This is a genomic window from Streptomyces sp. NPDC002476 (assembly GCF_042889785.1).
In the GTDB taxonomy this organism is placed as follows: Bacteria; Actinomycetota; Actinomycetes; order Streptomycetales; family Streptomycetaceae; genus Streptomyces.
In genome coordinates, this window is record NZ_JBIARH010000006.1 from 1 (window position 1) to 57,671 (window position 57,671).

A 57,671-nucleotide genomic window follows, 5' to 3' on the forward strand; every position below is an offset into this window, starting at 1 on the left:
CCGGCCGGGGGGCCACAGCAAAAGTGGGCCGGCGGGGGCTGCGGGGGGGGGGGGGTCGGCTAAACTTATGGGTGGGGGGTGCCCCCGATGCAAATCGGGGCACCCCGCTCCAGGGTTCGCGTGCGCCGGTCAGACCTCGACGACGACGGGAAGGATCATCGGGCGCCGGCGGTAGGTGTCCGAGACCCACTTCCCCACCGAGCGGCGGACGAGCTGCTGGAGTTGGTGCGGCTCCATCACCCCGTCCTGCGCCGACTTGTTGAGCGCGTCCTCGATCTTCGGCACGACGGCGTCGAACGCGGAGTCGTCGATGCCGGATCCGCGGGCCTGGATGTAGGGACCGCCCGTGATCTTGCCGGTGGTGCTGTCGACGACGACGAAGACCGAGATGATGCCCTCGTCGCCGAGGATGCGGCGGTCCTTGAGGGAGGTCTCGGTGACGTCGCCGACCGAGAGCCCGTCGACGTACACGTAACCGGCCTGGACCTTGCCGGCGATCCTGGCCCTGCCGTCGACGAGGTCGACGACGACGCCGTCCTCGGCGATGACGATGTGGTCCTTGGGCACGCCGGTGAGGGCGCCGAGTTCGGCGTTGGCCCTCAGGTGACGCCACTCGCCGTGCACCGGCATCAGGTTCTTCGGCTTGCAGATGTTGTAGAAGTACAGCAGCTCGCCGGCCGAGGCGTGCCCGGAGACGTGGACCTTGGCGTTGCCCTTGTGGACCACATTGGCGCCCCAACGGCTCAGGCCATTGATCACGCGGTAGACCGCGTTCTCGTTGCCCGGGATCAGCGAGGACGCCAGGATCACGGTGTCGCCCTGGACGATCCGGATCTGGTGGTCACGGTTGGCCATCCGGGACAGCGCGGCCATCGGCTCTCCCTGGGACCCTGTGCAGACCAGCACGACCTCGTCGTCGGGCAGGTCGTCGAGGGTCTTGACGTCCACCACCAGGCCCGCGGGGACCTTCAGATAGCCCAGGTCGCGGGCGATGCCCATGTTGCGCACCATCGAGCGCCCGACGAAGGCGACCCGGCGGCCGTACTCGTGGGCGGCGTCGAGGATCTGCTGGATGCGGTGCACATGGCTGGCGAAGCTCGCCACGATGATGCGCTTGTGGGCGTTGGCGAAGACCGTGCGCAGGACGTTGGAGATGTCCCGCTCGGGCGGCACGAAGCCGGGGACCTCCGCGTTGGTCGAGTCGGAGAGCAGCAGGTCGATGCCCTCCTCGCTCAGCCGGGCGAACGCGTGCAGGTCGGTGAGCCGGCCGTCCAGCGGGAGCTGGTCCATCTTGAAGTCACCGGTCGCGACGGCCATCCCCGCAGGGGTGCGGATGGCGACCGCGAGGGCGTCCGGGATGGAGTGGTTGACCGCGACGAACTCGCAGTCGAAGACGCCGATGCGCTCGCGCCTGCCCTCCTCGACCTCGAGGGTGTACGGGCGGATGCGGTGCTCCTGCAGCTTCGCCTCGATCAGCGCGAGGGTCAGCTTGGAACCGATGAGGGGGATGTCCGGCTTCAGGCGCAGCAGATACGGGACACCACCGATGTGGTCCTCGTGGCCGTGCGTCAGGACGATCCCCTCGACCTCGTCGAGACGGTCCCGGATCGTGGTGAAGTCCGGCAGGATCAGGTCGACTCCGGGCTGCTCCTCCTCCGGGAAGAGGACACCGCAGTCGACGATGAGCAGACGGCCGTCGAACTCGAAGACCGTCATGTTGCGGCCGATCTCACCGAGGCCACCGAGCGGGGTGACGCGGAGGCCGCCCTTGGGGAGCTTCGGCGGGGCGCCGAGTTCGGGGTGCGGATGACTCAAAAGACTCTCCTTACCACGCGCGCCACGTACCGCTTGGGCACGTGGCGCGCATGTCATTTCGTGCACTTGCTGTTGTCCGTTGTGTCGCTCTGATGAGTTTTCTTCTTTTATTCAGTTGTGAAGTCCGTGATCAGAGCTCTACCCCGCCGGCGGCGAGATCGATCTTGAGCTGTGCCGTCTCCTGCGTGGTGAGCTCCACCATGGGCAGGCGCAGCGGGCCGCCGGGAAGGCCCTGGAGCGCCAGCGCGGCCTTGGTGGTGATCACACCCTGGGTACGGAACATGCCGGTGAAGACCGGCAGGAGCTTCTGGTGGATCTCCGCGGCCTTCTGGACGTCGCCACCGAGGTACGCCTCGATGAGGGCACGCAGCTCGGGGGTGACGACGTGGCCGACGACGGAGACGAAGCCGACGGCGCCGACGGAGAGGAGCGGCAGGTTCAGCATGTCGTCGCCGGAGTACCAGGCGAGACCGGACCGGGAGATGGCCCAGCTCGCGCGGCCGAGGTCGCCCTTGGCGTCCTTGTTGGCGACGATGCGGGGGTGCTCGGAGAGCCGAACCAACGTCTCCGTCTCGATGGGCACACCGCTGCGTCCGGGGATGTCGTAGAGCATCACCGGCAGTCCGGTGGCGTCCGCGATGGCCGTGAAGTGGCGGAAGAGGCCCTCCTGCGGCGGCTTGTTGTAGTACGGCGTCACCGCGAGCAGGCCGTGCGCGCCGGAGCGTTCGGCCGTGCGGGCGAGTTCGACGCTGTGCCGGGTGTCGTTGGTGCCGATGCCGGCGACGACATGGGCCCGGTCCCCTACCGCTTCCAGGACCGCCCTGACGAGCTGATCTTTCTCCGCGTCGGTGGTGGTCGGGGACTCGCCGGTGGTGCCGTTGATGATCAGGCCGTCGTTGCCTGCGTCCACCAGGTGGGCGGCGAGCCGCTGGGCACCGTCGAGGTCGAGTGCGCCGTCCGCCGTGAAGGGCGTGACCATGGCGGTGAGGACCCTCCCGAAGGGGGTCTGCGGAGTGGAGATCGGAGCCATGGGTAACACGCTACTCGCTGCTCAGGGCCCGTGGACCCCTCGGGGGGACACGCCATAGGAGCCCGACACTGCCTGCTCGGGGGTTCAAGCAGTGCCGGGTCCGTTTGATCAGCCTAGATGAACTTCACGAAACGTCGCAATATGGACACCTCTTACGGGGCAATACGTCCGTTTTTGTTGAAGGCTGCATGGGTGAGCGGCATGAGCCGGGCCCAGTGCTCCTCCATCCGCTGCCCCACCATCTCGATCTCCCGCTGCGGGAAGGAGGGCACCGTCGCCAGCTCGTGCTGGGTGCGCAGACCGAGGAAGTGCATCAGCGAGCGGGCGTTGCACGTGGCGTACATGGAGGAGTACAGGCCGACGGGGAGGACCGAACGGGCGACCTCGCGGGCCACCCCGGCGGCGAGCATCTCCTGGTACGCCTCGTACGCCTGGCGGTAGGAGTCCTCCATGACGCGGCCGGTGAGCTCGTGCTGTGCCCGCGTGCCCTCGACGAACTCGTACTTGCCGGGACGGCCCTGCTGGACGAGCCTGCGCGACTCGTCCGGGACGTAGAAGACCGGCTCCAGCTGCCGGTAACGGCCCGATTCCTCGTTGTACGACCAGCCCACGCGGTGGCGCATGAACTCGCGGAACACGAAGATCGGGGCGCTGATGAAGAAGGTCATCGAGTTGTGCTCGAACGGGCTGCCGTGCCGGTCGCGCATCAGGAAGTTGATGAGCCCCTTGGAGCGCTCGGGGTCCTTGGTGACCTCCTCCAGGGACTGCTCGCCGGCCGTGGAGACACGGGCCGCGAACAGGACGTCGGCGTCACCCGCGGAGTGTTTCACCAGGTCGACGGTGACATCGCTGCGGAAGCTGGGCTTTGCGGGCTCGGGGGTCTCGGTCACCGGCGGGGTCCTTCCAAATCGCGTCGCACGGGCGGCGCCCACTCTACGGGCCGCCACCGACAACGCGGCCCGGAAGGTCCACCCCGGGACTTCTTCGACGAATTCGGCGATTCGGGGCACCAAACCGGCCTGTCGCACGTCTGTCTCATTAACAGCACCGACCACAGAGTTCAAGGAGAGCTTCCTCATGTTCCGCCGGCGTGAGTCCGTCCCGTTCTCGTTCGTGTCCGAGGCCGACCGGTTCCGCAGCAACGTCACTCCGCCCCCGCGGGAGCGCGCCAGCGTCTCCCAGATGGCCGCCCGCTCGCTCGTCGGGCTCACGGTCGTCGCGGGTCTCGTCGGCTCCCTGGTGCTGGGCATGCCCGCCCTGAGCCCGCAGAGCGAGTCGCACCCCCAGCAGACCGAGGCCGCGACCGGCCCCTGAGCGGCCCCGCCCCGTACAGGCCCCCTGGAGTGGTCGGGCCGATGATCTCCTCGATAGCCTCACCGGGCACAGCAATCGAGCGTGCTTGTGAGTGAGGATCAGTCGTGCCCCTGCCCTTCCTGACGGCCGACCGCGCGTTTGACGCGGGCGCTGAGGACGTAGCGCTGCCGTTCGACGACCACGACGGCTGGCGGCGCCCGTACCGCCCCGGGCCCTGGCGGGTCGCGGCCGCGGCCTCCCTGCTGCTGCTCGCGTCGTTCGTCCTCCTCGCGGGGATGATCACCGCGTTCACCGGGGCGATGTCCGGTGCGGCCGTGTGTCTGGGGCTCGCCGCCGCGGTCATCGCCTCCGCCCTGCGACTGCTGCGGATGGGCGCCTGGGTGAGCCGGCACGGGGTGCGCCGAGTGGGCTTGCTCTCGACGAAAACGGTGCCGTGGGACCGGGTCTCGGCGATCCGCACGGTTCAGCAGCCGGTGCGGTGGCTGGGGTTCCCGCGCACGGTGCAGGGTCAGGCGCTGATCGTCGTCCGCCCGGGCGGCGAGGCCGTGGAGCCGCTGTTCACCGACAGCAACGCGGACTTCCTGGGGCGGCCCGAGGCGTTCGACCGCGCCGCCGACACGGTCGAGGTGTGGGGGGACGAGTACCGGCGGGACCGCGAGCCTGTCGGGTGACCTCCGGCCCGGCGGCCACGCCCTGGCACGCCCGCTTCCGGCGTCGCCGGGATGTCCTGGGACGGGGGTCTCCCTGCTCGAACGAAGCCGAGAGCTCGGGGAAGCCGCTGCAAGGACATCCGGGCGTCGTGGAATCGCACGCACCATCGCGTCCGCTTCCCGGTCGGAAGACACCCGACAGGCGCTGAGACGCCTGTTCATCGCTCGGGCCCGGCGGCCGTCCACGGCTGCCGGGCCCGAGCCCGTTCGTCACACCCTTCTCAGGCGCCGGACGGGCGTGATCCGGCGGCCTTCGTGCCCTTGCCCGACTGGGCGGGCGTCGCCCGCGCGTGCAGGGCGATGGCGCGCTGCATGGCCTTCCGGGCCCTGGGGGTGTCCCTGGCGTCCTGATAGGCGACGGCCAGCCGGAACCAGCAGCGCCAGTCGTCCGGGGAGTCCTCCGTCTCCGCGCGGCGCCGGGCGAACACGGCGTCGGCCGAGTCGCGGTCGATGCGGCCGGAGGGGGTGCGGACCAGTTCGTCGACCGGCAGGCCGCCCTCCGCGTCGAGTTCCGCCGCCAGCGCGTTGGCCCGCGCCACGAACCGGGTGTTCTGCCAGAGGAACCAGACCCCGATCACCGGCAGGATGAGCACGGAGACCCCGAAGGCCACCGTCAACGGTGTGCCGTGCTCGATGAGCAGGACGCCACGGCTGCCGACCAGGACGAAGTAGAAGACCAGGACGGCGGCGGTGACGAAGTACGTGATCTTTGCGCGCATGGCGGGGCCCAGTCAGTCCAGGTCGAGGAAGTGTTCCAGGCCGAACGTGAGCCCGGGGACGGTCACCACGCGGCGGACGCCGAGCAGGATGCCCGGCATGAAGCTGCTGTGGTGCAGGGAGTCGTGCCGGATCGTGAGGGTCTCGCCCTCGCCGCCCAGCAGTACCTCCTGGTGGGCGAGGAGGCCACGCAGCCGGACCGCGTGGACCGGGACCCCGTCGACGTCCGCGCCGCGCGCGCCGTCCAGGGCCGTGGTGGTGGCGTCCGGCTGCGGGGCGCAGCCGGCCTTCCGCCGGGCCTCGGCGATCAGCTGGGCGGTGCGGGTCGCGGTGCCCGAGGGAGCGTCGGCCTTGTTCGGGTGGTGCAGCTCGACGACCTCGACGGACTCGAAGTAGCGGGCGGCCTGCTGCGCGAACCTCATCGTGAGGACGGCGCCGATGGAGAAGTTCGGCGCGATGAGCACCCCGGTCTCCGGGGAGCCCTCCAGCCAGGTGCGCAGCTGCGCGAGCCGTTCGTCGGTCCAGCCCGTCGTGCCGACGACGGCGTGGATGCCGTGTCGTACGCAGAAGTCGAGGTTGCCCATCACCGACGCGGGGGTGGTGAGCTCGACGACAGCCTCGGCGCCGGACTCCACGAGGGTCTCCAGCTTGTCGCCGCGGCCCAGGGCGGCCACCAGCTCCATGTCGTCGGCGGCCTCGACGGCTCGTACCGCCTCGGCCCCGATGCGGCCCCTGGCGCCGAGAACGGCCACGCGCAGCTTGCTCATGTGCTCTGCTTCCTTACCGGTTCATGGGGTCTCGTGCTACGAGACCGCTTCTTCGAGGCGGTCGGCCTGCTTGTCCTTGAGCGGGCCGATGACCGAGAGCGAGGGGCGGTGCCCGAGGACCTCGCCCGCGACCGCGCGGATGTCGTCGGGGGTGACCTGTGCCATCCGGTCCAGCATGTCGTCGACCGACATCTGATCGCCCCAGCACAGCTCGCTCTTGCCTATGCGGTTCATCAGCGCGCCGGTGTCCTCCAGGCCGAGGACCGTGGATCCGGAGAGCTGACCTATCGCCCGGCCGATCTCCTCGTCGCTCAGCCCCTCGGACGCTACCCGGTCCAGCTCGTCGCGGCAGATCTTGAGGACGTCGTGCACCTGGCTGGGCCGGCAGCCCGCGTACACGCCGAACAGGCCGCAGTCGGCGAACCCGGAGGTGTAGGAGTAGACGCTGTAGGCGAGGCCGCGCTTCTCCCGTACCTCCTGGAAGAGGCGTGAGCTCATGCCGCCGCCGAGCGCGGTGCTGAGGACTCCGAGGGCCCAGCGGCGCTCGTCGGTGCGGGACAGTCCCGGCATGCCGAGGACGACGTGGGCCTGCTCGGTCCTGCGGTTGAGCAGTTCGACGCGGCCCGCGGTGCGCAGGGTGCGGGAGCCGGTGCGCGGGCCGACCGGGACGGCGTCGGTGCGGGACAGGGCACCGGCGCGTTCGAACGCCTTGCGGACCTGGCGTACGACCGTGGTGTGGTCGATGTTGCCCGCGGCGGCGACGACCAGACGGGTCGGGTCGTAGTGCTTCTTGTAGAAGCGGGCGATACGGCCGCGGTCGAGCGCGTTGATGGTGTCGACGGTGCCGAGGACCGGGCGGCCGAGGGGGGTGTCGCCGAGCAGGGTGTGCGCGAACAGGTCGTGCACGCAGTCGCCCGGGTCGTCCTCCGTCATGGCGATCTCCTCGAGGATGACGCCGCGCTCGGCGTCGACGTCCTCGGGGGTGATCAGCGAGCCGGTCAGCATGTCGCAGACGATGTCGATGGCCAGCGGCAGGTCGGTGTCGAGGACCCGCGCGTAGTAGCAGGTGTACTCCTTCGCCGTGAAGGCGTTCATCTCGCCGCCGACCGCGTCGATGGCGGCGGAGATGTCGAGGGCGCTGCGCCGGGCGGTGCCCTTGAAGAGGAGGTGTTCGAGGTAGTGCGTCGCGCCGTTGAGGGTGGGGGTCTCGTCGCGCGATCCGACGTTGGCCCAGATCCCGAAGGTGGCGGAGCGGACGGTGGGCAGGGTCTCGGTGACGATCCGCAGACCGCCGGGGAGGACGGTGCGGCGGACCGTTCCGACGCCACCGGTGCCCTTGAGAAGCGTTTGGGTACGGGCGACGGCCCGCGCCTTCGAGGAGGCACGGGCCGTCGTCACGGAACTACGGGACGTCACTTGGCGGCGTCGTCCTTCTTCTCGGCGCCCGCGGCAGAGCCGCTGTCGGACTCAGCGCCCTCGATGACCGGGACGAGGGAGAGCTTGCCGCGCGAGTCGATCTCGGCGATCTCCACCTGGACCTTGGTGCCGACACCGAGCACGTCCTCGACGTTCTCCACGCGCTTGCCGCCGGCGAGCTTGCGGATCTGCGAGATGTGCAGCAGGCCGTCCTTGCCGGGCATGAGGGAGACGAACGCACCGAAGGTGGTGGTCTTGACGACCGTGCCCAGGTAGCGCTCGCCGACCTCCGGCATGGTCGGGTTGGCGATCGAGTTGATCGTGGCACGGGCGGCCTCGGCGGCCGGTCCGTCGGCGGCACCGATGTAGATGGTGCCGTCGTCCTCGATCGTGATGTCGGCGCCGGTGTCCTCCTGGATCTGGTTGATCATCTTGCCCTTGGGGCCGATGACCTCACCGATCTTGTCCACCGGGATCTTGACGGTGATGATCCGCGGGGCGTTCGGGGACATCTCGTCCGGGACGTCGATGGCCTCGTTCATCACGTCGAGGATGTGGAGGCGGGCGTCGCGGGCCTGCTTCAGCGCGGCGGCCAGGACCGAGGCAGGGATGCCGTCGAGCTTGGTGTCGAGCTGGAGCGCGGTGACGAACTGGCGCGTACCGGCGACCTTGAAGTCCATGTCGCCGAAGGCGTCCTCCGCACCGAGGATGTCGGTGAGGGCGACGTAGTGGGTCTTGCCGTCGATCTCCTGGGAGATCAGGCCCATGGCGATACCGGCGACGGCGGCCTTGAGCGGCACACCGGCGTTCAGCAGCGACATGGTGGAGGCGCAGACCGAGCCCATGGACGTCGAGCCGTTGGAGCCCAGCGCCTCGGAGACCTGGCGGATCGCGTACGGGAACTCCTCGCGCGACGGCAGCACCGGCACGATGGCGCGCTCGGCGAGCGCACCGTGGCCGATCTCGCGGCGCTTGGGCGAGCCCACGCGGCCGGTCTCGCCGACGGAGTAGGGCGGGAAGTTGTAGTTGTGCATGTAGCGCTTGCGGGTCACCGGGGAGAGGGTGTCCAGCTGCTGCTCCATGCGCAGCATGTTGAGGGTGGTGACGCCCAGGATCTGGGTCTCGCCGCGCTCGAACAGCGCCGAGCCGTGCACCCGCGGGATGGCCTCGACCTCGGCGGCGAGCGTACGGATGTCCGTGACGCCGCGGCCGTCGATGCGGACCTTGTCCTTGATGACGCGCTCGCGGACCAGCTTCTTGGTCAGCGCGCGGTACGCGGCGGAGATCTCCTTCTCGCGGCCCTCGAAGGCCGGGAGGAGCTTCTCGGCGGCGATCTCCTTGACGCGGTCCAGCTCGCTCTCGCGGTCCTGCTTGCCCGCGATGGTGAGCGCCTGGGCCAGCTCGGAGGTCACGGCGTCGGCGAGTGCCGCGTAGACGTCGTCCTGGTAGTCCAGGAAGACCGGGAATTCGCCGGTGGGCTTGGCGGCCTTGGCGGCGAGGTCCGACTGGGCCTTGCAGAGGACCTTGATGAACGGCTTCGCGGCCTCGAGACCGGCGGCGACGACCTCCTCGGTCGGGGCCTCGGCGCCGTCCTTGACGAGCTGGATGGTCTTCTCGGTGGCCTCGGCCTCGACCATCATGATCGCGACGTCGCCGTCCTCCAGGACACGGCCCGCGACGACCATGTCAAAGACGGCGTCCTCCAGCTCGGTGTGCGTCGGGAAGGCGACCCACTGGCCCTTGATCAGGGCGACGCGGGTGCCGCCGACCGGACCGGAGAAGGGCAGGCCGGCGAGCTGCGTGGAGCAGGAGGCGGCGTTGATCGCGACCACGTCGTAGAGGTGGTCGGGGTTGAGCGCCATGACCGTCTCGACGATCTGGACCTCGTTGCGCAGGCCCTTCTTGAAGGAGGGGCGCAGCGGGCGGTCGATCAGGCGGCAGGTGAGGATGGCGTCCTCGGAGGGACGGCCCTCGCGGCGGAAGAAGGAGCCGGGGATCTTGCCGGCGGCGTACTGCCGCTCCTCGACGTCCACCGTCAGGGGGAAGAAGTCGAGCTGGTCCTTGGGCTTCTTGGAAGCGGTGGTGGCCGACAGCACCATGGTGTCGTCGTCCAGGTACGCGACGGCGGAGCCGGCGGCCTGCTTGGCCAGGCGGCCCGTCTCGAAGCGGATGGTGCGGGTGCCGAAGGCGCCGTTGTCGATGACGGCCTCGGCGTAGTGGGTCTCGTTCTCCACTAGCGTTTTCTCCGTTACATGTCGTCTTTTCGTCCCCGCGCCCGTGTGGCGGGGGGACAGTTGCGGAGAAGCGCTCCTTGACGGGCCGGTCTTCGATCGAAGCACCCGGTCGATGGGTCCGGGAGCCACTACCGAGGACCGGCGGCGGGGAGTTTCGCTTCTCGCTCGTCCGCGGGACGTTTCTGCGACCAGGTTACTGAGATCCGGGTCGGCTTGGCATTCCGGCCGTGCGGGTCGGCCCGCCACGACCCGTACATGTGTATGTTCGTACGACTGTACGTACGGCAAAGGGAGCGGTCCCCTCAGTTGCGGGAACCGCTCCCTTCACGGCGTCTTACTTGGCGCCGGCCGCACCGCGACGGATGCCGAGGCGGTCGACCAGCGCACGGAAGCGCTGGATGTCCTTCTTGGCCAGGTACTGCAGCAGGCGGCGGCGCTGGCCGACCAGGATCAGCAGACCACGGCGGGAGTGGTGGTCGTGCTTGTGCGTCTTGAGGTGCTCCGTCAGGTCCGAGATGCGACGGGAGAGCATCGCGACCTGGACCTCGGGGGAACCGGTGTCACCCTCCTTGGTGGCGAACTCGGCCATGATCTGCTTCTTCGTAGCGGCGTCGAGCGACACGCGGTACTCCTCTTCGGTGTTCGAGCGCCCGCGAGTGCCCCTGTCTTGGCACCAGGGGGTCTTCCGTTACTCGGGGGCGAGGGTCCGATGGGCGCTGCTCCCAGGATGTTCCGGGAGCGCGTACACAAACGGCCGTCACACAGCGTACCAGTCCCCTGCGTGAGGGGCGTACGCCGGTGACGGCCGCGGGGCCGCGGGGTCAGCCGGTGAGGGCCCTGGCCCGTACGAAGACGTCCAGGACCGCCAGGCAGAGCGGGACCAGGGAGAGCAGGACGGCCCCCTCCGCCAGGTCGAGCAGGCGCCCCCAGAACGGGGAGAGGCCCTTGCGCGGGATGATCAGGCCGATCGCGGTGAGCAGCGCGGCCCCGGCGGCGACCGCCGCGGAGAGCCAGATCGTACGGATGTCGAGGGAGCTGCGGTCGCCGTAGCGGATCAGGTCGAACAGCAGGTCGACCGGCGGGTTCAGGGAGAGGCCGAGGACCAGCAGGGCGATCGCGCCGATGCCCGCGACCAGGACGCAGGCGACCTGCGAGGTATAGCGGAAGAGGCGGGCGCGCAGCAGCATCGCGAGCCCGGAGGCCAGGGCCAGCAGCTGGCCCCACACGCTGTCGGAGAAGCCGAGGACGGCCGCGCAGCCGACGACGACCGCGGCACAGCCTCCGACGAGGCCGAGCAGCATCTCGTGGCCCCGGCGGGCCTGGGCCGCGATGCGGTCGGCGTCGACGGGGTCGGCGGGGGCGCCGGGTCCGTCCGGGCCGGCGTTCGGGTCGGCGTTCGGGGCGGTGAGACTGTCGTCGTAGCCGCCGGGGGCGGTGTGCGGCGAGGCGTAGCCGATGGGCAGCCGGGCGAAGCGGGCGGAGAGGCCGGGCAGGAAGGCGACGAGTCCGAGGGCGACGGGGGCGCAGACGGCGGCGGTTTCGGTGGCGGTCGCCTCGGTGAGGATCGCGACGAAGGTGGCGAGGGTGCCGACGGTGGCGAGGAACGTCGCCGCGACGAACGGCGCGTCGCCGCTCGGGGTGAGGGCGACCAGGGCGACGGAGGCGACCAGGACGGCGACGCAGCCGAGGAGGAACTGGAGCCTGCCGGGGCCCTGGTCCGCGTCCGGGCCGATGATGCCGGAACCGGCGATGAGCACGAGGGGCAGGGCGCCGAGGCCGAGGGCGACGGCGGTGGCCCGGTCCGCGTAGACCCGGGCACGGACCCCGGCGAACGCGGTGAGCAGGAGCCCGGCCGAGCCGGCGACGACACCGGGCAGTCCGTGCATGTCGTGCCGGACCGGGTCGGCGAACCAGAGCACGAAGCCCATCAGGACGAGCAGGAGCACGCCGCCGACCAGCCCCGCGCCGCGCAGCAGGTCGTCGCTCCACAGGTGGCGGTCGCGGGTGACGGCCGAGGCGACGGCGTCCGAGACGTCGTCGAAGACGGCGGGCGGCAGGGACTGGGCGAAGGGGCGCAGACTGAGAAGTTCGCCGTCGAGGACCTGCTGGGCGGCGAGGGTGCGCGCGCCGTCGAGGACCGTGCCGTCGCGGCGTACGAGGTGGTATCCGGCGGGCGCGCCGGTCGGCTGGCTCTGGCCGGTGAGGCGCAGGATCTCCGGGTAGACGTCGGCGACGGCGATGTCCTCCGGCAGGGCCACATCGATCCGGCTGTCGGGCGCCACGACTGTCACGCGGCAGAATCCCGTCGCTGCGGTCGAACTCACGTGTCTGGTCCCCCTGATTCGCGGTTGCGCACAGTGCGCGCGCCACCCTACCGGCAGGGGTCCAGGTGGTCTGCACGTAGGATCACCGTCACGCGGAGGGACGTCCGCGAGCAGGGGGAGCCACGGGGGGCTTCGGTGCGCATCCGGCCTTCCGCCCGTCCGTACCGAGGGATTGGTGTTTCGGTGAGCCAGATCGTCGTGAAGCGACCTCCGCGTGCCCTGCCACCGGAAGTCCCCATGGACGAGTTGACGTTGGAGGCCCCTCCCGAACTGCCCCGCGGGCAGCAGGAGGGGATGCTGATGCAGATCCTGCCGGTGCTCGGCATGGGGTCGTCGGTGGTGTTCTTCTTCTCGCCCCAGGCCCCTCCGTTCATGCGGATCATGGGCGTGCTGATGCTCGTCTCGACGGTCGGCATGGTGGTCGCCCAGTTGGTCCGGTATCGCCGGGGTACGCAGGGGCAAATGGCAGATGTCCGGCGCGACTACCTCAAGTACCTGGCGCAGACCCGGCGTACGGTGCGCCGGACGGCGCGCGCGCAGCGGGACGCGCAGCTGTATCTGCAGCCCGCTCCGGAGCAGTTGTGGTCGGTGGTCGCCGAGGGCAGCCGGGTGTGGGAACGGCGCGCCGGGGACAAGGACTTCGGGCAGGTGCGGCTCGGTCTGGGCGCGCAGCAGCTGGCCACCCCGCTGGTAGCGCCGGACACGGCTCCGGTGGACGAGCTGGAGCCGATGTGCGCGGGGGCGATGCAGCGGTTCCTGGCCGTGCACGGGTCGCTGGACGGTCTTCCGATGGCCGTGTCGATGCGGGCGTTCTACCACGTGACGGTCTCCGGGCAGCCGGAGGCGGCGCGGGCGGCGGCGCGGGCGCTGGTCGCGCAGCTGGTGACGCTGCACTCCCCCGAGGACCTGGTGGTCGCGGTGGTGGCGGCGCGGGGCGCGGTGGAGCACTGGGACTGGACGAAGTGGCTGCCGCACGCGCAGGTGCCGGCGCAGGTCGACGGGGCTGGTACGAAGCGGCTGTTCGGGGACGATCTGGGCGAGCTGGAGCAGTTGCTGGCGGGCCGGCTGGAGGGCCGGCCGCGGTTCGGCCGGGACAACCAGCCGCTGCTGGACCAGCCGCACGTCGTGGTGGTGCTGGACGGCGGGATCGTGCCGCCGGACTCGCTGTTCGCGGCGGCCGAGGGCCTGCAGGGGGTGACGATCGTCGAGGTGGTGCCCGGCGAGCTCGACGAGCCGCGCGGTGGTCTCTCGGTGGTGGTGCGGCCGGGGCTGCTGCGGCTGGAGTCGGGCACGGGGATGGTCTACGAGGGGATGCCGGACGGCCTCTCGCTGCCCGCGGCCGAGGCGCTGGCCCGGCAGCTGGCGCCGCTGCGGATGGGCGGGGGCGACGACGACGAACCGTTGCTGGCCAACCTGGACTTCACGGATCTGCTGAACCTGGGCGACGCGGCCTCGGTCGACGTGGCGCGGACCTGGCGGCCGAGGTCGGTCGCCGAGCGGCTGCGGGTGCCGATCGGGGTCGGCGAGGACGGCCAGCCGGTGATGCTGGACCTGAAGGAGGCCGCGCAGGAAGGCATGGGCCCGCACGGGCTGTGTGTCGGCGCCACGGGTTCCGGGAAGTCGGAGCTGCTGCGGACGCTGGTGCTGGGGCTCGCGGTCACGCACTCCTCGGAGACGCTGAACTTCGTGCTCGCGGACTTCAAGGGCGGTGCGACGTTCGCCGGGATGTCGCAGATGCCGCACGTGGCGGCCGTCATCACCAACCTGGCGGACGACCTGACACTGGTCGACCGCATGGGGGACGCGATCCGCGGTGAGCTGCAGCGCCGTCAGGAGCTGCTGCGGTCGGCGGGCAACTACGCGAACATCCACGACTACGAGAAGGCGCGGGCGGCGGGCGCGGCGCTGGAGCCGCTGGCCTCGCTGGTGCTGGTGATCGACGAGTTCTCCGAACTCCTCACCGCCAAGCCCGATTTCATCGACATGTTCATCCAGATCGGGCGCATCGGGCGTTCGCTGGGTGTGCATCTGCTGCTCGCCTCGCAGCGTCTGGAGGAGGGCAGGCTGCGGGGTCTGGACACGTATCTCTCGTACCGGATCGGTCTGCGGACGTTCTCGGCGGCGGAGTCGCGGACGGCGCTGGGCGTGCCGGACGCGTACCACCTGCCGTCGGTGCCCGGCTCGGGGTATCTGAAGTTCGGCACGGACGAGATGACCCGGTTCAAGGCGGCGTACGTGTCGGGGACGTACCGTACGGGCGGTCCCGACCTGTCGGTGGGCGCGCTGCCGATCGAGCGGCGGGCCGCGGTGTTCAGTGCGCTGCCGGTGCCGGTGGTGTACGCGGCGCCCGACCCGGCGCATCTGGTGGCGGCTCGGGCCGAGGCGGAGGACGACGCGCTGGCGGACACGGTGCTGGACGTGATCGTGCGCCGGCTGGAGGGTCAGGGGGTGCCCGCCCACCAGGTGTGGCTGCCGCCGCTGGACCGGGCGCCGGCGCTGGACCAGTTGCTGCCGGGTCTCGCGCCGACCGCCGAGCGCGGGTTCACGGCGACGGAGTACACGCGTCCCGGCGGGCTGACCGTTCCGCTCGGGCTCATCGACAAGCCCTTCGAGCAGCGGCGCGAGGTGCTGTACACGGACTTCTCGGGGGCGGCGGGCCACATGATGGTGGTCGGCGGACCGCAGTCCGGGAAGTCGACGCTGCTGCGGACGCTCGTCTCGTCGTTCGCGCTCACCCACACCCCGCACGAAGTGCAGTTCTACGGGCTGGACTTCGGTGGTGGCGGTCTCGCCTCGCTGGCGGAGCTGCCGCATGTCGGCGGGGTGGCGTCCCGGCTGGATCCGGAGCGGGTGCGGCGTACGGTCGCCGAGGTCGTCGGGGTGCTGAACCGGCGCGAGGAGTTCTTCCGCGCCCATTCCATCGACTCGATCGCCACCTACCGGCGCAAGCGCGCCCTCGGTGAACTGCCCGGCGAGGCGTGGGGCGACGTGTTCCTGCTCGTCGACGGCTGGGGCGGTTTCCGGTCCGAGTACGAGCTGCTGGAGCAGACGGTCACCGACATCGCCTCGCGCGGTCTCGGCTACGGCATCCACGTCGTCATCACGGCCGCCCGCTACATGGAGGTGCGGGCCGCGCTGAAGGACCAGATCCTCGGCCGGCTGGAGCTGCGGCTGGGTGACGTGATGGACTCCGAGTTCGACCGGAAGGTGGCGGCCAACGTGCCCGCCGGGGTGCCGGGCCGGGGTCAGGTGCCGCAGAAGCTGCACTTCATGGGCGGGCTGCCGCGCATCGACTCCTCCAGCGACGCCTCGGACCTCTCGGAGGGCACGGCGGCGTTCGTGTCGGCCGTGAAGTCGAACTGGTCGGGTCCGTCGGCACCGGCCGTACGGCTGCTGCCGCGCAAGCTGCCCGCGGACCATCTGCCGAAGGGCTTCGAGTTCCCGCAGCAGGGTGTCGCCTTCGGTATCGACGAGACCGCTCTGGAGCCGGTGTTCGTCGACTTCGAGACCGATCCGTTCTTCCTCGTCTTCGGGGAGAGCGAGTCGGGGAAGACCAATCTGCTGCGGCTGCTGGCGAAGCAGATCTCGGAGCGCTACTCCCCCGACGAGGCGAAGCTCGTCGTCGGCGACTACCGGCGCGGGCTGCTGGGCGCGCTGCCGGAGAGCCATCTGCTGGAGTACGCGCCGATGGCGAGCTCGATGCAGATGCACATGGAGGCGCTGGCCGGGGTGTTCGCGCGCCGGCAGCCGCCGACGGACGTCACGCCGCAGCAGTTGCGGGACCGCAGCTGGTGGAGCGGTCCGCAGATCTTCATCATCGTCGACGACTACGACCTGGTGGCGACCAGCTCGGGCAACCCGCTGGCCCCCCTGACGGAGTACTTGCCGTTCGCCCGGGACACCGGCGTCCGTTTCATCATCGCGCGCAACTCGGCGGGGGCCTCCCGGGCCATGTACGAGACGTTCATGCAGCGCGTCAAGGAGCTGGGCGCGCAGGGCGTGGTGCTGTCGGGCGACCCGTCCGAGGGCGACCTGATCGGCTCGGTGCGCGGTCACGCGATGCCTCCGGGGCGCGGCTACTTCGTCTCGCGGCGCCGGGGCAACCCGCTGGTGCAGATCGGGCGGCTGCCGGAACAGCGCTGACGGTGCGGGGGCCGAACACCCGGGCTCCGCACACGAGTGGCGATGTAATAGCGTCGGGTGATGTCATCTCTTTTCGGCCACTGACCGAGGATCAATACAGGGGCATCCGAGCCACTTCGGGGGAATTCATGGGATTTAGCCAGGAATGGGAACAGTTGCGTGGGCAGGCCGCAACGCGGCATGGCACCCAGACTCGGTTGAACGGCACGGGTGACGGCCCGTCGCCCGGTGGCCTCACCGGCGACAAGGACTTCGCGTCGACGCCGGCGCAGAAGAAGGCTGCGGCGAACACCATCGAGACCGAGCTGGAGCCGAACACCAAGAAGGCCACCGACTGGGCGGACGAGTCGTCCAAGGCGGCGGTCAAGGAGTTCGAGAACTGGGACACCGGGGCCGGCGTCAAGAAAGTCATGGACGCGTGGGACAAGCAGGTCAAGGTCCTGATGAGTCGACTGTCCGTGGAGAAGGGCGCGCTGCGCGGCGCCTCCGGACTCTTCGCCGGTAACGACGACCTGATCAAGTCGCAGTTCGGGCCGTTGCTGAAACCTCATCCCGGTCCGTATGTCTCCGGGCTCGACGGGCTGTAGGGCTACGGGCGTCCGCATCGTGGTCACGGTCCGGAGCCGTGCCGATGCGGTGAAGAGAGGATTCGACAAGCATGCGACGGCTCCGGGGCGGAGTCGGCGCGACCGCGGTCGCGCTGCCGATGCCGGCGTTCTCGGCCGGCTGCGGGCAGCAGGCCCTGGCCAGCTGCACCTTCCACGTCGGTGACGAGGCCGTCGAGTTCCACACGGTCGAGGCGAAGCAGCCTCGGGCAGAGGCCGTGCCGGCGCCGTTGATCAGGAGCGCCGGGCGGTTGTCGGCGGAAGGTGTGGCCTCGTACCTGGAACTCCCCGCGGGCGGGCGGGCCCGCGATCACCGACTCGGGGGGCCTGTGTCACCGTACGGCTGAAACCCGCGGGGCCTGCGACGCCGCCCTGCTGGTGCCGGCCGGGGGCGCGGGAAGCACTGCATTCACCGCGCAGCAGATCAACCCGCAGGCCCGAGCGCTCCACGCACAGATCGCCTGACGATACGAGAATCGAACAAGCCACGGGGGACACGCATGCTCACCTATCACGACGTGATGACCACCGATCTCAGCCAGCTGACCACGGCCGCCGGCAAGTGGGACGAGATGGCCGCCGAGATCAAGAAGGTGGCGGACCGGTACAAGGACAGCGTCCAGAAGATCACCATCGGTCCCTCCTGGTTGGGCGTGACTGCCCAGGCCGCCCACACCAATTTCGCCGCCACCCAGTACGAGTACACGGCCGCACAGGCGGAGGCGAAGGCCATAGCCTCGCTGCTGCGCGACGCGCACGAGGACTTCGTGCGGCTGAAGAAGAATCTGGAGTCCAAGCGCGCGGAGGCCGTCAAGGCCGGTATGCGGATCTCCGAGGGCGGCGTGGTGAGTTACGACTACGACCGGCTCACGGACGCCGAACGCTCCGCCATACGCCACGACCCGGACTCCGCGGAGAGCATCCGCACAGCCGTTTCGTCGTGGTCGGAGGCGCTGGATGCCTGCGTCAAGGCAGTGAACGACGCGGACCAGGGCGTGAAGATCGCGCTCGACGCCGTCACCAAGGACGGCTACGGCGACAAGAACGACGAGACACTGGGGATCGGCTTCAACAAACACGCGTACGGCGACATCGAGAAGTACGAGGCGGAGAACACGGTGGACATCGCCACCCGCCTCAACAACGGCGATAAGGTCTCCGCCGCCGACATGGCCGAGTTCCAGCGTGCGGTGCGGGACAACCACCAGGACAAGGCGTTCTCGCAGACGCTGCTGGCCGGCCTGGGGCCGGACGGCTTGTCCAAGGTCACCATCCAGATGAACCACCTCGCCTACGACTCCGACAAGAAGCACAAGGGCCAGTACCTGGACATCGAGAAGAACCTCGCGAACACACTCGCCACTGCGACCCGGGTGCCCGGCAGCGTGAAGGACGCCCCGCCCGGATCGGACGCGTTCAAGAAGTGGGTGAAGAGCGACGAGGGCACGTTCTACCGCGAGTGGATGGAAGGGCTCGACAAGACCGGCGGCAAGGACTACGACGTCGAGATCGGCAACCCGCTCTACGGCTATCAGACCGTCGTCAGTCTGATGCAGGGGGCCGATACGCAGTTCGACGACCAGTTCCTGTACGACATGGGCGACAAGCTCATCCGGGCCGAAAAGCAGCATCCCGCCATCTTCGAGATGTGGAGCGACGGTCACGCCGGTATCGAGACGGACGCCATCGACGGCCTGATGGGCGTGATGAGCAAGAACCCCGACGCGGCCACCGCGTTCTTCGACCCCGCCGGGAACGGGACCGGCCCGAACCATGTCGGCAACGACCACCTGAAATACCTCGTGGGCAGTGGCGAGGGCTCTCGCGAATGGCCCCGGCAGACCATCACGGGCATGGCCGTCCTCAGGTACGACGACCCGACGAACCGCATGGGGCTGGGGGCCGCGCTCGAAGCCGCCGCGACCGGGCACGTGCCGCTGGGCGCGGGGCAGGACCCATGGCCGGAGGCCAGGCACAACGAAGCGCAGGCCCGGGTCATGAACGGCATCCTGGAGCAGTTCGCGCCGGGCAAGGGGGACGGCACCGAGGCGTCCGTACCGAAGAACCTGCAACTGCCCGTTGCCAACGCCCTGGCCGAGTACGCCTCGGACACGCACGAGATCATCAGCGCAACGTCGAGCGACTACATCGACCATTGGTCAAAGGGGTATTTCACTGACGCGGACGGACGGGCGCATCTGTCGTCGACGCCGAAGGACCTCATACAGGTAATGCGGGCGCTCTCCGAAGACCCGGAAGCCTATGCCGCTCTCCATAAAGCCGAAGCGCGTAATCTCAACGTCCTTCTCAACGAAGTCCCGCATGGGCAGGTCGGCTTCGAGAGCAGTGGCCGCTGGCGGGACGCGGGCGCGGTTCTCGGCGCGTACACGGCGATCAGGGAAGACCTGGTCAACGACGAGCGAATGACCGAGTACAGCGAGGCCGACTGGAAGTCCAAGGTCGCCTACCACGTGGTCGGTGGAGCCATCACGCCGCTCACACTGCCGGTGGGCGGAAAGGCACTCCCGATCGGGGACATGCTGCAGCGCGGGGTGGACACCTGGGCCTGGCAGTGGGGCAACGAAATGAAGGGGGAAGCCGACGCGGAAGCCAATGCCAAGATCGCCGACGATTACCTCACGTCGACCAAGCAGATCAACCTCATCGTCGATGGCTGGGAAGCGGGTCGCGACGACATCGACACAACGACCAAGGAAGGCCAAGAGTTGGTCAGGACGCTGAAGGGACACATTCAGGACAGCCACACCACGGGCAGCGCCCAGGCCCAGAAATACCTGACAGACACGACCAACTGATCATGCCAGGTCAAGCATCCTCCAGTTACTCGATCGCCCGCTCGCATGTTGAAGAGGAAGACCGCGTGTCCGCACCGTTCACCGACAAGCCGCGCAGCCGTCGGCTGCTGTACGGAGGCTCCGCCGCGCTGACTGCCGCGGCCCTGGCCGGAGGGGCCTGGTTCTTCCTCGACCGGGGCCAGGCCGCAGTCGGTTGCGACACCCTCGTCAACGACCAGCGCCTCGCATCCGCCCTCGGCTCGCACCACTCCTCCGAAATGGACTGCAAGGAACTGGGCGCGGCGGTGAAGACCGCCACCGGCGGCGGCACCGGGCCGCGCACCAAGGCCCAGGCCGACAACATGAAGCAGATCGTGCTCGCCGTGAGCGACAACCTCGACAACAACGACCGGGTTGTTGCCGCAGATCTCCGGCTCCCGCTCGCCGAGGCCCTGACCAGGTACACCGACGACATCGAGAAAGCGCTGTACGGTCTCGATTCGCAGTACGACAGCATGGCCGACCGGGACGATCCGGCCTGGCAGGACGAGACCGGTTTTCACTTCTCGGTGTTCGTCAACGAACTCGTCGACGTCCTGCGGGCCATCTCGGAGGACCCGGCGGCGTACGCGGTTCTGCGCAACGCCCAGACGAACTGGGGCGCAGCACAATTCGCCTCGCTGCCCACGAGCATCAAGGGGAACACCTTGCTGCTGGCGCCCACGGGCAACGCCTCGGCTCTTGGGACCTACGACGCGATCGCGGTCGATGTGCTGCGGCACAAGGACGCGTCCTCCCGGGACCGGTGGACGGACCTCGTCTACGCGGCCCTGCGTGAGCCGACGCCCGCCGCATCGGCTCCCGGTTCGGCGCTGTCCGAACGGATCACAAGAAGCTGGAGGAACTCGCTGGCAAAGGCGCCGGCCGGCCAACGCATAGACCATCTCCGCACTCAGGCGTCCCTCATGTTCACCACCTGGATCGAAGCCGTGGGCATGGATCAGGCGCAGGCGGAGTCGGCCCAGGAGAAGAATCGCCGTACCGGAGAGAGTGCGTACGGCGAGACCATCCGGCGCCTGGGAACGTCATGACGAGATGATCGAGGACGGCTGGCGGCGTGAACTCGCGGGAACGCCCGCGGCGGAGCGCGGGAGCGCCGTCGAGCAACAGTGCGCCCGGATGATCAGGCTGTGGGCCGATGGCATGGGCGTCGCCCGGAGCACGGCCGACGACGCGGAGAGCCGGTGTCTCGGCAACAGTGAGAGCAACCGCACCCGTGCGGAGCGCATGCTGCGCTGAGGACCGCGCACGGCACGGACGAACACCATCACCGACCGACACGACCGGCCGGGCGACCGCGCGAGGATGCCGTGCCCGCCCGTCGCCCGTCGAGAGAGGGAAGTTCACCATGCCCAAACCGTCCGCCGACGCCCCGCGCAGCCGCCGCCCGCTGTACGCGGTCACCGCCGCCCTGCTCGCCGTGGCCCTGGCCGGGGGCGCGTGGTTCCTGCTCGGCCGGGGGCGGCCGACGGACGACTGCGGCACGCTCGTCAAGGACGATCGTGTCCGGTCCGCGCTCGGCTCGCGCTACTCGGCCGGCATGAGCTGCGCGGATCTGGGTGCGGCAGTGAAGGCCGCCACCACCGGCGGCAAGGCCGCGCCGCACACCCAGGCCCAGGCCGACAGCATGAAGAAGATCCTGCTCGCTGTGAACGACAGTCTCATCCACGGCGACCGGGCCCTCGCCGCAGACCTCCGATTGCCGCTCGCCGAATCCCTGGCCGACTACGCGAACGACACCCAGGAGATCCTGGACGGCACCAACTCCGATTACACCCGGTGGGCCCCCCCGAACAGCATCGCGTGGCAGGACGCGACCGGCTACCACTTCTCGGTGTCCCATGGCCTTCTCGTCCGCGTGCTGCGGGCCGTCTCGGAGGAACCGGCGGCATACTCGGCCCTGCGCGATGCCCAGACGCGGTGGGGAACGGCGCAGCTCGGTTCGCTGACCGCAGAGGCGAGGAAGAACGATCTGGAGGAGGCGCCGGTCACCAATGCCTCGGCCCTCGGCGGCTACGACGCGATCGCGGCCGACGTGGTGCGGAGCAAGGAGGCGTCGGACGCGTCCCAGTGGGTGGACGCGGTGTACGCGGCCCTGCGCAGCCCCGAGGCGTCCGCGTCGGCGGCACCTCGGTCCGCACTGTCCGACCGGATCGCCAAGAGCTGGCGGGCGTCGCTGGCATCAGTACCGGCCAAGGAGCGGACCGACCACCTGCGCGAGCAGGGCACGTTCATGTTCACCGCCTGGGCCGAGGCGGCTGGAGTGGGCCGTGACCGGGCGGAGCCGGTGGAGGTGCAGTGCCGCCGGACCAGCCAGGAGCAGTACGACGCAATCGCCCAGAGCCTGAGAATGTCGTGACGACCGGGGACCTGGAGAACAACGTCCACAGCGGCAGGGGCCGAGGCGGCAACCCCGCATACGAGTGGGCGGCTCCCAGGACGAACTGACGGCGTCCCAGGGCGGAAGCAAAATGGTGACGTGCTGATGGACGACACGCGGTGCGTACCGGTCCGAGCCGACTTGCCCGGAGCTCGGCACCACGGTGGTGAGAGCCAGGGCGGGCGACCGCACGAACGAGCAGGTGTCCCATCGGCCCCGTCCCGTCGGGCGTGCGGACCGCGCAGCTATCACCACCGTGACGCACCTGTCCATCGCGGACCGCGGTCCGTCCCGGCGGGAGATAGTCTGCACGAGGGCGACGAACACGTTCCGCCGCAGGAGAGGAAAGGCACCTGATGGGTACTCAGCAGGAGAAGGACGAGCTGTACGCGCTCGACATCTCGGGCGTGGAATGGCTCAGCGCGCCGGGCACGGAGGAGGCCGAGGAGCGCGTCGAGATCGCCCATCTGCCGGGCGGCGCGGTGGCGATGCGGTCCTCGCTGGACCCCGACACCGTGCTGCGGTACACGGAGGCCGAGTGGCGGGCCTTCGTCCTGGGGGCGCGGGACGGCGAGTTCGACCTCAAGTAGGGCCTGCGGCACGCTCGTCGAACGAGGCGGGCGTCTCGCATGGGAAAGGGCACGACCGGACGGTCGTGCCCTTTCCCGCGTCGGAACGCCGGGCGGTCAGTACGCCTCGGTGAACCCGCGCGAGGCCCGCAGGTCGGTGGCGCGGTAGCTGTCCTTGCCGGACTCGATGATCTTCGCGACCTCCGCCAGGCGGTCCCTCATGTGCTCGGCGCGGCCCTTGTACTTCTTCTGCAGGACCACGTACTCCTTGTGCGCCTCACCGTCCCAGGTGTCGGTGACGACCTTGAGCGCGGCGTCCATCTCCTCCAGGTCCTTGACGATGTTCTGCGACACCGCGCGGACGCGGTTCGCGATCTCCTGGACGCTCTCGTACCTGACCTTGGTGTTCGGGTCGTGGCCCATGGTTGTTCTCCTCGGTGCTCGCGTGTGCGGAAGGGGTGGTGCGGCGCGGTTCAGACGTTGTTCAGGCCGGAGGTGTTGGCGGAGGCTCCGCCCGGACCCTCCTTGACCCGGTTGAAGGCCGCGCGGACCTCCTCGTCGTTGGCGTTGCTGAGGTTCTTGGTGCTCTCCACCGCGTTGTGCAGGACGTCGAGGAGACGACGGATCTGGTCGTGGTCCTCGTTGATCATCAGCTGCGCGGAGGTGAATCCCGAGGCACCGACACCGGTCCACCCGGCGCCCACCGTGGCGAGGATGTTGGCCAGTTCGCGGGACTGCCGCGAGACGGCCCCGGCGGTCTCCACGATCTTGTTCTTCGCCTGGACGATCGGATCGTCGGCAAGTCCGAAACCGCCTGCGGGGTTGGTCATCCGGAGGTCCTATCTCTCAGTTCTCCGGCCCGTCCGCACGATGCGGCCGGGCCCTTCCTGTCCCCCGTGTGCTCCGGCAAAGGAGTGGGGAGAGCGCGGGGCCGGGAAGTGCGCTGTCGGCATTTCCGCGCTCCGAAATCGGACTCGGCCACTTCTCGTTCCCCCGTCACACACGTGAAGTCCGCTGCCACCCTAGTCAATTCGTCCGCCGTCCCCAACTGCGCTTCCTCCAGAAGGAAGTCACCTCGCCGGGCGGACGGGGCGGCGCGCGGAGCGCCGTCGGCGGACATCCCGGACGACCGTCGCGGATCCGGCGATCACACCGACGAGTACGGCGGTCAGGGCCAGCGCGTAGGTGGCGTACCGCTCACTGCGCTCCTGCGGGGTCTCCGACAGGGAGAAGTGCGCGGGCTCTGGCGCGGGGGCCCTGGGCGGCGCCGGGTCGGGGCGCGGGGCGTCCTGCGGGATGTCGTCGCCGGACAGGGCGCGTACCGGGTCGACGACGCCCCAGCCCACGAAGGGGTCGTGCCCGGTGACGGAGCGCTCCGCGGTCTGCTCGATGCGGGCGACGATCTGGGCCGCGGTCCACTTGGGGTACTTGGCGCGCATCAGGGCGGCGACCCCGGCGACGTACGGGGCGGAGAAGCTGGTGCCGTTGTCGGTGCACTGGCCGTTGCCCGGGACGGTGGAGACGATGTCGACGCCCGGGGCCGCGACCCCGACGAAGTCGCCCGCCTGGGAGAAGGGGGCGCGTTCGTTGTTGCGGTCGGAGGAGGCGACGGCGAGGACGCCGTCGAACGCCGCGGGGTAGGTGCGCCTCAGCTTGCCGTCCATGCCGTCGTTGCCCGCCGAGGCGACCACGACGATGTCGGCGGCGAGCGCCCGGGCCACCGCCTTGCCCAGTGCCGAGGTCTCCGACAGGGGCTTGGCCGTGTCCTGCGAGATGTTGATGACATCGGCCTTCTTGGCGATCGCGTGGTCGATCGCGGTGGCCATGGTGGTGTCCTTGCCGCTGTTCTTCTCGTCGTTCTGGCGGATCGGGACGATCGTGGCCTCGGGGGCCAGTCCGACGAATCCGGTGCCCTTGCGGGGGCGGGCGGCGATGATCCCGGCGACCTTGGTGCCGTGGCCCACCTCGTCGACCGTTCCGTCGGTCTTGCCGCCCTTGAGGAGGTCGGCGCCCGACGACGCGTCCACGGCCGTTTTCAGCTGCCGGTTGTCGTTGTCGACGCCGGTGTCGATGACGGCGACGCGTACGCCCTTGCCCTTGGTGTCCTGCCACAGTTCGTCCAGGAGGACGCGTTGCAGGGACCAGGGCCGCCCCTCGTACTGGTGCTTCATCGGGAAGGTGCATTCGCCGCCGCCGTCTATCCCGACGCCGCCGCCTCCCCGGACGCCCTCCGCGTACGCCGTCGGCACGGTGGCCGCGGTCAGTGACACGGTCAGCGCGGCGACGACCGCCGCCGTCCGGGCCGTCCTTCGGTACGCCATCTCTTTCTCTCCCCCGGGTCTCTCGATGCGTGTGTGGCCGCGGGCCGTCATGAACCCTGGGGCTGCCGGGCGCTGTTGGTGTCGAGCCGGGGCCCCTTGGAGAGGAAGTCCGACCAGGCGATCGGCACCAGCGCGGGCGTCACCTTCTCGTAGCCGAGCCTGCTCTGTGCCTGGCTGGGCTCGGGGCGGCCGTCCGACTGCTTCTGTCCGTTCCCGGCGCCGATGTCGGAGGGCCGGGCGTCGCTGTCGCCGTTCGCCTGGACCGCGTAGCGCAGTCCGGTGTCGGTGACCAGGAACAGCGATCCGTCGGGGCGGGACTGGCGGCCCTGGACCTGGGTGTAGAGCAGGCCGCTGCCGGGGGTGACGTAGGTGCTGGTGCCCCCGGCGCTGATGGCGGCCGGGTACGAGGTGCCCGCCCACGTGCTCAGCGTCGTGCGGCCGGAGCCGTCGACCTTGCGCAGCACGTTGCAGATGGTGTCGCGCCCGCCGCTGCCGCCGTCCGCGGAGTTCACCTGGGTGGCCCTGCGGGCCGGCCAGTGCGCGGGCTGGCCCGCGAAGGTCTCGGGGTCCGGGACGAAGGTCTGCAGGCCGACGGAGCGCGCCTCGCTGTCCAGGTCCAGGCCGGCCGTCTGCGGGGAGTTGATCAGCAGCCAGGCGGTGAACTCGGAGACGGGCTGCACCTTTTTGTCGAGCACCACGTAGTACTGGGTGCCCTCACCGGTCCTGGTCCTGAGCACCGTGCCGATCGTGTTCTCCTCGTCGGAGAGCTGCCCCTGGACGTTCGCCGGGGCGCCGACCTCGCCGGGGATCCGCGGGAAGACGACGGGGCTGCCGTCGTGCAGGGTGGCCAGCCAGTCGTCGGTGACGGGCTGCGGACGACGGCTGCCGACCAGGGCGTTGGTCAGGTGGCCGTCGTCGGCCGCGGTCTCGTCGATGCGGTACTTGGTGCCCTTCGCGTCGACCAGGTAGCGGACCTGGTCCTGGCCCTGGACGTAGAGCACCTGACCGCCGGTGAGCCTGTCGCGTCCCTCGGTCCGGCTGTCGTCGCGCGCGCCGAAGACGAAGGTGGCCTTCTGTACCGAGTTGCCCTTGCCGCCGGGCTGTACGCAGACGGCCCAGCGCTTGGCCGTCCCGGCGTCCTTGGCGTCGGGCAGCCGGTCGGGGGCGTACGGGATGCCGAGGATCGGTCCGCGCGGGGGCTTGCCCGCGTCGAGCACGTCGTCGGCGACCTGGATGACGTCGTAGTCCTGCGGGTTGAGGAGCAGCCGGGCCGAGGCGAGGTTGAGCACCGGGTGCAGCAGCGTCTTCTTCTGCTTGCCCTTGCCGGTGGTGAGCACGACGTAGCGGGTGGTGGACTTCTTGCCGACGATCACCTTGGCGCCCGGCTTGTCCCAGTCCTTGGGCGCGGTGGGTTTGAACATGCCGAAGGCGCCGAAGCCGGCGAGGATCAGCGCACCGACGACCACGCCCGGCAGGACCGCGCGCAGCGGCCGGGGAGCACCCTCGTCCGAGCCGGTGGACGAGGGTTGGAGGAAGGCCGCCACCGTGCGCTTCTTCGCAAAGGTGTATGCGTTGAGCTCATCCCGCTGTGATGCCATGAGTCGCTTTTCTCCCGTGTCTCCCCGCGCGGCACCGCTACGGTCGCTGTCCCCCGGCCCGTGCCGGGCCCGCGACGCCGGACCTCGGTGCCGGACCGGCCCCCTACTATGCCTGCTGGCCGTCGGCGACGGTGGGGCGGGTAGGGTGATCCAGCCGCCGAGGTCCTGCCCGGGACAGGCGGAATACGGGTGGAGTTGGGGACTGATGAACGGGGGGAATGCCGGAATGACGGCTTCCGCTGCACCGACGCGTCCGACCGGGCGCGCGCGTACCGCCGGGGCTCCCCCGGCCGGCGACCCGCCGCCGTCCCGCGGCTCCGCACGGCGCTCCCGGCGACCGGCGGCCGCCCGGTTCAACGGGCCCGCGGGACAGTTCGGTTCATTCCGATTGCAACAGTTCGTACTGCTGGAGATCGCCGCCGCGGTGCTGCTCACTGCGTGGGTGATCGAGCCGCTGCTGCTGGTGCCGGCCACCGTCGTCGCCGCCCTGCTGATCCCGCTGGCCGTCGTGCGCAGGCACCGCCGTTCGCTCCCGGAGTGGCTGGGCACCGTCCTGGCCCTGCGGGCGCGTTCGCGGCGGGCGGGCTCCATGGAGCTGCCCGCGGGCACGGAGCCGGGGATCGCGCCTGTCGTGGAGTGTGATCCGGCGTTGCGCACGTACTCCTTCAGCGACCGCGACCGGCGGCCGGTGGGCATGATCGGTGACGGTACGTTCGTCACGGCGATCGTCCAGGTGGAGTCGGACGCCTCGGCGCTCCGGCCGGACCGTTCCGCCCGCCCGCTGCCGCTGGCACTGGTCCGGGACGTGCTCGAAGTCGACGGCATCCGGCTGGAGTCGGCGCAGATCGTGCAGCACACGCAGCCGGCCCCCGCCCCGCATCTGCCTGCGCAGTCCGTCGCCGCGCGCAACTACGCGCCGCTCCAGGCCCAGACGGGTTCGCCCGCCGTGCGGATCACCTGGATCGCGCTGAAGCTGGACCCCGAGCTCTGCCCGGAGGCCGTACGGGCCCGCGGCGGCGGGGTCGTCGGGGCACAGAAGTGCGTGGTGCGCGCGGCCGACCAGTTGTCGAGCAGGCTGACCGGGGCCGGCTTCCGCGCGACGGTGCTGACCGAGCAGGAGCTGACGTCGGCGATCGCGACCTCGGTGTGCGCCAGCCCGTCCGCCATGACGCAGGCGGGCCGCACCGGATCGCCCACGCGGCGCACCGAGGAGACGTCCAGGACCTGGCGTTGCGACGACCGGTGGCACACCACCTACTGGGTGGCCCGCTGGCCCCAGTTCGGCACCGGCGGCGCGGCGATGCCGCAGCTCGTGGCGCTGCTCACCTCCATGCCTGCGCTCGCCACGACGTTCAGCCTCACGCTGGGGCGCGGTGAGCGGCAGGGCGTCTCGGTCGCGGGACACATCAGGATCACCGGGCGCAGCGACGAGGAGCTGTTGAACGCCCGCCATGAGTTGGAGCGTGCCGCGCGCGGCGTCCGGACCTCGCTGGTCCGGCTCGACCGCGAACAGGTGCCCGGCGTGCTCGCCACCCTGCCGCTCGGAGGTACCCGCTGATGTCCGCACCCACGGGGGGTCGTGCCCGGCTCGGTTTCGGTCTGATCGGTCCGCGCCGCGAGCGGCAGTCGGTCACGCTCGACCAGCTGGCGTCGCTGGCCCTGCCGGTCGGGGACGACGGCATGGTGATCGGTGTGGACGCCCAGGGCCGTCCCGCCGTCCTCGGCATCAACCACCCGACCCCGTACGACGTGACATTGATCGGCGGTCTGTGGACGGCGCAGGTGCTGGCTCTGCGGGCGGCGGCCACCGGCGCGCGGATCGTCGTGGAGACGGGGCGCGCGCAGGCGTGGACGGGGCTCGCGCACGCCGCGGGCGGCGGTCAGCCGTGCGTCACGCTGCACGATGTGGGGCGGGTGCCCCCGCAGGGGCCCTCGGCGGGTTCGCCCGTGGTCGTGGTCCGGGACTGCGGCATGCGCCCGCCGCGCGGGCGGGTGGTGTCCGCTCCGTGGCAGTCGGTGCTGACCCTGCTGCCGTATCTGAGCCCGGTGGCACCGCGGTTGATGGAGAAGTCGGCGCTGGTCGGCGTGCAGCGGGTGTCCCCGGACGAGGCCGCCCGGATCGGCCGAATCCTGCACCTTCCGGCCGCCGAGACCCAGGCGCTGTCGACGCTGGCGGACGGGGTGACCCTCTGGTGCTCGGGCGGCGACCGGCAGTTCGTGATGACGCAGGCGACCGACGCCGAGACCGGACTGCTGGGCGGCGCGCGCCGGATGGACTGAGGTCCCGCCGGTCCCCGTACGGGCCGTGCACAGGCCGCGCGTGCGTGTTCGCCCGGCAAAAGCAGTGCTGAACGGGTTCAAGGACTTCGCGCAGGCCGCGCGTGCGTGTTCGCCTGAGTGTGCGCGTGTGCCTGCGCGGGGTGCGTCGGGGGGGTGTGCCGGATGCCCGTACCGGACGCGTCCCGGGTGCGTGTGCGGGACGCGTGTGTGATGCCGGGCGGCGCGTGTACGGAATGTTCGGTATTCCGTCAGCAGTTGTATGGCTTTGACCGCTTCGCCCTTCGCCTTGTACCGCTGCCGGTTCGCTTGAGAGTCCCTTCGTTGCGTAAGGGACAGCTCTTGCGGTGCCGTACGGCCTGACGGAGCGGGCCCCTTGACGATTAGGGTGGGTCCGGGCGCGGCAGAAGAGCCTGCGGGCAGGCGTTGCGTGTCCCAGGGGGAGAGCCGGGCGCTCGGCAGAACGGAAACGGTCGCCCCCACCCATCGGTGCACAAGGGTGCTCGACCACACCAGGAGGCAAAGTGAACGGCGATCGGGACGAGAAGCGCGGGAGTTGGAACATGCCCGTCGACGAGTCGTCCGACGCGGAGCCCGCCGAGATGACGGGTGAGTTCACCATCGACTACACCCCGCCCGCCTGGTACACGCAGAACTCCTCGGGGGACTCGTCGGGCGGTGCCGGAACGCATCTGGCGCCGCCTCCGCCGCCCAGCGGGGCGCCGCTCGCCGTACCCCCGCCTCCGCCGGGGAGCGGCTTCGGCCACGGCTGGACCGCGGCGCCGCCGGCCCCGCCCGTGCCGGACCCGGCCCGGGCTCCCGAACCGGGCCGTGGCGCGGCGGGCGACGCCTCGGCCGCCTCGGAGGGGGCGACGGCGGGATCGCCGGCAGCGGGTGATGCCGACGCGACGACGGACCCGTTCGGCGGCGGGGACGTGGAGAGCGGCGCGACGATGCGGTTCTCCCCCGCTTCGCTGAAGCGGGAGATCGCCGAGCGCGAGGAGGCGTCGAAGCGCGCGGAGGAGGACGGTTCCGCCACGGGTACGGGCCCGGCCGCCGAGTCCGCCACGGCCACCGGTGCGGGTGCGACTGCGGGTGCCGGCAGCACGCACAGTGCCGACGGTACGGACGGGAGCGGGGGCGCCGGTTCGCCGCCCGGCCCCGCGCCGACGACGGACACGACCGCCGGCGCACCGGCCGACGCGGACGCCGGTGCCGTCACCGACGCCGGTTCCGGTGCCGGCGCGCCCGAGCCCGCCGCGGATGCCACAGCGTTCGCCGACGACGCGAGCGGCCCCGGGGACACCGTCGACGGCGATGTCACCGGGGCGCCGCAGGACCCCGCGCCCTCGGACGCCGTCCCGGACGCGGTGCCCCAGGACGCGCAGCCCGCCGCCGCTCCCCAGGACGCTCCGCCCGCCCCGTGGGCCCCGGCGCCGCCACAGGGTGGTCTGCCGCCGCTGCCGCCCGCCTTCCAGCCCGCCGCGCCGCACCCCGCCGCGCCTCCGGCGGCGTCGCAGTGGCCCGCGCAGGCCCCGGCCGCCGCCCAGGGCCCCGGAGGGTACGGATTCCCGCAGGCCGGCGCCCCTCAGGCGCCGCAGCAGCCGCAGCACGGCGGTTACGGCTTCCCGCAGCAGGGCGGCTATGGCTTCCCGCAGCAGCAGCCCGTTCCCCCGGCGCAGCAGGCCCCTGCACAGCAGACCCCGGCGCAGCCGCTTCCCCCGCAGGCCGGTTACGGCTTCCCGCAGCAGCAGCCGCAGGCACCTCATGCGCCGCAGACACCGCCGCCGCCCCAGGCTTCTCACACGCCCCAGGCACCCCAGTGGCCCGCACAGCAGGGCGCGCCCCTGCCCGCACAGGCCCCCCCGCAGCAGTCCGTTCAGCCGCAACAGGCACAGCAGTCCGACCAGTCGCAGCAACAGGCCCAGCAGCCGCAAGCCCCGGAGTCGCAAGGCCTGCCCGAACAGGGCCAGGGGCAGCACCCCCAGGCCCAGCCCGTCGACCCGCGCACCGGAACCGCCTGGCCGTCCCCGATCACCCACGACCAGCGCGAGCGTTCCGTGCCCGGCGCCCCGCTCGGATACACGGCGGCGGTGGAGCTCTCCTCCGACCGGCTGGTCCGGGGCAAGCAGAAGGCGCGGAGCAGCCGCGCGCCGTCCGCCGCGTCCCGCTTCAGGCTGGGCGGGAAGAAGGAGGAGGCCGAGCGGCAGCGCAAGCTCGAACTGATCCGCACCCCCGTGCTGTCCTGCTACCGGATCGCGGTCATCAGCCTCAAGGGCGGTGTCGGCAAGACCACGACGACCACCGCTCTCGGCGCGACCCTGGCGACCGAGCGGCAGGACAAGATCCTCGCCATCGACGCCAACCCGGACGCGGGCACGCTCGGCCGCCGGGTGCGCCGGGAGACCGGGGCCACCATCCGCGACCTGGTCCAGGCGATCCCGTACCTCAACTCGTACATGGACATCCGTCGCTTCACCTCGCAGGCGCCCTCCGGCCTGGAGATCATCGCCAACGACGTGGACCCGGCGGTCTCCACGACGTTCAACGACGAGGACTACCGGCGCGCGATCGACGTACTGGGCAGGCAGTACCCGATCATCCTCACCGACTCGGGCACCGGTCTGCTCTACAGCGCGATGCGTGGGGTGCTGGACCTCGCCGACCAGTTGATCATCATCTCGACGCCGTCGGTCGACGGTGCGTCCAGCGCGTCCACCACCCTGGACTGGCTGTCGGCGCACGGGTACGCGGACCTCGTCCAGCGCTCCATCACCGTCATCTCCGGGGTTCGCGAGACCGGCAAGATGATCAAGGTCGAGGACATCGTGCAGCACTTCGAGACCCGCTGCCGCGGTGTCGTCGTCGTGCCGTTCGACGAGCACCTCGCGGCCGGCGCGGAGGTCGACCTCGACATGATGCGTCCGAAGACCCGCGACGCGTACTTCACGCTCTCCGCGATGGTCGCCGAGGACTTCACGCGCGCCCAGCAGCAACAGGGGCTCTGGACGGCGAACGGCTCCACGCCCCCGCCGCAGTACGCCCCGCCGATGCCCGGCCAGCAGCAGTACGCGCCCCAGCAGCCTCACCCGCCCCAGCAACCGCAACAGCCGTACGCCCAGCCCCAAGCCCAGCAACAACCCCAGCAACCGCAGCAGCCCCAGGCGCCGTACGGCGGTGCTCAGCCGCCCCAACAGCCGTACGGCGGCGGCCCGTATCCGCCGCACCCCGGCCCCGGCGTGCAGCAGCACGGCTGGCAGTCCCCACCGTCCCAGGCGCAGTCCCCGGCGAGCCCGGCCGGACCGCCCGCGTCGGCCCAGCAGCCGCCCGGCGCGCCGGACCAGACCGTTCAGCCTGGTCAGCCCGGCCCTGCGCAGGGCCCGCTCCCCCAGGCCCCGGTACCGCCTCCCGGCTGGCCGCAGCAACCGCCGTCAGCGCCTCAGCAGTAGGGCGACAGAGGAATAGACCAATGAGGGCCCGCACCGACTCCACGGTGCGGGCCCTGCGCGCATTACCGCAGACCACACGCCGTTTCGAGGACCGTTGACGTGGCTCGACCACCGCTGATAAACCTTCGCTTCACCAGCTGGCGAACCACAGATCAACCCGCCTTCTCCGTGCGAGACATGACGCGAGGTCCCTGACCATGGTTGAAAGAGTTCCACCACGCTCCGCCCAGCCGCGCAGATGTCGGCGTGTGCTTCTGGCCTCCGGTGCCGCCGCACTGGCGCTGGCCGCCGGTTCCGTCGTACCGGGCGCGCCGCTCGGGACCGCACCGCAACAGGCGCAGGCCGCCGACAACGACACGTCCACACTGACCGTCGCCGTCGCCCAGAGCGTCGACTCCCTGAGCCCGTTCCTGGCACAGAAGCTGATCAGCACCAGCGTCTCCCGGCTCATGTACGACTTCCTGACGAACTACGACGTCAAGGACAGCCGCCCGATCCCCGCGCTCGCCACCAAGTGGGAGCCCTCCGCGGACAAGCTGACCTGGACGTACACCATCCGCTCCGACTCCAAGTGGACGGACGGGCAACCGGTCACCGCCGAGGACGCGGCGTGGACGTTCAACAAGATCATGACCGACGAGGGCGCCACGCAGGCCAACGGCAGCTTCGTCACCAACTTCAGGAAGGTGACGGCGGCCAGCCCGACGAAGCTGGTCATCGAGCTGAAGGAGCCGCAGGCCACCATGGCCGCGCTCGACGTGCCGATCGTCCCGAAGCACGTCTGGGAGAAGGTCGGTGACTTCTCCAAGTTCAACAACGACACGAAGTTCCCGATCGTCGGCAACGGGCCCTTCGTCCTGGCCGACTACAAGGTCGACCAGTACGTGAAGCTCAAGGCCAACAAGGACTACTGGCGCGGGAAGCCGAAGTTCGACGAGCTGGTCTTCAAGACGTACAAGGACCAGGACGCCGCGGTCGCCGCCCTGCGCAAGGGCGAGGTCTCCTTCGTCGCCGGATCCCCCGCCCTGACGCCCGCTCAGGCGGCGTCCCTCAAGGGCGAGAAGAACGTCGAGGTCAACGAGGGCCCCGGCCGCCGCTTCTTCGCGCTGGCCGTCAATCCCGGCGCGCAGACCAAGGACGGCAAGAAGTTCGGCGACGGCAACGAGGCTCTGCTCGACCAGAAGGTCCGCCAGGCCCTCTTCCTCTCCATCGACCGCGAGACCATCGTCGACAAGGTCTTCCAGGGGCACGCCGTCGAGGGCCAGGGCTACATCCCGCCGCGCTTCTCCGCATACCACTGGCAGCCCTCCGCCGGACAGAGCCTCGCCCACGACCCGGCCAGGGCCGCGAAACTGCTCGACGAGGCGGGCTACCCGCTCAAGAACGGCAAGCGCGTGGGCAAGGACGGCAAGCCGCTCGACCTGCGCATCCTGTGCCACGCCACGGACCCCAACGACAAGGCGATCGGCAAGTACCTCAAGGAGTGGTGGGGCAAGCTCGGCATCGGCCTCAAGGTCGACTGCCGCGACGACGTCTCCGTGCCCTGGTTCGCCGGTGAGTACGACCTCGCCTTCGACGGCTGGTCCGTCAGCCCGGACCCGGACTCCGTCCTCGGCATCCACACCTGCGCGGCACTGCCCGTCAAGGCCAAGGAGAGCGCCGCCACCGACAACTTCATCTGCGACAAGACGTACGACGGGCTCTACCGCAAGCAGCTCGCCGAGTACGACCCGGCCAAGCGCGCGGATCTCGTCAAGCAGATGCAGTCGTGGCTGTACGACTCCGGGTACATGAGCATCATCGCGTACCCGAACGCGGTCGAGGCGTACCGCACCGACCAGATCAAGTCCATCACCACCATGCCCGAGGCGGCCGGCAACATCTACGGCCAGGACGGGTACTGGAGTTGGTGGTCGGCCGTTCCGGCGGGCGGCGAGGGCGCGCACGGGGCGGGCGGTTCCGGCTCCGGTTCGGGTTCCACCGGTGTCGTGATCGGTGGCGTCGTGGTGGTCGTCGTCCTCGCGGGCGGCGGGCTGCTCCTCGCGAAGCGCCGCCGCGCCACGGCGGACGACCGCGAGTAGGAGGGCCCGGCAGTGGGCCGGCGGAGCGGTCGCGGGGTCTCCCGCGGCCCCCGCCACCACCGGCCGGTCCCTGTGCGGCACGAGTATCAGCACGAGTAACGAGAGTTCCTTATGACAGCTGACAGCACTCCGGCGCTCGTGCGGAACGCGGACGCGGATCCCGAAGGCCCGGCCCCGGCCGGCGCCTCGGCCGCACGCGGTCCACGGGCGCGCGACACCCGAGCCTATCTCCAGTACGTCGCGGCCAGGATCGTCGGCGCGATCGTCTCCCTCTTCGCCGTCCTGGTCACCAGCTTCTTCCTCTTCCGGCTCCTGCCCAGCGACCCGGTCAAGCAGATGACCGGCGGCCGCCGCGTCTCCGCCGAACAACTCCAGTCCCTACGACACCAGTTCGGGCTCGACCTGCCGCTCTGGAAGCAGTTCACCAGTTATGTGGGCGACGCGCTGACCGGGGACTTCGGCACCTCGTACCAGTTCCACGCCCCCGTCATCGACAAGATCGTCGAGGCGCTTCCGGCGACGCTGCTGCTCACCGGCACGGCGTACGTCCTCTACACCGCGCTCGGCATCTGGCTGGGCACCCGTACCGCCTGGCGCAACGGCTCGACGAGCGACCGCTTCCACTCCGCGTTCGCACTCACCCTCTACTCGGTCCCGTCGTTCTGGCTGGGCCTGCTCCTGATCATCGTCTTCTCGGTGGGCGTCGGGCCGATCCCCGGCATGTTCCCGACCGGCGGCATGGAGTCGGGCGGCGAGAGCGGCTTCGGGTACGTGCTCGACGCGGCGCACCACCTGATCCTGCCGGTGATCACACTGGTCGCGGTCGGGTACGCGCAGACGCTCCTGGTGATGCGCTCCTCGCTGCTCGACGAGATGGGCAGCGACTACCTGACCACGGCCCGCGCGAAGGGGCTGCGGGACGACGTCGTGCGCCGCAAGCACGCCGTGCCCAACGCCATGCTGCCGACGTTCACGCTGATGTTCGTGAACCTGGGGCATGTGGTCGCCGGGCAGATCCTGGTCGAGACCGTGTTCTCCTGGCCGGGCCTCGGCGGCCTCTTCTACCAGGCGCTCAGCGTGCCCGATCTCCCGCTCGTACAAGGGCTGTTCTTCGTCTTCGCCACCGCGGTGATCCTGGCGAACACCCTTGCCGACGTGCTGTATCCGCTGCTCGATCCCCGGGTGGGCCGATGACGACCGATTCCATGCCCACGCCCGCCGAGGGAGAGGCCGCCCCCGTCGAAACCGGGGCCGCCCCCGTCGGGACCGGGGCCGCCGGGAACCCGCGCGCCCTGGCCAGGGCCCGCAGACGGCAGTCCGCAGCCCGCTTCTGGCGCGACTACCGCCGCCACCGGGGCGGCCTGTGGGGCCTGGGCGCGCTCGTCGTGATCGCACTGTTCGCCGTGTTCGCCCCACAGCTCGTCGGCGCGGACTCGCAGAGCGTCACCGACGCGCCCGGCGGCGCACTGGAGTCGCCGAGCGGTGAACTCCCGCTCGGCACCGACCAGTTCGGGCGCAGCGTGCTGGCGCTGCTGGTGTGGGGGGCCAGGGTCTCACTGACGGTCGGCCTGCTCGCGGCATTCCTCTGCGTCGCCATCGGCACCCTCGTCGGCATCGTCGCGGGACACTTCCACGGCTGGTACACCACGGTCCTGATGCGCATCACCGACTGGTTCCTGGTGATGCCGACCCTGGTCCTGGCCATCGCGCTCGCCACGGTGATGGACCGCTCGATGTGGACCGTCATCATCGCGATCGGCGTCACGACCTGGCCGACCACGGCCCGCCTCGTGCGCGCCCAGACCCTGGCCGTGGAGTCCCGCCCGTACATCGAACGGGCCCGGGCCCTCGGCGGCGGCCACGGGCACATCATGATCCGGCACGTCCTGCCGAACGTGATGCCGCTGGTGCTCGCCCAGACCACGCTGGTGATCTCCAGCGCGATCCTCACCGAGGCCACGCTGGCCTTCCTCGGCCTGAGCGACCCGACCGTCACATCCTGGGGCGGCATGCTCCAGGACGCCCGCGAGGCGGGCGCGGTGAGCGCGGGCCACTGGTGGTACCTGGCACCGCCCGGCATCGCCGTCGCGGCGGTCGCCCTGGCCTTCACCCTGTGCGGACGCGCCATCGAGTCCGTACTCAATCCCAAGCTGGGGGTGACCCGTTGAGTACGCGGAGTACGACGAGCACGCCGAGTGCCTCGGGCGACCACGGGGCGCGGCTCCTGGAGATCCGGGACCTCACCGTGACCTACCCCGGCGGGGCGCGCGCCGTCCGCGGGGTGAACCTCGCCGTCGATGCCGGGCAGAAGCTCGGCATCGCCGGTGAGTCGGGCTGCGGCAAGTCGACGCTGGCACTCGCGCTGCTGCGTCTGCTGCCCGCCGGGACGAAGGTCACCGGCGAGATCCTGCTGAACGGCGAGGACATCCTCACCATGAAGTGGGGCCGGGTCCGGGCGGTGCGCTGGGCGGGCGCGTCGATCGTCTTCCAGGGCGCCATGCACTCCCTCAACGCGGTGCACCGCATCGGGGACCAGATCGCCGAGCCGATCCTGCTGCACGGCAGGGCGAGCCCGGCCGCCGCGGCCCGGAAGGCCGGTGAACTCCTGGAACAGGTGGGGCTGCCGGCCGCCCGCGCGAGCGCGTATCCGCACGAGCTGTCCGGCGGGCAGCGCCAGCGCGTGATGATCGCGATGGCCCTCGCCTGCGATCCGGACCTGGTCGTCGCGGACGAGCCGACCACCGCGCTCGACGTGATGGTCCAGGCCCAGATCCTGCGGCTGATCGAGCGGCTGGTGTCCGAGCAGGACCTCGGCCTGATCATGATCAGTCACGACCTCGCGGTGCTCTCGGACACCTGCGACCGGCTCGCGGTGATGTACGCGGGCCGGGTCGTGGAGGAGGGCCCGGCCGCCGAGGTCCACCGCGACGCGCACCACCCGTACGGCAGGGCTCTGTCCGGCGCCTTTCCGCGCATCGGCGACCCGGCCTCCCGGTTCGCGCCCCGCGGGCTGCCCGGCGACCCGCCGGACCCGTCGGCGCTGCCGGACGGCTGCGCGTTCCACCCCCGCTGCCCGGTGGCACTGGACTCCTGCGCCGCGCGGGACCCGGAGCCGCGGGAGTCGGGACCGGGGCGACGGGCCGCCTGTGTGCTGGTGGGACCGGAGGCGGCGACCGCGGCCCGGCCGGCCGCCGAGGAAGCGAGGAACACACCATGACCCCCACCACTCCCCTGCTCAGCGCCGAGGGGCTGAAGGTCACCTTCCCCGGGCGGCGCGGGGACGCCCCGGCGCGCGCCGTGGACGGCGTCGACCTGGACATCCGGCCCGGCGAGATCGTCGCGCTGGTCGGGGAGTCCGGCTGCGGCAAGACGACGCTGGCGCGGTCGCTGCTCGGCCTGGTGCCGCCGACGTCCGGGCGGGTGACCTTCGACGGGCAGCCGCTCGACCACACGAGCCGGGCGCTGAAGGCGTACCGCAAGCGGGTCCAGCTGGTGCTCCAGGACCCCAGCGGTTCCCTCAACCCCCGGCACACGGTGTACGACGCCGTCGCCGAGGGGCTGCGCATCCACGGGTACGCGGGCGACGAGCGGGCCGCGGTCGCCGGGGCGCTGTCGCGGGCCGGGCTGCGGCCTCCCGAACGGTTCTTCCTGCGCTACCCGCACGAGCTGTCCGGCGGTCAGCGCCAGCGGGTCGTGATCGCGGGCGCGCTGGTGCTGGAGCCGGAACTCGTCGTGGCCGACGAACCGGTGGCCTCGCTGGACGCCTCGGTGCGCGGGGAGATCCTGGCCCTGCTGCTGCGGCTGCGGGACGAGCTGGGCCTGTCGGCCCTGGTGGTCACGCACGACCTCGGGCTGGCGTGGAACATCGCGGACCGGGTCGCGGTGATGTACCTCGGGCGGATCGTGGAGACCGGCGAGGTGGAACAGATCCTCACGGCCCCCCGGCACCCGTACACCCGGGCCCTGCTGTCGGTGCTGCCGGAGGCCGGGACCGAGCCCGTGGTGCTGACCGGGGAGCCGCCGGACCCGTCCCGGGTGCCGTCCGGCTGCCGGTTCCACGCCCGCTGCCAGGTGCTGGCGTCGGGCGAGGCGGAGCGGGCGGGTGTCGCGGAGGCGTGCCGCACGGAGGAGCTGCCGGTGCTCGCCGGCGGCGGCCGGACGCAGGTGGCGTGCCACTGGGCGACCGCCACCGCGGCGGCGCGTTCCTGACCGGGCGGGGCCGGCCCGCCGCGACGCGGCGGTGGCCCGGCCCAGTACCCGGCGGAAGACCGAGTCAGCGGCGCTCGTACGCGGAGACCAGCTCGCCGCACCGCTTCACGTCGGCGGCCATCGCCACGAGCAGGTCGTCGACCGAGTCGAACTTCCGCATCCCGCGCACGTAGGCGAGGAAGTCCACCGAGACGTGGAGCCCGTACAGATCGAGGCCGACGCGGTCGATCGCGTACGCCTCCACCGTCCGCTCCGTGCCGTCGAACTGGGGGTTGGTGCCGACCGAGATCGCGGCGGGCATCGACTCGCCGTTCGCGTTGAGCCAGCCCGCGTAGACGCCGTCGGCGGGGATCGCGGTGTGCGGCAGCGTCTCCAGGTTGGCCGTGGGGAAGCCGAGCTCGCGGCCGCGCTGGGCGCCGCGGACCACGATCCCCTCGACCCGGTGCGGCCGTCCCAGGATCTCGGCGGCGCCCGCGACGTCGCCCGCGGCGACCAGGCGCCGGGTGAGGGTGGAGGAGAACGGTTCGCCGCCGCCCGCCTCGCCGCTCACGTACAGGTCGACGACCTCGACGTCGTAGTCGTACGTCGCGCCGAACTCGGTGAGCAGCGTGACGTTGCCGGCCGCCTTGTGGCCGAAGCGGAAGTTCGGGCCCTCGATGACCAGGCACGCGTGCAGCCGGTCGACGAGCACCTTCACGATGAAGTCGGCCGGCGCCAGCTTCGAGAACTCGGTGGTGAAGGGCAGGACCAGCACCGCGTCCACGCCGAGGTCGGCCATCAGCTCGGCGCGCCGGTGGTGCGGGGCGAGCAGCGGGGGATGGCTGCCGGGGCGCACGACCTCGCTGGGGTGCGGGTCGAAGGTCACCACGACCGACGGCACGCCCCGTTCGCGCGCCCGCTCCACGGCACGCCCGATGATCAGCTGGTGTCCGCGGTGCACTCCGTCGTAGGAGCCGATGGTGACGACGCTGCGTCCCCAGCCCTCGGGGATGTCCTCCAAGCCACGCCAGCGCTGCACTGTGACCGCTCCTCGCCCGAACCCGTGTACATGAGATTGCTTTTTACGCAGGTCTAAGACTGCCATGCTCACGCCCCGCGGCCCGCATCGGCATCGTTTTCGGGCCTCCCGACGCCATCACCGCCCGCCGTGCGTCCGGGCCGAGGAGGGCCTGCCATTCCTGCGGGGCGTCGTCCGCCCACCCGGCGACCAGGGCGGCGAAACCGGGTACGTCACGCATCGTTCCGGCCAGCAGGCGGTCGAACCGGGAGGCCCCCTCGGGGGTGCGGACCAGCAGCGTCCCGGCGCGGTGGACCAGGGCTCGGGTGCGGGCCGGGGCACGCTCGCCGCAGCCCGTCGCGGCCGCCCGCAGCAGGGCCTCCAGCACGCGGGGGTCGCGGTGCGCGCCCTCCTCGAAGTCGAGCAGGACCTCCAGCAGCTCGCCCCTGAGCCGCCCGGAGTCCGGGCCTCCCGGCGCGGCGAGCACCCCGGCGAGGGAGGCGCGCACCGCCGGGGACACGGGACGGTCCCGCAGCAGTCCGGTCACCAGGGGCGGCAGCAGGGCGCGGGCGGCCGGACCGTGCTCCAGCCTCCGGTCGAGGTAGGCGGCGGGATGGACGGTGTCGGCGGGGTGGCTGTCGATGTACGCCCGTACCAGTCCGGCGGCGTGCAGGGACAGCGCCGGGGCGTCGGTCCCGGCGAGCGCGCGCAGCGTCTCCGCCGCCCCCTCGCCGGGTCGGGCGAGCCGTTCCCGCAGCGCCGCGAGCACCTGTTCCGGGTGGGTGGGCAGCGCGGCGACGAGGGCCTCGACGGGCAGCTGCGGCGTGCCCCCGACGAAGGCCCGCAGCGCCTGCGCGAGGACCCGGTCCCGGGTTCCCGGATCCTGGACGAGGAGGGTGAGCGCGGCCCCTCGCGCGGCGGCGTCGCCGGGGCGGGCCAGCAGGGCGTCGGCCGCCCCGCGCAGCAGCTCGCGGTCGTCTTCGAGGACGACGTGCGGGGCGGTGAGCAGGGCGTACGAGGCTGCGGCGGCCCGGCGTCCGGGGTGTTCCTCGTCGCGGGCCCAGCGGTCCACGGCCCGGCACAGCGCCGACGGCTCGTCCTCGGCCAGCACGGCCAGCAGTTCCCCGGCCCTGGGGTGGCCGCTCGCGACCAGGGCGTCGGCCAGGTCGTCGACGGCCAGGTCCCGGTGGGCGTGGAGCAGGGCCTGGGCGGCGGCGGCCACGGTCGGGCGCGGGGCGCCGCCCTCCCCGGCGGCCAGCGGGCGCTCGTCGGTGAACCAGGCGCACAGCAGCGGCTGCACGGTCCGCGGCCGGGCGGTGAGGAGGCGTGCGACGGCGTCGAGGTACCGCTCACCGGCCGCGCCGCCCTCGCTTCCCGGCACGGGGCCGTGGCCGTCGCCGCCCGCGTCGGCCCGGCGCGGCCCGTCGGCGGGGACGAGGCGCCGGAGCAGATCGATCCGGTCCGGCTCGGGCAGCCTCAGCCGCCGCCAGAACCACGGGCCGAACCCGGCGTACGTCCCGGCGGCTCCCGGCCCGCCCGTGACGGCGTGCCGGACGACGAGACCGGCGAGCAGCCGCAGCACGTCCAGGTGGGGCCGGGCGTCCGGCACCCGGAGAAGGGTGCGCGAGAGCAGGTGGGCGGCCCACCAGCGGGCGTCGTCGCGGGCCCGGTGCCCGGCCGTCGGCGAGGGCGCGCACGTCAGCCGGTCCAGGGCCTCGACGAGCCCGGTCAGGCGGTGCGCGAGCGCGGCGGGGCCCTCCCGGCGTCCCAGGAGCAGCAACGCCTGGATCACCGGGCCGGTCCGGTGGCGCGGCACGGGCAGGGCCCGGGGCCGGTGCGCCGGTCCGGTCGCCGCTGCCGCCTCCGGCGCGGGCGGGCCGGCCGACGCATCGCCCCGTCCGGCGGGCGCCCCGGCCGCCGTGGGAGCCGCCCCGGGCTCGGGGGCGGTGCCGCGCCGGTCCCGCGCCCGGCGCGGCCTCGGGACACGGGGCACGCGCGCCACGACGTCCGCCGTACGCGGCCCTGCCCCGGCCCCCGGTCCCGGGTCCGGCTGCCCGCGGTGTACCAGTGCGTGCAGGGCCGTGTCCAGGTCCAGATGGGCGCCCTGCACCCAGTCCCCCAGCTCCTCGTGTGCGAAGCGGTAGCCCGCGCCCGCCGGGACGATCAGGCCCTCGGTGAGGACCGCCGACGCCCAACCCGTGCGCCAGGGGAAGATCTCCTCGAACGCCACCCGGTCCAGCTCCCCCTGCCCGGGGCCCAGACAGCGCCGCGCCGCCTCGTGGACCTGTCCGGCCACCCGGGCGGCCAGGCGGCGGACCGCACCGCCCCCGGGCGCCGGGTCCGACAGGGCCGCGACACGGAGCGCGACGCGCAGGCACATCAGGTCCAGGTGGGCCCCGAAGACCTCGTCCGTGTCCGGCCGTCCCGCGGCGTCCGGCGGCAGTGCCTCGCGCACCTCCGCGAACAGGCGCAGCGTGAGCGGGTGCCGGTCGTGGCCGGGGGCCAGCGCCCCGGGCGGGACGGCGTACCGTTCCGCGGCCCGTGCGGCCTGGCTCGCGGTGAGGTCGCCGAGACGGACGGCGTACGGGGGCCGCCCGGCCCGCCGCGCGGGCCGGTGCAGGGTGTCGGGCGGGAGGTGCGCGCCGGCCGTCTCCCAGTGCTCGGGCGTGCAGGCGATCACGAGCCGTACGTCGTTGGCGCGCAGCCAGTCCACCGTCCCGGCGGTCCACCGGGCCAGGTCGTGGGCGAGCACGGGGGGCATTTCCTCGGGCCCGTCCAGCAGGACGAGCAGCGGGTTCCCGTTCCCCGAGGCCAGCCGGGCCACGCGTTCGGGGACGGCCGTGGTCATGTCGCCGCGCGCACCGGCGGCGGACACGATCCGTCCGGCCCGGCGCAACGCGCGGCCGATCGCGTCGGCCACCGAGATGTCGTCGGCCAGCAGATCGGCGCCCCGCAGCCGGACCGTGGGGGCGGGCACCGGCCCGCGGGCCCGGCGGGCGGCGAGCACGGCCAGTTCGGTGGTACGGCCGGAGCCCGGTGCTCCGACGAGGCCCAGGACCACGGCGGGTCCGGGCTCCGGTGCCGGTGGCCCCGCGGGGAACGTGAAGACGGCGAACTCCGCGGTGACGTGCGGGCGTTCCACCGGGTCGGGGCAGCCGGACGGGCCGCTCGCCGCCCCCAGCGAGGTCGCCGTCAGGTGGAGGACTCCCGCGAGGTTCAGGTCGCGCCCGTAGCCGGGCACGCCCGTCGTGCTGCGCCGCAGCAGCTCGCCCAGCGGGCCGTCGGCGCCCGGGCCGCCGAGCGGCACCGCGAGGCCCGCGGCGGGGTGCCCGGCCCGCAGGGCGGTGCCCAGGACGGCGAAGACCGCCCCGCTGTCCGGGTCGACGACGGGTCCGCCCCGGGCCGTGCCGCCCAGCCGCAGCGCGTCCGTTCCGTCCGTGCCGAGCGCGAGTTCCAGCGCGCCCTCGATCCGGTGGTCGCGCCCGTCGACGGTGCAGGTCACCGGGCAGGTGCCGAGCACCCGTGCCTCGCGCCAGCCGTGGGCGGCGATCGTCACGTACGTCCCCGCCTCGATCCGGCTCCGAAAAGCAATCGGGACCGGATCGACGCCGAGCACGCCTGGCCCTCCGGTGCGCAGCAGCGCAAGGCCCCGTTCGGGCAGTGCGGTGATGTCCGCGGCCCCCGCGGAGCAGCTGCGGCCGTCCGCTCCGTGCAGGACCAGCCGGGCGGCGCCGGTGATCGTTTCGTGGCTGGTCACGACCGTGCCCCGGTCGTCGGCGACGAAGCCGGTCCCCCGCGGCCGGCCGGCCGGATCGCAGATTCGTACCAGCGTCGTCCGGTCCCCGCTTCCCATGGTCCGACGTTAGGTCGGCCACGACCGGCGCGCGGACCACTCGGGTCGAAAGGGCCCCTGAGACACCATTGATTCACCCCTCGCGCCTGCTCGTTGGGGTGAATTCGGGGCGTTCGACGGACCGGAGCCGCCAGGGCACTCGTGGAACGGGTGCGGCGGCCCCGTCCTCCAGGACGGGGCCCGGCACGGCCCGCGGGCCGTTGCCGTCGGTCAGGCGAAGACGGCGAGGCTCCTGGCCTTGCCCTTCTGCTCCTCGACGAGGACCAGGAAGCGCCCGTCGGGCCCGAAGACGCCGACCGGCCCCGGCGGGAAGGCGGGCATGTCCAGCCGTACCCCGTTGAGCAGCAGCCTGGCGCGCTTCTCGTCGACGTCCCAGCGGGGGAACGCGGATGCGGCGGCCTCGGCCACCGGCATCACCGTCAGCCGTTCCTGGTGCTGGTCGAGCGTCCGCGCCGCGTCGAGTCCGTACGGGCCGACACGGGTGCGCCGCAGCGCGGTCAGGTGCCCGCCGACGCCGAGCGCGGCGCCGAGGTCGCGGGCGATGGCGCGGACGTACGTGCCGGAGGAGCAGACGACGGAGACGACCAGGTCGATCACCGGCGTACCGTCCTCGGCGGTCTCCTCGCGCACGTCGTAGACACGGAAGGACGAGATCGTCACCGGCCGGGCCGGGATCTCGAACTCCTCGCCGCCGCGGACCCGGGCGTAGGACCGCTTGCCGTCGATCTTGATGGCGCTGACCTTGGACGGCACCTGCATGATCGGGCCGGTCAGGGCCGCGACTCCGGCGTCGATGGCGTCACGGGTCACCCCGGAGGCGTCGGCGGACGAGGTGATCTCGCCCTCCGCGTCGTCCGTGACGGTGTTCTGGCCGAGCCGGATCGTGCCGAGGTACTCCTTCTCGGTCAGCGCGAGGTGGCCGAGGAGCTTGGTGGCCCGTTCCACGCCGAGCACGAGGACGCCCGTCGCCATCGGGTCCAGCGTGCCGGCGTGGCCGACGCGCCGGGTCCGGGCGATGCCGCGCATCTTGGCGACGACGTCGTGCGAGGTGAAGCCGGCCGGCTTGTCGACGATGACCAGGCCGTCCTCGGGGCCCGTGCCGCCCCGGCCCGGGGCCGCCTTCCCGCCCCGGCCGGCCGTCTTGTTCTGCGATGTCATTCGGAGGCGGTGTCCTCGTCGCTCGCGCCGTCCGCCTTGCGGTACGGGTCGGCGCCGCCGGCGTACGTGGCGCCCGAGGACGCCTCGCGCACCCGCGCGTCCGAGGCCCGGGCCCGGTCGAGGAGGTCCTCGATCGTCCTGGCGTTCTCGGGGAGCGCGTCGGCCACGAACGTCAGCGTGGGGGTGAACTTGGTCCCCGCCGCGGCTCCGACCGCCGAGCGCAGCACGCCCTTCGCGCTCTCCAGCCCGGCCGCCGCGCTCGCCCGCTCCTCGTCGTCCCCGTAGACCGTGTAGAAGACCGTGGCCTCCCGCAGGTCACCGGTGACCCGGGTGTCCGTGATGGTCACGTGCGTACCCAGACGGGGGTCCTTGATACCGCGCTGCAGTTTCTGGGCGACCACCTCCTGGATGAGGTCCGCCAGCTTTTTCGCCCGCGCGTTGTCGGCCACTGGTCCGTCTCCTTCTCAGCTTCGGGACAGGCCACCGAGGGGTGGCACGTACCACCCCTCGCCGTCCCTTCCTTCTTACGTGCTCAATCGTCTTGGTCGCTGTGCAGCCGCCGTCGTACGGACAGCAGCTCCACTTCCGGCCGAGCGGCCACCAGCCGCTCGCACCGGTCCAGAACATCTGTGAGGTGTCCGGTGTCCCCGGAGACCGCGGCAAGGCCGATCTCGGCCCTTCGATGGAGATCCTGACCGCCCACCTCCGCCGCGCTCACCGCGTATTTGCGCTGGAGCTCGGCGACGATGGGACGGACGACGGAGCGTTTCTCCTTCAACGACCGTACGTCGCCGAGAAGCAGATCGAAGGACAGTGTCCCCACATACATGAATGTCCGGATGTCCCGCCGGTTCGGGTTCGCGCCCCGCCAGCGCTTGGCAGGGACACCAGAACCGTACACGGAACGGCCGGGGCCGATCGACGGAAATACGACCCGTCGACCGGCCCCGACCGTTGCGGAGAACTCCGGGAGGCGTCCCCCGGAGACCCGCCGCGGATCAGCCTCGCGGCTTCTCGCGCATCTCGTACGTCGCGATGATGTCGTCGACCTTGATGTCGTTGAAGTTGCCGAGGTTGATACCGCCCTCGAAGCCTTCGCGAATCTCGGTGACGTCGTCCTTGAAGCGGCGCAGACCGGAGATGGTGAGGTTCTCCGCGATGACCTTGCCATCGCGCAGCAGGCGCGCCTTGGTGTTGCGCTTGACCTCGCCGGACCGGACGAGCACACCGGCGATGTTGCCCAGCTTGGACGAGCGGAAGATCTCGCGGATCTCCGCCGTACCGAGCTCGACCTCTTCGTACTCCGGCTTGAGCATGCCCTTGAGGGCCGCCTCGATCTCCTCGATCGCCTGGTAGATGACCGAGTAGTAGCGGACGTCCACGCCCTCGCGCTCGGCCATCTGCTGCGCACGCCCGGCGGCGCGCACGTTGAAGCCGATCACGATGGCGTCGGAGCCGGTCGCCAGGTCGATGTCCGACTCGGTGACCGCACCCACGCCGCGGTGCAGGACCCGGATGTCGACCTCGTCGCCGACGTCGAGCTGGAGCAGCGAGGACTCCAGGGCCTCCACCGAACCGGACGCGTCGCCCTTGATGATGAGGTTGAGTTCCTGGACCAGACCGGCCTTGAGCGCCTCGTCGAGGTTCTCCAGGGAGAACCGGACGCCCTTGCGGGCGAAGTTGGCGTTGCGCTCGCGGGCGGCACGCTTCTCGGCGATCTGCCGGGCCGTGCGGTCCTCCTCGACCACGAGGAAGTTGTCGCCGGCGCCCGGGACGTTGGTGAGACCGAGCACGAGGACCGGGGTCGAGGGACCCGCTTCCTCGACGTTCTCGCCCTTGTCGTCGAGCATGGCGCGCACGCGGCCGTAGGCGTCGCCGACGACCATCGTGTCGCCGACGCGGAGGGTACCGCGCTGGACGAGGACGGTCGCCACGGCGCCGCGTCCGCGGTCGAGGTGAGCCTCGATCGCGATGCCCTGCGCGTCCTGCTCCGGGTTGGCCCGCAGGTCGAGCGAGGCGTCCGCGGTCAGGACCACGGCCTCCAGGAGCTCGTCGATGTGCAGCCCCTGCTTGGCGGAGATGTCGACGAACATCGTGTCGCCGCCGTACTCCTCGGCCACCAGACCGAACTCGGTGAGCTGGCCGCGCACCTTGGTCGGGTCGGCACCCTCGACGTCGATCTTGTTGACCGCGACCACGATCGGCACGTCGGCCGCCTTGGCGTGGTTCAGCGCCTCGATCGTCTGGGGCATCACACCGTCGTTCGCCGCGACCACGAGGATCGCGATGTCGGTGGACTTCGCACCACGGGCACGCATGGCGGTGAACGCCTCGTGACCCGGGGTGTCGATGAAGGTGATACGGCGGTCCTCGCCGTTGACCTCGGCGGAGACCTGGTAAGCACCGATGTGCTGCGTGATGCCGCCGGCCTCGCCCGCGACGACGTTCGTCTTGCGGATCGCGTCCAGCAGTCGGGTCTTTCCGTGGTCGACGTGACCCATGACGGTCACGACCGGCGGGCGCGGGCTGAGCGCCTCGTCGCCGCCCTCGTCCTCGCCGAACTCGATGTCGAAGGACTCGAGCAGCTCGCGGTCCTCCTCCTCCGGGCTGACGATCTCGAGGACGTAGTTCATCTCGTCGGCCAGCAGCTTCAGCGTGTCGTCGGAGACCGACTGCGTGGCCGTGACCATCTCGCCGAGGTTCATCATCACGGCGACGAGCGACGCCGGGTTGGCGTTGATCTTCTCCGCGAAGTCGGTGAGGGAGGCACCACGCGACAGACGGACGGACTGCCCGTTGCCGCGGGGCAGCATGACGCCGCCCACCGACGGGGCCTGCATGGCCTCGTACTCCTGGCGCCTCTGCCGCTTCGACTTGCGGCCACGACGCGCCGGACCGCCGGGACGGCCGAACGCACCCTGCGTGCCACCGCGGCCACCGGGGCCACCGGGACGGCCGCCGAAGCCGGGACGACCGCCGAAGCCGCCGCCACCGCCGCCGGGACGACCGGCACCGCCGCCACCGCCACCGGGACGGCCGGCGAAGCCGCCGCCACCGCCACCGGGACCGGCCGGACGGCCCGCGAAGCCGGGACGACCGCCGCCACCGGGACGACCGCCACCGCCACCGGGACCACGGCCACCGGGGCCGCCGCCGGGACGCGGGCCCGCGGCGGGACGCTGCGGCATCATGCCCGGGTTCGGACGGTTACCACCGGGGCCGCCGCCCGGACGGGGCGCCTGCGGACGCGGCATGCTGCCCGGGGTGGGACGCGGAGCGCCCTGGCCCTGGGGACGCGGGGCGCCACCGGGGCCGCCCTGCGGACGCGGGGACGGACGGTCCTGGCCGCCGGGGCGCGGAGCGCCGCCCGGACGGGGCGCCTGCGGACGGGCCATGCCCGTCGAGCCGCCGGACGTGAAGGGGTTGTTGCCCGGACGGGGACCGGCCGGACGTGCACCGGGGCGCGGGCCTCCCTGGCCGCCGGGGCGGGCCGGACGCTCGCCGCCGCGGCCGCCGTCGCGCTGGCCGCCGTCGCGCTGGCCGCCGCCCGGACCCGGGCGTGCGCCGGGGCGCGGGCCGGGAGTGGCGCCGGAGGGGCGCGGTGCCTGCTGCTGCGGCGCGGCCGGCTGGGCCGGGGCCGAGAACTCGGCGGCCGGGACCGGGGTCACCGGAGCGGGCTTCGGCGCCGGACGCGGGCCGGGGCGCGGCCCAGCAGAGGGCGCCGAGGGGGTGCTGCTCGCCGGGGCGGCGGGGGCCGGCTTGGGGGCCGGGGCGCCGGGCTTCGGGGCAGCAGGACGTGCCGCGGCGGCCGGAGAGGGCGCCGAGGGCTTGGCAGGCGTCGCCCTGCGGGGCGCGCCAGGCTTGGCAGCGGGCTTGCCGGCGCTGCCGCCGGGCCCCTGCAGTGCGTCAGTCAACTTGCGTACAACCGGCGCCTCGATCGTCGAGGACGCCGAACGGACGAATTCACCGAGTTCCTGGAGCTTGGCCATGACGACCTTGCTCTCCACACCGAACTCCTTGGCGAGTTCGTATACCCGGACCTTAGCCACTTCGCTCCTTTTAGGTCCGGTTACCGCCGGACCGTCGCTACTTCATGGGCGTACTCATCGCGTACTCATCGAGTGCTCATCGCAATCTCGACCTACTTCCAACTCGCGAGGTACCTGACCGCACGGGGTTTTCCGTGCCGTTCATTTCTTACGGTGTCGCCCGCTCGACGAACCCCCGCAGCGCGGTGGTGTCGAACGGCCCCTTGGCCTTGAAGGCCCGGGGGAACGCCCGGCGGCGAACCGCCAGGTCCAGACAGACAGAGACGGGGTGTACGTACGCACCCCGGCCGGGCAGCGTACCGCGAGGATCGGGGACACAGGCGTCCCCGTCCGCGACGATGCGCAGCAGCTCGTGCTTGGCCGCCCGCTCCCGGCATCCCACGCAGGTTCGCTCAGGGCACGCGAGGGCATGCGTCCGGCCAGACACGTCCAAGTCTACCTCCCCGCATCGACCTCACCCCTTTGGGGCAAAAATCGAACGCATGTTGTTGTCATAGCGGTACGCCGCCCGGGGATTATTCCCGCGGCCCGCACGAAATCACCTGGCGCCGGTGCTCCCGTCCCGCCGTCGCCGCCTCCGGACACCGCCGGGCCGCCGGGCCGGGCGGCCGCCCGGCCCGGCGGGCGGATCAGCCGCGCTCCGACCGCTGACGGGCCCGCTCGGACCGCTCCCGGTCGGCGACGTCACGCTCGGCGTCCGTCTCCGTGTCCGGGCGGATGTCGATGCGCCAGCCGGTGAGGCGGGCGGCGAGGCGGGCGTTCTGCCCCTCCTTGCCGATCGCGAGCGAGAGCTGGTAGTCCGGGACGGTGACCCGGGCGGACCGGGCGCCGAGGTCCACGATCTCGACCTTGCTCACCCGCGCGGGCGACAGGGCGTTGGCGACCATCTCGGCCGGGTCGTCCGACCAGTCGACGATGTCGATCTTCTCGTCGTGGAGTTCGGCCATCACGTTGCGCACCCGGCCGCCCATCGGGCCGATGCAGGCGCCCTTGGCGTTGAGGCCGGAGCGGGTCGAACGGACCGCGATCTTGGTGCGGTGACCGGCCTCGCGGGCGATCGCGCAGATCTCGACGGAGCCGTCGGCGATCTCCGGGACCTCCAGCGCGAAGAGCTTCTTCACCAGATTGGGGTGCGTGCGCGACAGCGTCACGGACGGACCGCGCACACCCTTGACGACCCGGACGACGTAGGTGCGCAGGCGCAGGCCGTGCGGGTACTCCTCGCCCGGCACCTGCTCCTGCACCGGCAGGATGGCCTCCAGCCTGCCGATGTCGACCAGCACGTTCTTCGGGTCCTTGCCCTGCTGGACGACGCCGCTGACGATGTCGCCCTCGTGGCCCGCGTACTCCCCGAACGTCTTGTCGTCCTCCGCGTCGCGCAGGCGCTGCAGAATGACCTGCTTGGCCGTGGACGCCGCGATCCGGCCGAACCCGGAGGGGGTGTCGTCGAACTCCTTGGGCTCCTGGCCCGGCTCCAGGTCGGCCGGGTCCTCCGTCGCCCACACCGTCACATGGCCGCGCTCGTCGATCTCCACGCGCGCGCGGCGGTGGCTTCCCTCGGTCCGGTGGTAGGCGATGAGGAGGGCCGACTCGATCGCCTCGACGAGCACGTCGAAGGGGATCTCCTTGTCCTGCGCCAAGCCCTTCAAGAGCTTCACGTCGATGTCCACGGCTACGCCTCCTCTTCCTTCTTGTCCTTGCGGTTGAATTCGATCTCCACGCGCGCCTTGGCGATCTCGTCGAAGGCGATCCGGCGGGAAGTGGGCCTGCGGCCCTTGACGCCCGGCACCTCCAGGTCGAGCCCGTCCTCGTCCACGGCGAGGATCCGGGCGACCAGCTCGCCGTCCTCGCGCAGGTGCAGCCTGGCCAGACGGCCCGTGGCGCGTACGTAGTGGCGGTGCTCCGTCAGCGGGCGGTCGGCACCGGGGGAACTGACTTCGAGGACGTACTCGCCCTCGCCCATCGCGTCGGTCTCGTCCAGCTTCTGCGAGATCGCACGGCTCAGCTCGGCACAGGCGTCCAGCTCCACGCCCTCTTCGGAGTCCACGACGATCCGCAGCACCCGGCGGCGGCCCGCCCGGCTCACCTCGATCTCCTCGAGGTCCAGTCGCTCGGCGCTGACGAGCGGTTCGAGCAGCCCGCGCAGCCTTTCGCTCTGGGTGGTGCTCATCCGGGTGACTCCTCGGCCGCGTGTGCTGTTGTGGGATCTCGCGTGTCAGGTCAAAGGGTATCCGGTCCCGAGGGGTGTTGCCGTCCTCCCGCCCCCCGACCGCGGGTACGCTCGCCTGCGGTGATCACTTCTGGACAGATCCAGTCACAACAGGGCCAACTCCGAAGGAGAAACAAGTGCGGCGCACGGGGACGACGCGCAGAGGCGCGTTGACCGCGACGGGGGCGATCGCCATGGGCGCGATCCTGAGCGGCTGCGGCGGGAACGAGGACGGGGAGGGCTCCGCCCGGGCCGGCGCGCCGACCGCCGCCGAGATCGCCCGGGCCGTGCGGACGGAGCGCAGGCTCCGGGCGAGCGCCGCGCGGACCAGCCTGGAACTGCTGGCCCGCTACGAGCACGTGGTCGGCGCCCATCCGGCGACCGCCGCCGGGCTCGCGCCGTTGCGCGATGCCGTGCGGGCCCACACCAGGGCACTGGCCCCCGACGGCGAACAGGAGCTCACATCCACGAGGTCGCGCGCGACCGGTGCCCGGGCCGCCGTCGAGGAACTGGCCGACGCGGAACGCCGCGCAGCCGACGCGCACCTGGCGTCGCTCATGGAGGCGCCGCCGGAACTGGCCCGGCTGCTCGCGTCGATCGCGGCGGCCGGCGCGGCCCATGCCTATCTGCTGACCGACCTGGCCAAGGAGACCTCCTCGTGAACGACGGGACCGTCATGAGCGACGCGACGCGCAAGGCCGCCCAGGCGGCGCTGGCCGCCGAGCACGCGGCGGTGTACGGCTACGGCATGGTCGGCGGGCGCGTCGCGGCGGGCCGCCGGGCCGAGGCCACCGCGGCCTACCACGCCCACCGGGCCCGCCGGGACGCGCTGGTGCGGTCGCTCCGCGACGTGGGCGCCGAACCGGTCGCGGCGCGGGCCGCGTACGCCCTGCCCTTCGCGGTGCCGGACGCGGCGGCGGCGGTCCGGCTGGCCGCCGTGCTGGAGGACCGGGTCGCGGACGTGTACTCCGACCTCGTGCGGGCTGCCGAGGGGCCGTTGCGGCGCCAGGCCGCGGACGCGCTGCGCGAGTCGGCCGTGCGCGCGGTCCGCTGGCGGGGCAGCGGCGTACCGTTCCCCGGTCTCGTCGAGCACGCCGACGACGGGTCGGGTGCGACGGCCGGGGCGGCGAAGAAGGCCGCCGGGGACGGGGCCGGTCCGGGGAACGGCTCCGGCTCCGCGCACTGAAGAGGCTTCGAGAGGGAACAAGGCACGTATGGATTTCGAACCGCCGCAGCGGCTGGTGCGAGCGCTCGGCGAGTCGTACGGCGACGCGGCCGACTGGCTGGCACGGCTTCCGGCACTGACCGAGGAGGCGCTGTCCTCGACCGGACGGGAGCCGACCGTCGACCGGGTCGTCGCCCCCGGCGGCCGCAGCGGCCTGGTCCTGCTGGTGACGTGTTCCGACGGCACCCGTGCGGCGCTGAAGATCGCCCCGCCCGGAGCCGCGCCCGAGCAGGAGCGCGCGGCGCTGGCGCACTGGAACGGCTGGGGCTCGGTGCTGCTGCTCGCCGACGGCCCCGGCGCGCTGCTGCTGGAGCGGTTGCATCCCGAGGTGTCGCTGCGCTCGCTGCCGGAGGCGAAGGCGCTGCTGGAGGCGGCGGGCACGGTGCGCCGGCTCTGGGTGGAGCCGCCGGCCGGGCACGGCTTCGAGACCGTCGCCGAGCGGACCGCGCGCCAGGCGGGACCGATGCGCGCCGGCGCCGCGGCCGACCCGGGTCTGGAACCGCTGGTCTCCGCGGCGCTCGCGGCGCGCAACGAGCTGCTCGACCGCTCCCCCGAACTCCTGCTGCTCCACGGGAACTTCCGGCAGAGCAAGGTCCTGGCGGGCGAGCGCGCGCCCTGGCTGGCGGTCGGGCCCGAGCCGTTGGTCGGCGAGCGGGCCTACGATCTCGCGCGTCTGGTGCGCGACCGCGTCGAGGATCTGATCGCCTCGCCCGCGGGTCCGGCGTCGGCCCGGCGCCGGATCGGAAAACTGGCCGACGCGCTGGACGTGGACCGGGAGCGGCTGCGCGGCTGGACGCTGTTCCGCGCGGTGGAGTCGGGCACCCGGGCGCTGGCGGCGGGCCGACGCCAGGAGGGCGAGCTGACGCTGGAGTTCGCTGGCTGGCTGTAGACCGTGGGGCCGGGGTCTCCCCGGGTGCGCGACGGCAGCCCCCCGCGCGTCGCGCGGGGGGCTGCCGTGTGCCGTGCCGTACGGCTCGGAGCCGGTCGGACGGCCTTCGAGCGGTCGGAGGTCGTCCGACCGGCTCTCAGTCCTGGGCGGCGAGGCGGGCGATCGCCTCGTCGACCGTGAGTTCCTCGCGCTCGCCGGTCCGGCGGTCCTTGAGCTCCAGGACGCCTTCGGCCGAGCGGCGGCCGGCGACCAGGATCTTCGGGACACCGATCAGCTCGGCGTCGGTGAACTTCACGCCGGGCGAGACGCCGGCCCGGTCGTCGACCATGACCCGCAGGCCGGCGGCGGCGAGCCGGTCCGAGACGTCGAGGGCGAGTTCCGTCTGGAGGGCCTTGCCCGCCGCGACGACGTGGACGTCGGCCGGGGCGATCTCGCGCGGCCAGCACAGCCCCTGCTCGTCGGCGGTCTGTTCGGCGAGCGCGGCGACGGCGCGGGAGACACCGACGCCGTACGAGCCCATGGTGACCCGGACCGGCTTGCCGTTCTGGCCGAGCACGTCGAGTTGGAAGGTGTCCGCGTACTTGCGGCCCAGCTGGAAGATGTGGCCGATCTCGATGGCGCGGTCCAGCTTGAGGCCGGCACCGCACCGGGGGCAGGGGTCGCCCTCCTCGACGACGACCACGTCGAGGTACTCGTCGACCTCGAAGTCGCGGCCGACGACGACGTTCTTCGCGTGGGTGCCCGGCTTGTTCGCGCCGGTGATCCAGGAGGTGCCGGGGGCGACGCGCGGGTCGGCGATGTAGCGGACCTTCTCGAGGCCCTGCGGGCCGACGTATCCGCGCACCAGGTCGGGGCGGCCCTCGAAGTCCTCCGCGGTGACCAGTTCGACGACGGCGGGGGCCAGGTGCTCGCCGAGCTTGCCGAGGTCGACCTCGCGGTCGCCGGGCACGCCCACGGCGACGATCTCGCCGTCGACCTTGACCAGCAGGTTCTTCAGCGTCGCGGAGGCGGGCACGCCCAGATGCGCGGCGAGCGTCTCGATGGTCGGGGTGTCGGGGGTGTCCAGCTCCTCGGCCGGGCCGTGCGCGGAGCCGTCCGCCGGGGCGCCCTCGAAGGTCACGGCCTCGGTGTTGGCGGCGTAGTCGCAGGCGGGGCAGTCGACGAAGGTGTCCTCGCCGGCCGGGGCGGGGGCCAGGAACTCCTCGGAGGCGGAGCCGCCCATGGCGCCGGATACGGCGGAGACGATGCGGTAGTCGAGGCCGAGCCGCTCGAAGATACGGATGTAGGCGCCGCGGTGCAGCCGGTACGCCTCGGCGAGGCCCTCGTCCGTGGTGTCGAAGGAGTACGAGTCCTTCATCTGGAACTCGCGGCCGCGCAGCACGCCGGCGCGCGGGCGGGCCTCGTCCCGGTACTTGGTCTGGATCTGGTACAGGATCACGGGCAGGTCCTTGTAGGACGTGATCTGATCCTTGACGACCTGGGTGAAGATCTCCTCGTGGGTGGGGCCGAGGAGGTAGTCGGCGCCCTTGCGGTCCTTCAGCCGGAACAGCAGTGCGCCGTACTCGTCGTAGCGGCCGCTGGCCTCGTACGACTCCTTGGGGAGCAGCGCGGGGAGCAGGACCTCCTGGCCGCCGATGGCGTCCATCTCCTCGCGCACGACGCGGGTGATGTTGTCCAGGACCTTCTTGCCGAGCGGCAGCCAGGTCCAGATCCCGGCGGCGGTGCGACGAACGTATCCGGCCCGGACGAGCAGCTTGTGGTTGAGCGTCTCGGCGTCCGCCGGGTCGTCGCGCAGTGTCTTGATCATCAATCGGGACATGCGCTGGACCTGGGCCATGATGAACTCCTGCTCGGAAAGGGTGATGAGCAGGAGGTTAGCCGGGCGGCCCGGTCGGGCGGAAATCGATTGGTGCCGCGGCCCGCCCCGCACACGGCTCCAGGCCCGCCCCGCACACGGCTCCAGGCCCGCCCCGGGCACGGCTCCCGGGCCCGCCCCCCGCGCGGCTTCCCGCTCCTCCACCGCGTGCTCCCGGCGCTACCCCTCCCGGCGCAGCGGGAGCGGTGCTCCCATCACCGCGTACGGCTTGAGGGCGCTGGGGAAGTGCACCTGCCGGGCCAGGTCCCGGTAGCCCAGGCTGCGGTACAGGCCGCGTGCCGGACTGTCCGTGTCGATCGCGGAGAGGATGGAACGGGGCTGGTCGGCGGCGTCCGTGAGGGTGGTGATCAGGGAGCGGCCGATGCCTCGGTTCTGGAACCCGGGCAGGACGTGCAGTTCGGTGATGACGAAGGAATCGTCCAGCCAGTGCGCGCACTCGGTGGCGCGGAGGTAGGGCTCGACGACGGTGGACCACCAGTGGGTGCGTTCGTTGGGCATGCCGTAGACGAAACCGACGAGCCGGCCGTCGGGGGTGGTGGCGCCGAGGGCGCGGGCGTGCGGGTGGTCGAGGTGCCGCAGGACGATGTGGCGGCGTACCTCGACCTCCTCCGGACCGAGGCCGAAGGCGACGGCCTGCACGGCGAGCGCCTCGTCCACGCGCGCGGCGAGATCGACCGGGCCGATCCGGACGCTGGGAGTGCGGGGGCCGTCCCCGGGAACTGCTGCCATGGGCCGACCCTACTGGCCCCGGAGGGACGGGTGGTACGGCCGGGCCCCGGCGTACGCGTGCCCGCTCCGTCGGCAGCCGGCCGGCCGACCGGGTCAGAACAGCACGCTCATGAACGCGCCGGTCTCGCGGAAGCCGACCCGTGCGTACGCCCGGCGGGCGGGGGTGTTGAAGTCGTTCACGTAGAGGCTGACGACGGGGGCGACATCGGCCAGGGCGTAGCGCAGGACCGCCGCCATGCCGGTCTCCGAGAGGCCGCATCCGCGGTGTTCGGGGGCGACCCAGACGCCCTGGATCTGGCAGGCCTGCGGGGTGGCCGCGCCGATCTCCGCCTTGAAGACGACCTTGCCGTCCTCGATCCGGGCGAACGAGCGGCCGGCGCCGATGAGTTCGGCGACGCGTGCCTGGTAGAGGAGTCCGCCGTCGCCCGCGAGCGGGGAGACGCCGACCTCTTCGGTGAACATCGCCACGCAGGCCGGCATCAGGACGTCCATCTCGTCCTTGCGGATGCGGCGGACCAGGGGGTCGGGGGCGATGTCGGCGGACGGGCTCTCGGTGACCATGAGCGGCTGGTGGGCGCGGACCTCGCGGGCGGGGCCCCAGCCGGGTTCGAGCAGCTGCCACAGCCGCGCGGTGGGTTCGGCGGGGCCGACGATCGAGGAGCAGCGGCGGCCGGCCCGGCGGGCGCGGTCGGCGAAGGCCCTGACGGCCTCGGGGCCCGCGCAGATCGGTACGAGGTTGGCGCCGGAGTAGCACAGCGAGCGCAGCCGTCCGTCGGCGTACCAGCCCCACATCTCGCCGCCGAGGCGCCAGGGGTCGAGTCCCGCGATCCGGACCCGGGACGTCACGAAGGCGTTGGCGACGGGGTCGCTCTCCAGGACGGCGAGAGCGGCGCCGAGGTCGCTGGGTTCGAGGACCCGGGTGGTCGTCTGCGTCAACACGAGGGGGCCTCACCATGCGGTCTGCTGATTTCCGCACTGTACCCAAAGAGGCTGTGCGCCGCCGCCCCTGAGGGGGACCGGGGCCGTGGGACGGGGCGGGTGCGGTCACGGCGCGGCGCCCCGCCGGTCGGATGTCCGTCCGGCGGGGCGCCGCGGTGCGCGGGGTCCCGGCGGCCGTGCCCGGGTGTTCCCGACGCGGGTGCGTGCGGGTCCCGGTGGCTGTGCCGGGAAGGCTCAGCCGATGGAGACCTCGGGCTCGCCGGAGGCGACGCCGTCCTTCTCCATCTGCTCGGCGATCTTCATGGCCTCTTCGATCAGGGTCTCGACGATCTTCGACTCGGGCACGGTCTTGATGACCTCGCCCTTCACGAAGATCTGGCCCTTGCCGTTGCCCGAGGCCACGCCCAGGTCCGCCTCGCGGGCCTCGCCGGGACCGTTGACGACGCAGCCCATCACGGCCACGCGCAGCGGGACCTCCATGCCGTCGAGGCCGGCCGTGACCTCCTCGGCGAGCTTGTAGACGTCGACCTGGGCGCGGCCGCAGGACGGGCAGGAGACGATCTCCAGGCGGCGGGGCCTGAGGTTCATCGACTCCAGGATCTGGATGCCGACCTTGATCTCCTCGACCGGCGGGGCCGAGAGGGAGACGCGGATGGTGTCGCCGATGCCCTCGGAGAGCAGGGCGCCGAAGGCGACCGCCGACTTGATCGTGCCCTGGAAGGCGGGGCCGGCCTCCGTGACGCCGAGGTGCAGCGGGTAGTCGCACTTCTCGGCGAGCAGGCGGTAGGCGTTCACCATGACCACCGGGTCGTTGTGCTTCACCGAGATCTTGATCTCGCGGAAGCCGTGCTCCTCGAAGAGGGACGCCTCCCACAGCGCGGACTCGACGAGCGCCTCGGGGGTCGCCTTGCCGTACTTCTGGAGCAGACGGCG

Annotated in this window: 47 protein-coding genes (1 of these 47 running past the window's edge); 21 read left to right on the forward strand and 26 right to left on the reverse strand. The window is 71.7% G+C overall.

Annotated features, from left to right (window positions below; genetic code table 11):
- Window positions 1-129: 129 nt before the first annotated feature.
- The 3 genes from ACFYXM_RS09045 to thyX all read right to left on the reverse strand — a co-directional run bounded on the left by ACFYXM_RS09045 (window position 130) and on the right by thyX (window position 3,735).
- Window positions 130-1,815, reverse strand: a complete 1,686-nt coding sequence (locus ACFYXM_RS09045) for a ribonuclease J (RefSeq protein WP_389288308.1) — start codon at window positions 1,813-1,815, stop codon at window positions 130-132.
- Between the two features lie 130 nt (window positions 1,816-1,945).
- The gene (dapA, locus tag ACFYXM_RS09050) at window positions 1,946-2,845 is read right to left on the reverse strand and encodes a 4-hydroxy-tetrahydrodipicolinate synthase (protein ID WP_389288310.1); all 900 of its coding nucleotides are present in this window, start codon (window positions 2,843-2,845) and stop codon (window positions 1,946-1,948) included.
- Window positions 2,846-2,997: 152 nt separating this feature from the next.
- Window positions 2,998-3,735, reverse strand: coding sequence for an FAD-dependent thymidylate synthase (gene thyX, locus ACFYXM_RS09055; protein ID WP_389288312.1), 738 nt, complete (start codon window positions 3,733-3,735; stop codon window positions 2,998-3,000).
- A 187-nt stretch (window positions 3,736-3,922) separates the two neighbouring features.
- On the opposite strand from thyX, the gene ACFYXM_RS09060 reads away from it, so the two are divergent.
- Window positions 3,923-4,159: a hypothetical protein gene (locus ACFYXM_RS09060; protein WP_389288314.1), complete on the forward strand. Its 237-nt coding sequence runs from the start codon at window positions 3,923-3,925 to the stop codon at window positions 4,157-4,159.
- Between the two features lie 104 nt (window positions 4,160-4,263).
- A complete protein-coding gene (locus tag ACFYXM_RS09065) occupies window positions 4,264-4,830 on the forward strand; it encodes a hypothetical protein (protein WP_389288316.1) in 567 nt (188 codons plus the stop codon).
- A 260-nt stretch (window positions 4,831-5,090) separates the two neighbouring features.
- Here ACFYXM_RS09065 and ACFYXM_RS09070 read toward each other — a convergent pair whose 3' ends face one another.
- The 6 genes from ACFYXM_RS09070 to eccD all read right to left on the reverse strand — a co-directional run bounded on the left by ACFYXM_RS09070 (window position 5,091) and on the right by eccD (window position 12,327).
- Window positions 5,091-5,588, reverse strand: a complete 498-nt coding sequence (locus ACFYXM_RS09070) for a hypothetical protein (RefSeq protein ID WP_389288318.1) — start codon at window positions 5,586-5,588, stop codon at window positions 5,091-5,093.
- A gap of 12 nt (window positions 5,589-5,600) precedes the next feature.
- Window positions 5,601-6,353 (reverse strand): 4-hydroxy-tetrahydrodipicolinate reductase, encoded by a 753-nt coding sequence (gene dapB, locus ACFYXM_RS09075; protein WP_389288320.1) that lies wholly within the window; start codon window positions 6,351-6,353, stop codon window positions 5,601-5,603.
- A 36-nt stretch (window positions 6,354-6,389) separates the two neighbouring features.
- Window positions 6,390-7,769, reverse strand: a complete 1,380-nt coding sequence (locus ACFYXM_RS09080) for a M16 family metallopeptidase (protein WP_389288322.1) — start codon at window positions 7,767-7,769, stop codon at window positions 6,390-6,392.
- Window positions 7,766-10,003 carry a polyribonucleotide nucleotidyltransferase gene (locus tag ACFYXM_RS09085; RefSeq protein ID WP_389288324.1) on the reverse strand — a complete coding sequence of 746 codons (2,238 nt, stop codon included), beginning with the start codon at window positions 10,001-10,003 and terminating at the stop codon, window positions 7,766-7,768. The genes ACFYXM_RS09080 and ACFYXM_RS09085 overlap by 4 nt, the downstream gene beginning before the upstream one ends.
- 334 nt (window positions 10,004-10,337) lie before the next feature.
- Window positions 10,338-10,625 (reverse strand): 30S ribosomal protein S15, encoded by a 288-nt coding sequence (rpsO, locus tag ACFYXM_RS09090; protein WP_073791486.1) that lies wholly within the window; start codon window positions 10,623-10,625, stop codon window positions 10,338-10,340.
- A gap of 199 nt (window positions 10,626-10,824) precedes the next feature.
- Complete coding sequence (eccD, locus tag ACFYXM_RS09095) at window positions 10,825-12,327, reverse strand: type VII secretion integral membrane protein EccD (protein WP_389288327.1); 1,503 nt, start codon at window positions 12,325-12,327, stop codon at window positions 10,825-10,827.
- Between the two features lie 183 nt (window positions 12,328-12,510).
- On the opposite strand from eccD, the gene eccCa reads away from it, so the two are divergent.
- The 8 genes from eccCa to ACFYXM_RS09135 all read left to right on the forward strand — a co-directional run bounded on the left by eccCa (window position 12,511) and on the right by ACFYXM_RS09135 (window position 22,900).
- Window positions 12,511-16,470, forward strand: a complete 3,960-nt coding sequence (gene eccCa, locus ACFYXM_RS09100) for a type VII secretion protein EccCa (protein WP_389288329.1) — start codon at window positions 12,511-12,513, stop codon at window positions 16,468-16,470.
- A gap of 197 nt (window positions 16,471-16,667) precedes the next feature.
- Window positions 16,668-17,057, forward strand: coding sequence for a hypothetical protein (locus ACFYXM_RS09105; protein ID WP_389288331.1), 390 nt, complete (start codon window positions 16,668-16,670; stop codon window positions 17,055-17,057).
- Window positions 17,058-17,128: 71 nt separating this feature from the next.
- Complete coding sequence (locus ACFYXM_RS09110) at window positions 17,129-17,422, forward strand: hypothetical protein (protein ID WP_389288333.1); 294 nt, start codon at window positions 17,129-17,131, stop codon at window positions 17,420-17,422.
- Window positions 17,423-17,575: 153 nt separating this feature from the next.
- Entirely contained in the window at window positions 17,576-19,891 is a 2,316-nt protein-coding gene (locus tag ACFYXM_RS09115) for a hypothetical protein (RefSeq protein WP_389288335.1), read from the forward strand.
- A 65-nt stretch (window positions 19,892-19,956) separates the two neighbouring features.
- A complete protein-coding gene (locus tag ACFYXM_RS09120; RefSeq protein ID WP_389288337.1) occupies window positions 19,957-20,961 on the forward strand; it encodes a hypothetical protein in 1,005 nt (334 codons plus the stop codon).
- Between the two features lie 4 nt (window positions 20,962-20,965).
- Window positions 20,966-21,169, forward strand: coding sequence for a hypothetical protein (locus tag ACFYXM_RS09125; protein WP_389288338.1), 204 nt, complete (start codon window positions 20,966-20,968; stop codon window positions 21,167-21,169).
- A 109-nt stretch (window positions 21,170-21,278) separates the two neighbouring features.
- On the forward strand, window positions 21,279-22,289 hold the full coding sequence (locus tag ACFYXM_RS09130) for a hypothetical protein (RefSeq protein WP_389288340.1): 1,011 nt from the start codon (window positions 21,279-21,281) through the stop codon (window positions 22,287-22,289).
- 377 nt (window positions 22,290-22,666) lie between these two features.
- Window positions 22,667-22,900, forward strand: a complete 234-nt coding sequence (locus ACFYXM_RS09135; RefSeq protein ID WP_073791479.1) for a DUF397 domain-containing protein — start codon at window positions 22,667-22,669, stop codon at window positions 22,898-22,900.
- Between the two features lie 96 nt (window positions 22,901-22,996).
- On the opposite strand, the gene ACFYXM_RS09140 is transcribed toward ACFYXM_RS09135, so the two are convergent.
- From ACFYXM_RS09140 to eccB, 4 genes are all read right to left on the reverse strand, one after another.
- Window positions 22,997-23,302: a WXG100 family type VII secretion target gene (locus tag ACFYXM_RS09140; RefSeq protein ID WP_389288343.1), complete on the reverse strand. Its 306-nt coding sequence runs from the start codon at window positions 23,300-23,302 to the stop codon at window positions 22,997-22,999.
- Between the two features lie 50 nt (window positions 23,303-23,352).
- A complete protein-coding gene (locus ACFYXM_RS09145) occupies window positions 23,353-23,709 on the reverse strand; it encodes a WXG100 family type VII secretion target (RefSeq protein WP_389288345.1) in 357 nt (118 codons plus the stop codon).
- 240 nt (window positions 23,710-23,949) lie between these two features.
- Entirely contained in the window at window positions 23,950-25,200 is a 1,251-nt protein-coding gene (gene mycP, locus ACFYXM_RS09150) for a type VII secretion-associated serine protease mycosin (RefSeq protein ID WP_389288347.1), read from the reverse strand.
- Between the two features lie 47 nt (window positions 25,201-25,247).
- On the reverse strand, window positions 25,248-26,798 hold the full coding sequence (eccB, locus tag ACFYXM_RS09155) for a type VII secretion protein EccB (RefSeq protein WP_389288349.1): 1,551 nt from the start codon (window positions 26,796-26,798) through the stop codon (window positions 25,248-25,250).
- A gap of 226 nt (window positions 26,799-27,024) precedes the next feature.
- Here eccB and eccE point away from each other — a divergent pair, with 226 nt between their 5' ends.
- The 8 genes from eccE to ACFYXM_RS09195 all read left to right on the forward strand — a co-directional run bounded on the left by eccE (window position 27,025) and on the right by ACFYXM_RS09195 (window position 38,814).
- Entirely contained in the window at window positions 27,025-28,356 is a 1,332-nt protein-coding gene (gene eccE, locus ACFYXM_RS09160; RefSeq protein WP_389288351.1) for a type VII secretion protein EccE, read from the forward strand.
- The gene (locus ACFYXM_RS09165) at window positions 28,356-29,078 is read left to right on the forward strand and encodes a hypothetical protein (RefSeq protein ID WP_389288353.1); all 723 of its coding nucleotides are present in this window, start codon (window positions 28,356-28,358) and stop codon (window positions 29,076-29,078) included. Before eccE ends, ACFYXM_RS09165 begins: the two co-directional genes overlap by 1 nt.
- A gap of 521 nt (window positions 29,079-29,599) precedes the next feature.
- Window positions 29,600-32,524: an SCO5717 family growth-regulating ATPase gene (locus ACFYXM_RS09170; protein WP_389288355.1), complete on the forward strand. Its 2,925-nt coding sequence runs from the start codon at window positions 29,600-29,602 to the stop codon at window positions 32,522-32,524.
- 197 nt (window positions 32,525-32,721) lie between these two features.
- Complete coding sequence (locus ACFYXM_RS09175; RefSeq protein ID WP_389288357.1) at window positions 32,722-34,605, forward strand: ABC transporter substrate-binding protein; 1,884 nt, start codon at window positions 32,722-32,724, stop codon at window positions 34,603-34,605.
- A 111-nt stretch (window positions 34,606-34,716) separates the two neighbouring features.
- The gene (locus tag ACFYXM_RS09180) at window positions 34,717-35,799 is read left to right on the forward strand and encodes an ABC transporter permease (protein ID WP_389288359.1); all 1,083 of its coding nucleotides are present in this window, start codon (window positions 34,717-34,719) and stop codon (window positions 35,797-35,799) included.
- Window positions 35,796-36,773, forward strand: a complete 978-nt coding sequence (locus ACFYXM_RS09185; protein WP_389288361.1) for an ABC transporter permease — start codon at window positions 35,796-35,798, stop codon at window positions 36,771-36,773. The genes ACFYXM_RS09180 and ACFYXM_RS09185 overlap by 4 nt, the downstream gene beginning before the upstream one ends.
- Window positions 36,770-37,822 carry an ABC transporter ATP-binding protein gene (locus ACFYXM_RS09190; RefSeq protein WP_389288363.1) on the forward strand — a complete coding sequence of 351 codons (1,053 nt, stop codon included), beginning with the start codon at window positions 36,770-36,772 and terminating at the stop codon, window positions 37,820-37,822. The genes ACFYXM_RS09185 and ACFYXM_RS09190 overlap by 4 nt, the downstream gene beginning before the upstream one ends.
- Window positions 37,819-38,814 (forward strand): oligopeptide/dipeptide ABC transporter ATP-binding protein, encoded by a 996-nt coding sequence (locus ACFYXM_RS09195; RefSeq protein ID WP_389288365.1) that lies wholly within the window; start codon window positions 37,819-37,821, stop codon window positions 38,812-38,814. The genes ACFYXM_RS09190 and ACFYXM_RS09195 overlap by 4 nt, the downstream gene beginning before the upstream one ends.
- Window positions 38,815-38,878: 64 nt before the next feature.
- Here ACFYXM_RS09195 and ACFYXM_RS09200 read toward each other — a convergent pair whose 3' ends face one another.
- The 9 genes from ACFYXM_RS09200 to rimP form a co-directional block, all read right to left on the reverse strand.
- Window positions 38,879-39,832 carry a bifunctional riboflavin kinase/FAD synthetase gene (locus tag ACFYXM_RS09200; RefSeq protein WP_389288367.1) on the reverse strand — a complete coding sequence of 318 codons (954 nt, stop codon included), beginning with the start codon at window positions 39,830-39,832 and terminating at the stop codon, window positions 38,879-38,881.
- A 43-nt stretch (window positions 39,833-39,875) separates the two neighbouring features.
- Window positions 39,876-43,664, reverse strand: coding sequence for a trypsin-like peptidase domain-containing protein (locus ACFYXM_RS09205; protein ID WP_389288369.1), 3,789 nt, complete (start codon window positions 43,662-43,664; stop codon window positions 39,876-39,878).
- Between the two features lie 210 nt (window positions 43,665-43,874).
- Window positions 43,875-44,822, reverse strand: a complete 948-nt coding sequence (gene truB, locus ACFYXM_RS09210) for a tRNA pseudouridine(55) synthase TruB (RefSeq protein WP_389288371.1) — start codon at window positions 44,820-44,822, stop codon at window positions 43,875-43,877.
- Window positions 44,819-45,271: a 30S ribosome-binding factor RbfA gene (gene rbfA / locus ACFYXM_RS09215; protein WP_389288373.1), complete on the reverse strand. Its 453-nt coding sequence runs from the start codon at window positions 45,269-45,271 to the stop codon at window positions 44,819-44,821. The genes truB and rbfA overlap by 4 nt, the downstream gene beginning before the upstream one ends.
- A gap of 83 nt (window positions 45,272-45,354) precedes the next feature.
- The gene (locus tag ACFYXM_RS09220; protein WP_073791457.1) at window positions 45,355-45,651 is read right to left on the reverse strand and encodes a DUF503 domain-containing protein; all 297 of its coding nucleotides are present in this window, start codon (window positions 45,649-45,651) and stop codon (window positions 45,355-45,357) included.
- A gap of 169 nt (window positions 45,652-45,820) precedes the next feature.
- On the reverse strand, window positions 45,821-48,871 hold the full coding sequence (infB, locus tag ACFYXM_RS09225) for a translation initiation factor IF-2 (RefSeq protein ID WP_389288374.1): 3,051 nt from the start codon (window positions 48,869-48,871) through the stop codon (window positions 45,821-45,823).
- Between the two features lie 148 nt (window positions 48,872-49,019).
- Complete coding sequence (locus ACFYXM_RS09230) at window positions 49,020-49,298, reverse strand: YlxR family protein (RefSeq protein ID WP_389288549.1); 279 nt, start codon at window positions 49,296-49,298, stop codon at window positions 49,020-49,022.
- Between the two features lie 202 nt (window positions 49,299-49,500).
- Window positions 49,501-50,541, reverse strand: coding sequence for a transcription termination factor NusA (nusA, locus tag ACFYXM_RS09235; RefSeq protein WP_389288375.1), 1,041 nt, complete (start codon window positions 50,539-50,541; stop codon window positions 49,501-49,503).
- A 2-nt stretch (window positions 50,542-50,543) separates the two neighbouring features.
- The gene (gene rimP / locus ACFYXM_RS09240; RefSeq protein ID WP_389288376.1) at window positions 50,544-51,041 is read right to left on the reverse strand and encodes a ribosome maturation factor RimP; all 498 of its coding nucleotides are present in this window, start codon (window positions 51,039-51,041) and stop codon (window positions 50,544-50,546) included.
- Window positions 51,042-51,217: 176 nt separating this feature from the next.
- On the opposite strand from rimP, the gene ACFYXM_RS09245 reads away from it, so the two are divergent.
- From ACFYXM_RS09245 to ACFYXM_RS09255, 3 genes are read left to right on the forward strand one after another with little or no spacing between them, the layout of a single operon-like run.
- Window positions 51,218-51,742, forward strand: a complete 525-nt coding sequence (locus tag ACFYXM_RS09245) for a hypothetical protein (protein ID WP_389288377.1) — start codon at window positions 51,218-51,220, stop codon at window positions 51,740-51,742.
- Window positions 51,743-51,756: 14 nt separating this feature from the next.
- Complete coding sequence (locus ACFYXM_RS09250) at window positions 51,757-52,266, forward strand: ferritin-like domain-containing protein (protein WP_389288550.1); 510 nt, start codon at window positions 51,757-51,759, stop codon at window positions 52,264-52,266.
- 28 nt (window positions 52,267-52,294) lie between these two features.
- Window positions 52,295-53,194 (forward strand): aminoglycoside phosphotransferase family protein, encoded by a 900-nt coding sequence (locus tag ACFYXM_RS09255; RefSeq protein ID WP_389288378.1) that lies wholly within the window; start codon window positions 52,295-52,297, stop codon window positions 53,192-53,194.
- A 136-nt stretch (window positions 53,195-53,330) separates the two neighbouring features.
- On the opposite strand, the gene ACFYXM_RS09260 is transcribed toward ACFYXM_RS09255, so the two are convergent.
- From ACFYXM_RS09260 to ispG, 4 genes are all read right to left on the reverse strand, one after another.
- Window positions 53,331-55,031 carry a proline--tRNA ligase gene (locus tag ACFYXM_RS09260; RefSeq protein ID WP_389288379.1) on the reverse strand — a complete coding sequence of 567 codons (1,701 nt, stop codon included), beginning with the start codon at window positions 55,029-55,031 and terminating at the stop codon, window positions 53,331-53,333.
- Window positions 55,032-55,229: 198 nt separating this feature from the next.
- A complete protein-coding gene (locus tag ACFYXM_RS09265) occupies window positions 55,230-55,799 on the reverse strand; it encodes a GNAT family N-acetyltransferase (protein WP_389288380.1) in 570 nt (189 codons plus the stop codon).
- A 93-nt stretch (window positions 55,800-55,892) separates the two neighbouring features.
- The gene (locus ACFYXM_RS09270) at window positions 55,893-56,738 is read right to left on the reverse strand and encodes a GNAT family N-acetyltransferase (protein ID WP_389288381.1); all 846 of its coding nucleotides are present in this window, start codon (window positions 56,736-56,738) and stop codon (window positions 55,893-55,895) included.
- A gap of 234 nt (window positions 56,739-56,972) precedes the next feature.
- Window positions 56,973-57,671, reverse strand: the 3' portion of a protein-coding gene (gene ispG / locus ACFYXM_RS09275; protein WP_389288382.1) for a flavodoxin-dependent (E)-4-hydroxy-3-methylbut-2-enyl-diphosphate synthase. The gene runs 456 nt beyond the window's last position; only the last 699 of its 1,155 coding nucleotides appear in the window; its start codon lies off the right edge, out of view; it ends in the stop codon at window positions 56,973-56,975.

What these genes read in the sequence shown, in the direction of transcription:
- dapA (WP_389288310.1), bottom strand. Translation starts at nt 2,845, where the DNA reads ATGGCTCCGATCTCCACTCCGCAGACCCCCTTCGGGAGGGTCCTCACC.
- ACFYXM_RS09060 (WP_389288314.1), top strand. Translation starts at nt 3,923, where the DNA reads ATGTTCCGCCGGCGTGAGTCCGTCCCGTTCTCGTTCGTGTCCGAGGCC.
- ACFYXM_RS09070 (WP_389288318.1), bottom strand. Translation starts at nt 5,588, where the DNA reads ATGCGCGCAAAGATCACGTACTTCGTCACCGCCGCCGTCCTGGTCTTC.
- dapB (WP_389288320.1), bottom strand. Translation starts at nt 6,353, where the DNA reads ATGAGCAAGCTGCGCGTGGCCGTTCTCGGCGCCAGGGGCCGCATCGGG.
- ACFYXM_RS09110 (WP_389288333.1), top strand. Translation starts at nt 17,129, where the DNA reads ATGCGACGGCTCCGGGGCGGAGTCGGCGCGACCGCGGTCGCGCTGCCG.
- ACFYXM_RS09115 (WP_389288335.1), top strand. Translation starts at nt 17,576, where the DNA reads ATGCTCACCTATCACGACGTGATGACCACCGATCTCAGCCAGCTGACC.
- ACFYXM_RS09125 (WP_389288338.1), top strand. Translation starts at nt 20,966, where the DNA reads ATGATCGAGGACGGCTGGCGGCGTGAACTCGCGGGAACGCCCGCGGCG.
- ACFYXM_RS09130 (WP_389288340.1), top strand. Translation starts at nt 21,279, where the DNA reads ATGCCCAAACCGTCCGCCGACGCCCCGCGCAGCCGCCGCCCGCTGTAC.
- ACFYXM_RS09135 (WP_073791479.1), top strand. Translation starts at nt 22,667, where the DNA reads ATGGGTACTCAGCAGGAGAAGGACGAGCTGTACGCGCTCGACATCTCG.
- ACFYXM_RS09140 (WP_389288343.1), bottom strand. Translation starts at nt 23,302, where the DNA reads ATGGGCCACGACCCGAACACCAAGGTCAGGTACGAGAGCGTCCAGGAG.
- ACFYXM_RS09145 (WP_389288345.1), bottom strand. Translation starts at nt 23,709, where the DNA reads ATGACCAACCCCGCAGGCGGTTTCGGACTTGCCGACGATCCGATCGTC.
- mycP (WP_389288347.1), bottom strand. Translation starts at nt 25,200, where the DNA reads ATGGCGTACCGAAGGACGGCCCGGACGGCGGCGGTCGTCGCCGCGCTG.
- eccB (WP_389288349.1), bottom strand. Translation starts at nt 26,798, where the DNA reads ATGGCATCACAGCGGGATGAGCTCAACGCATACACCTTTGCGAAGAAG.
- eccE (WP_389288351.1), top strand. Translation starts at nt 27,025, where the DNA reads ATGACGGCTTCCGCTGCACCGACGCGTCCGACCGGGCGCGCGCGTACC.
- ACFYXM_RS09165 (WP_389288353.1), top strand. Translation starts at nt 28,356, where the DNA reads ATGTCCGCACCCACGGGGGGTCGTGCCCGGCTCGGTTTCGGTCTGATC.
- ACFYXM_RS09175 (WP_389288357.1), top strand. Translation starts at nt 32,722, where the DNA reads ATGGTTGAAAGAGTTCCACCACGCTCCGCCCAGCCGCGCAGATGTCGG.
- ACFYXM_RS09180 (WP_389288359.1), top strand. Translation starts at nt 34,717, where the DNA reads ATGACAGCTGACAGCACTCCGGCGCTCGTGCGGAACGCGGACGCGGAT.
- ACFYXM_RS09185 (WP_389288361.1), top strand. Translation starts at nt 35,796, where the DNA reads ATGACGACCGATTCCATGCCCACGCCCGCCGAGGGAGAGGCCGCCCCC.
- ACFYXM_RS09195 (WP_389288365.1), top strand. Translation starts at nt 37,819, where the DNA reads ATGACCCCCACCACTCCCCTGCTCAGCGCCGAGGGGCTGAAGGTCACC.
- ACFYXM_RS09205 (WP_389288369.1), bottom strand. Translation starts at nt 43,664, where the DNA reads ATGGGAAGCGGGGACCGGACGACGCTGGTACGAATCTGCGATCCGGCC.
- truB (WP_389288371.1), bottom strand. Translation starts at nt 44,822, where the DNA reads ATGACATCGCAGAACAAGACGGCCGGCCGGGGCGGGAAGGCGGCCCCG.
- ACFYXM_RS09220 (WP_073791457.1), bottom strand. Translation starts at nt 45,651, where the DNA reads ATGTATGTGGGGACACTGTCCTTCGATCTGCTTCTCGGCGACGTACGG.
- rimP (WP_389288376.1), bottom strand. Translation starts at nt 51,041, where the DNA reads ATGAGCACCACCCAGAGCGAAAGGCTGCGCGGGCTGCTCGAACCGCTC.
- ACFYXM_RS09250 (WP_389288550.1), top strand. Translation starts at nt 51,757, where the DNA reads ATGAGCGACGCGACGCGCAAGGCCGCCCAGGCGGCGCTGGCCGCCGAG.
- ACFYXM_RS09255 (WP_389288378.1), top strand. Translation starts at nt 52,295, where the DNA reads ATGGATTTCGAACCGCCGCAGCGGCTGGTGCGAGCGCTCGGCGAGTCG.
- ACFYXM_RS09260 (WP_389288379.1), bottom strand. Translation starts at nt 55,031, where the DNA reads ATGGCCCAGGTCCAGCGCATGTCCCGATTGATGATCAAGACACTGCGC.
- ACFYXM_RS09265 (WP_389288380.1), bottom strand. Translation starts at nt 55,799, where the DNA reads ATGGCAGCAGTTCCCGGGGACGGCCCCCGCACTCCCAGCGTCCGGATC.